Here is a 54,267-nt window from a genome sequence, read left to right as displayed (position 1 = left end):
CCACCGATATCACCGATGCCCCACTTCCCAGGGCGAGTTCACGGCACAGGCCGTCATGGGTGTCGAGGTCGCACATCACCCAGCCGCCGCCGTGGAAGAAGACGAGGAGCGGGCGCGGCCCCGGCGCGGCGGAGTCCGGGTGGTAGAGCCGCACGGGGAGCGCGGGCGCTCCCGGCGGCCCGGGGACGGTCCGGTCCGTGGTGGTGACGCCCGCCCGCTCTGCCCGTCGTACGTCACGCGCTCCGGCCACGCCGGCGGCCGACGCGCGGCGCAGCGCCTCCGCCTCCAGCGGCTCCCGGGCGGGGTCGGGGAAGTGCGCGGCCATGGCGTCGGCCATCCGGCGGGCGGCGGCGGGGAGCGGGTCGGGCTCGGGCGGCTGCCGGTCCGTGGGGCGGGTGGGTCGGTTCATCAGGTGGTCAGCCCTCCGTCGACGGCGAATTCGGCTCCGGTGATGTACGCGGCGGCGTCGGAGGCCAGGAAGCGGACGAGTGCGGCGACGTCGTCCGGCGCGCCGATGCGCCCCAGCGGTACCCGTGGCCACTCCCGCGCGGCGGGGTCCGGCCCCAGCGCGTCCGTCACCATCGGGGTGTCGGTCACCCCCGGGTGCACCGAGTTGACCCGGATCCGGTCGCCGCCGAGGTCGAGGGCCGCGGACCGGGTGAGCCCCCGCAGTCCGAACTTGCTCGCCCCGTACGCCGCGTGGTGCGCAAGGCCCTTGAGGCCTGCCGTGGACGAGATGTTGACGATCGATCCACCGCCCGCCCGGCGCAGCTCCGGGACCACCGCCTTGATACCGAGGAACGCGCCCAGCAGATTCACCCGCAACAGCAGCGCGAAGGTCTCCTCGGTCTCCTCGTCGACGGGCGCCGTACGCCACAGCGCCGCGTTGTTGACCAGGATGTCCAGCCGGCCGAAGGCCGCGACGGCGGTGTCGGTCACCTGCTGCCATCCGGCGGCGTCGGTGACGTCGTGCCGGACGAAGCGGGCCGCGGCGCCCAGTTCGGCGGCCACCGCACGGCCCTCCTCCGTACGGACATCGCCGATCACCACCCGCGCACCGGACGCCACGAACAGCCGGGCCTCGGCTGCGCCCTGCCCCCGCCCCGCGCCGGTGATCACCGCCACTTTGCCGTCCAGTCGCGGCCCGGCGGCGCTCATGAGCGGACCCCGGGCGCGCGGCCGTCGCGCCGGCGGAAGTGCGGGATGACCCGCTCACCCCACTGCCGGATGGTCTCCATACAGACCTCCTGTGGCACGGTTCCCATCTGGATCAGACACATCACCTCGTCCACCCCGATCTCGTGGAGCCGCTCGACATAGGCGATGGCGTCGTCGGCGGTGCCGTACGCGTGCTGGGCGTTGAAGGTGCCGGTGGCGGCGGGCCGCGCCGGGATGTCCGCCTCGTGCAGCTTGGCGACGAGTGCGTCGCGGCGCCGCGCCAGTACGGCGACATGGTCCGCGTCCTCGTCATGACCGGTCGGCGCGGGACCGTCGCCGTACCAGTGGGCGATCGCCTCCGCGAAGAACCGCTGACCGCGGGTCCCGATCCGGTAGGCGGCCGCGCCGTCGTCGAGCACGGTCGTGGGGCAGAGCGCGGCGAGGTGGTCGTTGGTCTCGGTGGACACCAGCCGGTTCCCGCTGCGCGCCGCGATCGCCGCGTCGTAGGTCTTGCGCATGGCCCGTACGTCGTCCGCGCCCGCGAAGCCCATGACCAGTGCGCCGACGCCGAGTTCGGCCGCGCGCACCAGGGACTCGTGCTTGCTGCAGGCCATGAAGAGCGGCGGGTGCGGGCGCTGCACGGGGCGCGGCAGGATCGCGCCGGGGCCGATGTCGATCGACCCCCGCCACGCGAACAGTTCCTCGCGCCAGGCGCCGCTGAAGATCCGCAGTGCCTCCTCCATCTGCGGCGCGGTGTCCTCGGGGCTGACCCCGTACATGGACATCTCCTGGTGGGTGGCGCCCCGGCCGGCGCCGATGTCGACGCGGCCTTCGGAGAGGACATCGAGCATGGCGGCGCGTTCGGCGACCCGGACGGGGTGCTGATAGCCGAAGGGCATGGTGACCACTCCGTGGCCGATGCGGATGCGTGAGGTCCGCGCGGCGACCCAGGCGAGAAAGATCTCGGAGGCGCTCATGTGCGCGTATTGGGTCAGCGAATGGTGCTCCACCGCCCAGATGCGGTCGAAGCCCATCTCCTCGGCGTACACGGCCTGTTCGACGCAGTCGCGGAGGACCTGGTGTTCGTGTGCGGGGGTCGGATCGGCGAGCTGAGCCTCGAAGATCATCGAGAACTTCACGTGACCACCTCCGGCGTCTTCGTGAGACGTGTTTCGATTAGGAATATGTCTAGCAGGTACACCGTGACGAAGGAAGGGAGAGGAGGAGGGACGGGAAGGGGGTGAGGGGAGGCGAAGGGGGCGCCGATGGGGCCCGCGGCCTGGGCGGGAGGGAGTCATAGACTGCGGAACGTGACGGAGAAGGCGGAGAAGAAGGCGAAGAAGGGCGCGGAGACGGCGGGGCCCGAGAAGGCGGCCGCCGGGGGCACGGAGAACCCTGCGCTGCCGGCCACCAGTTGGGCCGTGCTCGGACTGCTCTCCTTCGGCCAGGAGCTGTCCGGCTACGACCTCAAGAAGTGGTCGGACGAATCGCTGCGCTTCTTCTACTGGAGCCCGTCCTTCAGCCAGATCTACAGCGAGCTGAAACGGCTGGAGAAGGCCGGGCACGTCACCTCGCGGATGGTCGCGCAGGAGACCGGCAGTCGCGACAAGCGGGTCTATGTGATCACCGAAGGGGGCCTGGCGGCGGTCCGCCGCTGGGCGCGCGAGGCACCGGTGGAGCCCCCCGTCCTCAAGCACGGTGTCATGCTGCGGCTCTGGCTCGGCCATCTGCTGGAGGCCGACCGGATGCGCGAAGTTCTCGGCGCGCACCGGGAGTACGCCGAGACGATGCGCGAGCGCGCCGAGCTGGACGCGGCGGGCGCCGATGCCCGGGAGGCCTGGGCCTACCCCTCGCTCGTCCTGAAATGGTCGGAGCGGCACTACGCCGCGGAGCGGGATCTGGCCGACGCGATGCTCGCCGACCTGGAGGAGCTGGAGCGCCGCCGCCGGTAGCGGCCAGGGCAGCGGGCGGGAGCGGACACGCGACGAGCGGCCCGGACTGCCGGGTCAGTCGTCCAGGACCCGGGCCCTGCAGTCCGCCGGTGTGCCCCAGGCGTCGCGCAGCGGGCGCGCCTTGCGGATCCACAGCGAGAGGTCGGGTTCGTCGGTGTAGCCGAGGGCGCCGTGCAGTTGGAGCGCGGTGCGCGCCGCCGCGTATCCGGCCTCGCCCGCCGCGACCTTCGCCGCCGCGATCTCCCGGCCGGCCGACGGGGCGCCGTCCGCCAGTGCCAGAGCCGCGGCGTGCACCAGCGGTTGCGCGAACTCCAGGCCGATGAGGGTGTCGGCCAGCCGGTGCTTGACCGCCTGGAAGGAGCCGATGGCCACCCCGAACTGGGTGCGCCGGGTGACGTGGCCGACGGTCGCCGTCAGCAACGCCCGTCCCAGGCCGAGGGATTGTGCGGCGGTGGCGAGCCGCGCGACCTCGGCGGCGTGCGCGGCGGCCGCCGCCACTGACGGGCCCCGGGCGAGCGTGGTGCCGCCGAGCGGGCGGGACAGCCGCCGGGCCGGGTCGAGGGAGGGCTGAACGGGGCCGTGGCCGTCGGCGAGCAGCAGGGTGTCGCCGCGGACGACGAACACCGCGTCCGCCGCGTCCCCGTCCAGCGCGAACGGGTCACCGTCGTCCGGCCCTTCGGCCGTACCCGACGGGGCGCACAGACTCACCACCGCCTCCCCGGCCGCGATCCGCGGCAGCCACTCCCCGGCCACGACATCGGAGCCGAGGCGCTCCAGGAGCGCGGCCACCGCTACGGTTTCCGCCAGCGGGCCCGGCGCCGCGTGCCGCCCCCATTCGGTGCAGGCGACGGCGAGTTCGACCGGCAGCAGCCCCGTGCCCCCGTGTTTCTCCGGCACCGCGAGCCCGAACACGCCCGCCGTGGCGGCACGCGACCACAGTGCGCGGCCGGGGCCGTGGTCCCCGCCCGCCCACGCCCGTACGGCGGCCGGGGTCGCGCAGGCACCGAGCAGGCCGTCCAGGGCGCGGGCGAAATCCCGCTGCTCGTCGGTCAGCAGGAACCGCATCACCGGCGTCCCTTCGGCAGGCCGAGCAGCCGCTCGGCGATGATGTCGCGCTGGATCTCGTTGGTGCCCGCGTAGATCGGCCCGGCCAGGGAGAAGGTGTAGCCCTCGGCCCAACTGCCTTGCGCCACGGCCTCGTCGGCGTCGTCGGTGAGCGTGCCGTACGGGCCGAGGAGGTCGAGCGCGGCCTCGTGCAGGGCGATGTCCAGCTCGGACCAGAAGACCTTGTTGAGGCTCGACGCGGCGGCGTCGGCGGGCACGTCCGGCTCCGCACGTCCGGCGGTGCGCCCGTCGGCGAGCCGGGAGACATGGGCGTAGGCGAACAACTGGTAGGCGCGGGCGCCGATCACGGCATCGGCGACCCGGTCGCGCAGCGCCGGGCCCGCCTCCCCGGGGGCCTCGCGCCAGAGGGCGGTCAGCCGGCCGGCGGCGGCGGTGAAGCGGCCGGGGCTGCGCAGCGTCAGCCCTCGTTCGTTGCCCGCGGTGCTCATCGCCACCCGCCAGCCCTGTCCCGGGGCGCCGATGACGTCGGCGTCGGGTACGAAGACCTCGTCGAGGAAGAGTTCGGCGAAGGCCGGTTTGCCGTCGAGGCGGCCGATGGGGCGGACCGTGACGCCCGGCGCGTCCAGCGGGAACATCAGGTACGTGAGCCCCTGGTGGGGGCGGGGGGTGTCCGGTTCGCTGCGGAAGAGGCCGAACGCGCGGTCGGCGAAGGCGGCCCGGGACGACCAGGTCTTCTGGCCGTTCAGCAGCCAGCCGCCGTCGGTCCGCACGGCGGTCGAGCGCAGCGACGCCAGGTCCGAGCCCGCCTCCGGCTCGGACCAGGCCTGCGCCCAGATGACGTCGCCGCGTGCCATCGGCCCCAGGATCCGGTCGCGCTGTTCGTCCGTGCCGTGCTCGAGGAGGGTGGGGGCGAGGAGGTTGATGCCGTTCTGGCTGACCCGGCCCGGGGCGCCGGCGGCGTAGTACTCCTCCTCGAAAATCAGCCACTGCAGGAGGGAGGCCCCCCGGCCGCCGTACCGCTCGGGCCACGAGACGACCGACCAGCGGTCCGCGGACAGCCGCCGCTCCCAGGCGCGGTGGGCGGCGAATCCCGCCGCGGTCTCCAGGGACGGCAGGGGAGTGGTGGGGACGTGGTCGGCGAGCCAGGCGCGGGCCTCGGCCCGGAACGCGTCCTCGTCGCCGGTGAAGTCCAGATCCATCAGGCACCCCCACAAGCATCTTCCCTAACAAGTGTTTGGTAGATTAACGTACGCGTTGAGCGGCGTCGAGGCCCCGCATCCGAGGCCCCGCGAACCGCCGGGAGCGTGCGCACCGGAGCCGCGCACACCGCGCCGAGCACCTGCCCGGCCAGCCCGAGGAGGCGCACATGACCCCCGCACCGCCCCCTTACATCCCCGCCCACGACCTGCTCGCCGGCCGGACCGCCGTCATCACCGCCGCCGCCGGCGCCGGGATCGGTGGCGCCACCGCCCGCAGATTCCTGGAGGAGGGCGCCCGCGTCGTCCTCGGTGACGCCCACGAACGGCGGCTGAAGGAGAGCGCCGCGTCCCTCGCCGCGGAGTTCGGCGCCGACCAGGTCACCGGCCTGCCCTGCGACGTCACCGACGAGGCGCAGGTCAACGCCCTCCTGGAACACGCCGAGGAACGGCACGGCCGGCTCGACATCGTGGTCAACAACGCCGGACTGGGCGGCACCGCCGACCTCGTCGAGATGACCGACGAGCAGTGGGGCACCGTCCTCGACGTCACACTGAACGGCACCTTCCGCTGCACCCGCGCCGCCCTGCGCCGCATGAAGGACGCGGGCCACGGCGGCGTGATCGTCAACAACGCCTCCGTCGTCGGCTGGCGCGCCCAGCGCGGCCAGGCCCACTACGCCGCCGCCAAGGCAGGGGTGATGGCCCTGACCCGCTGCGCCGCCGTCGAGGCCGCCGCATACGGGGTACGCGTCAACGCGGTCTCGCCGAGCCTCGCCATGCACCCGCATCTGGCGAAGGTCACCACCCCCGAACTCCTGGCGGAACTCACCGAACGGGAGGCGTTCGGCCGCTACGCCGAGCCCTGGGAGGTCGCCAACGTCATCGTCTTCCTGGCGTGCGACTACGCGTCGTACATGACCGGCGAATCGGTGTCCGTCAGCTCCCAGCACCCATGACGCCACCACCGTCCGGCGGATCGCGGATCCGGCCGGGAGACCGCCCCCCCCGGAATCCGCCGACCGTGCTGGACGGCATCGCCCCACGGAGGTGACATGGAAGTACGGACCCCGGCCCCTCCCGGGCCGCCCGACCACTCACGGAGACCACCATGTCCGATGCGTACATCGTCGAAGCGGTCCGCACCCCGGTCGGCAAGAAGGGCGGCGGGCTGTCCGCCGTGCACCCCGCCGACCTCGGCGCGCACATCCTGACGGCGCTGATGGCCCGCAGCGGCGCCGATCCGGCGGCCGTCGAGGACGTCGTCTTCGGCTGCCTGGACACCGTGGGACCACAGGCCGGGGACATCGCCCGTACCTGCTGGCTGGCCGCCGGCCTGCCCGAGGAGGTGCCCGGGGTCACCGTCGACCGCCAGTGCGGCTCCTCGCAGCAGGCCGTGCACTTCGCGGCCCAGGGCGTGCTCTCCGGCACCCAGGACCTGGTGGTCGCGGGCGGCGTGCAGAACATGTCGCAGATACCGATCGCCTACGCGAGCCGGCAGGCCGCCGAACCGCTCGGCCTCACCGAAGGGCCGTACGCCGGCTCCGCGGGCTGGCAGGCACGCTACGGCGACCGCCCCGTCAACCAGTTCCACGGCGCGGAACTCATCGCTGAGAAGTGGGGCATCTCCCGCCAGGACATGGAGGAGTTCGCGCTCGGTTCGCACCGGCGGGCGGTGCACGCGGCCGATGAGGGGCGCTTCGACCGCGAGATCGTGCCCTACGGCGACGTCACCGCCGATGAGGGACCGCGCCGGGACACCTCGGCGGCGAAGATGGCCGGGCTGAAGCCCCTCGTCGACGGCGGCCGGCTGACCGCCGCGGTCTCCTCACAGGTCTCCGACGGCGCCTCGGCGATGCTTCTCGCCTCCGAGCGGGCGCTGGCCGAGCACGGCCTGACCCCGCGCGCCCGGATCCACCACCTCTCGGTGCGCGGTGAGGACCCGATCCGGATGCTGTCCGCGCCGATCCCCGCCACCGCGTACGCGCTGAAGAAGACGGGCATGTCGATCGGGGACATCGACCTGGTCGAGATCAACGAGGCGTTCGCGCCCGTCGTCCTGGCCTGGCTGAAGGAGACCGGGGCCGATCCCGAGCGGGTCAATGTCAATGGCGGCGCCATCGCGCTGGGCCACCCGCTCGGCGCGACCGGTGTCCGTCTGATGACGACGCTGCTGCACGAGCTGGAGCGCACCGGCGGCCGGTTCGGGCTCCAGACCATGTGCGAGGGCGGCGGCCAGGCCAACGTCACCATCATCGAGCGGTTGTAGCGGGTGTAGCAGCCATGAGGCGGCCGGGTCGGTCCATGGGGGCCGGCCCGGCAGCGCTGCCCGCTCAGCGCAGCAGCAGGTCCCGGATCCGGTCCTGGGTCCCGGCGTCCACGCCCAGTCCGCGGGCGAGGTAGCGGCGGAGGCTGCCGTAGTCCTTGCGCGCCTGGTGGAGACCCGCGGCGAGATAGTCCGCGCGGACCTCCTGGAGCGGTATCAGCAGGTCCGGATCACTCATGATCCCGGCCTTTTCGAGCCCGGCACGCACCCTCGCGTCGGACCGCCGCCGGATCGTGTTGGACAGCAGATAGTCCCGTTCGGCAGTTGCGTGCGGCACGCCGAGCAGCCGCAGCAGCAGATAACTCAGCCAGCCGGTGCGGTCCTTGCCCGAGGTGCAGTGGAAGAGGAGCGGCAGGGACCGCTCGTGCGCGAGGGCGCCGAGGATGCGCGCGAACCGCGCGCGGTTGGCGGCACGGGTGACGAATCCGGGATAGATCTCCCGCATCCGCAGCTCCGCTCTGCCGCTGCCGAGCCGTTCGCGCTGTGTGTCGGGGTCCTTCGTGGCGAGGGCGCGCTGCATCGCGTCGAACAACCCCCGGTCGTCGACCGGCATCAGGGTCGCATCGAGGCCGTGCGGCAGCCGGTCAGGGCCCTCCGCCTCGCGCTCCGCCCGCGTCCGGAGGTCGACCACGGTACGCAGGCGGAGCCCGGCGAGTTCGGCGACGTCGGACGCGGTCAGCTTGCCGAGCGCGTCGGAGCGGAAGAGTCTGCCGTGGACCACCTGGCGTCCGTCGGTGGTGCGGTAGCCGCCCAGGTCGCGGAGGTTGACCGCGCCGTGCAACGCGAGGCGGCGGACGTGGTTGCCGGCGCCGGGCGAGATTCGGGCGGCGCCCGTTGTCCGTGCGGTGGGCGCGGCGCATCCGCCGAGCGGGAGGGTGGAGCCGATCATCAGGGCGGTGGCACGTCTGCGGGAGAGGGACACGAGGCGGCTCCTGGTCAGGAGGGTGCGACGGCCGCTTCCCGGACCGGCGGCCTGGGGGAACGCCGGTCCGGGGCGCCGCGGTGGGCGTGCGGGCGCTGGTCAGCCGGGCAGGGCGGCCCGCGCCCGGGAGGCCTCCGCCATGATGCGGTCGACGAGTTCCGCGCAGGACGGCAGATCGTCGATCAGGCCCGCGACCTGGCCGGAGGCCATCACCCCGAGGTCGGTCCGCCCGTCGACCATCGACGCCTTCAGCAGCATCGGGGTATTCGCCGCGAGCAGGATCTGGCCCCAGCCGAGGTCCTTGCCGTGCTTCATGGCCAGGCCCTCACGGATCATGCGGGACCAGCTCAGACCGGACAGCTTCCGGAACGACGCGGCGTGCCGCACCGCCCGCAGCAGCGCGACCGTCCGCCCGGAGCGCTCCAGCGCCGCGACGAGCTCGCTGTGCAGCATCCGGTGCGGCAGCCCGTCCACCTTCATGGTCACGAGGACGTCCTTGACCGACGCCTCCAGATAGCGGGCCTGTACGGCGGGCGGCACGGTGCTGTCCGACGTCAGCAGGAAGCGGGTGCCCATGGCGATCCCGGCGGCGCCGTAGGCGAGCGCCGCGACAAGGCCCCGTCCGTCGAAGAAGCCGCCGGCGGCGATCACCGGGATGTCGACCGCGTCCACGACCTGGGGGAGCAGCACGGTCGTGGCGACGCTCCCGGTGTGGCCGCCGCCCTCACCGCCCTGCACGATGACCGCGTCCGCGCCCCAGGCGGCCACCTTCTCCGCGTGCCGGCGGGCGCCGATGGACGGGATGACGACTACTCCCGCGTCCTTCAGCTCGGCGATCAGCTCCCGGGACGGGGCCAGCGCGAACGACGCGACGCGGACCCCCTCGTCCACGATGATGCGCACCCGTTCCCGCGCATCAAGCGCGTCGGCCCGCAGATTGACTCCGAACGGCGCGTCGGTACGGGAGGCGACCTCCCGTACGGCCGTCCGCAGCTGCGTGGGCGTCATCGTCGCCGAGGCGAGAATGCCCAGCGCCCCGGCGTTCGCGGCTGCCGACACCAGGCGCGGTCCGGCCACCCAGCCCATCCCGGTCTGCACGAGCGGATGCCGCACACCGACCAGCTTCGTCAGCCGCGTCGGGAAGTCCGTCCCACCGTCCGGCCCGTCCCCGGCCCGCCCGTCCGCACGCGGCCGCGGCTCGCTCATGTCCGTACTTCACGCTCACGCAGTCCGCCCGGATCCAACGACTCACGGATCAGCCGCAGCTCCTGGGGCGTCGGCTCCCGGGTGCGGGGAACCTCCTCGGGGGCGGCCAGCGCGAAGCCGGTCGCCTCCCGCACCTGGTCGGCGCTCACCCCCGGGTGCACGGACCGCAGGGCCATCGCGCCTTCGGCCCCGGTGAAATCGAGGACGGCGAGGTCGGTGACGACCCGGCGGAGCTGGTGGAAGCGCGTGGCCGATGGCCCGGCCGCCGCGGCCCGGTCGTTGCCGACCCCGCAGACCATGTCGACCCGTTCGACGAACACCCGCTTCGAGTGCTGGGGCACCCAGTAACTCGTCGGGTTGTTCAGGGTGTTGAGGGGCGCGCCGCGCACCCCCAGCAACTGCCGGTCGGGTCGCTCCCAGTCGCCGACGCAGGAGATGTTCTGGTTGCCGAAGCGGTCGAGCTGACTGGCGCCCATCATCACGTGCCGCCGCCCGCCCGCGGCCATCGCCAGATGCTTGCGGTACGGCAGCCAGCCCTCCGTCATCCGGGCCGCCGCCCCCACCGCCGGGACGTCGCCGATCAGCAGCGCCTCCCCGTCCGTGAGCAGCAGGTCGGGGGAGAAGGTCAGTTTGGCGAGCCGGGCGCCGATGGCGGGGATCGTCCCCATCGGGCTCGCCAGGATCTCCCCGTCCCCCCGCCAGGCGTCCGCGCAGGCCACCACGCAGTACTCGGCCCGGCTCGCTCGCTCGGCACTCATCGGTCCGCCTCCTTGTCGTCCCGGGTGAATTCCGCGGCCGCCTTCCGGTAGGCGTCCTCGTCGCCCGACAGGAAGCGTTCGGTGAACCGCCGCCACTCCTCGGGGTCGCCGGCGGCCCGCACATAGGCACGCTGGAACGCCTCGTCGCGGTCATAGTCGGGCACGCACGAGGTGAAGTGGGCGCCCCCCGGTGCCTCGACCACGCCGTTCGTGTACGCGCGGGAGACCAGCAGCGTCTGCGGCCCGCCCCCGGCGGCCAGTTCGGCGCTGTCCACGATCCGTTCGCAGGAGACGTAGGCCCGGTCGGCGGCCTCGCAGAACAGATCGTCGAAGTACGGGTCGGGGCCCAGGTACTGCGCGTTGCCGTGCCGGTCGGCCCGGCTGAGATGGACCAGTGCCGCATCCAGCCGCAGCGCCGGGACGGCGACGAGCTCCTCACCGTCCTCGTACGGCGAAGTGACCTTCCGCAGGCCGGGGTTGACCCGCATCACGTCGGAGCCGAGGCCCGCCCGGATCGGCAGGAACGGCAGCCGGTGTCCGGCCGCGGTCAGCCCCCACATGAACATCGCCTCGTCCAGCTCCGTCATCGCGAAGGCGCCGCGCTGCCGGGCCGCCCGGAAGTGCGGTTCGAGGGGGATGGAGTCCAGGGTGACGAAGGCGGTGACCAGTTCGCGGATCCGGCCCGCGGCGGCCAGCAGCCCGACGTCCGGGCCGCCGTAGGAGACGACCCTCAGATCGGTGACGTCCGAACGCAGCAGCGCCCGCACCAGCGCCATGGGTTTGCGCCGTGACCCCCAGCCGCCGATGCCGAGCGTCATCCCGCTCTCCAGGTCGGCGACGACCTCGTCGGCCGTCATCCTCTTGTCCCTGCTCACGACTGCTCCTCCCGGGCGATGGCGGTGCCGAAGGCGCCACGGATGCGGTCGGCGACGCCACTGAGGTTCGCCTCGAAGGTGAAGCCCTGCTCGAAGCGGTAGCTGCGGCGGACGTCGACGGGGTCGATGCCGTTGATCGCGGCCTTGGCGAGACGGATCAGCGCACCGTCCTTGGCGGCGATCTCCGTCGCCAATTCCCTTGCGGCCTCCATGAGTTGGCTGCGGGGTACCACCCGCCAGACCGATCCGTGCCGGTGGAGTTCCTCGGCGGTCACGGTGCGCGAGGTGTAGTAGAGCGTCCGCATCAGATGCTGCGGGACGAGCCGGGCCAGATGGGTGGCGGCGCCGAGCGCGCCCCGGTCGAGTTCCGGCAGGCCGAATGTCGCGTCGTCGGCGGCGACGATGGCGTCGGCGTTGCCGACCAGCCCGATCCCGCCGCCGAGGCAGAAGCCGTGCACCGCGGCGATCACCGGTACCTCGCAGTCGTAGACCGCCGCGAACGCCTCGTAGCAGCCGCGGTTGGCGCCGACGAGCGGTCCGTGGCCCTCGGCGCGCTGCATCTCCTTGATGTCCACGCCCGCGTTGAACCCCCGCCCGGCCGCGGTCAGGACGACGCACCGGGTGCCGGGATCGGCGCCCGCTGCCCGTACGGAGGCGGCGAGGTCGTACCAGCCCTGTACGGGAAGGGCGTTGACCGGGGGGAAGTCGACCGTGACGACCGCGATGCCGTGGTCCGGCCCGGAGGTGGAGACACCCATCAGCAGATCAGCTACCTTTCCACCAAGCGTTTGTTAGGTAGGAAGTTAGCAGCGGATCGACCGCCGCGGGAGGTGCCAGTTGAGCCTGACTCTCGATCTGACCGGACAGGTGGCCGTCGTCACCGGCGGCACCAGGGGCGTCGGCGCGGGCATCGCCCGCGCTCTGCTCCGGGCGGGCGCCGAGGTCGTCGTCTGCGCCCGCAGACCGCCCGACGCCCCCGTCACCGGGGCCGGCCGCACCGCCCACCACCGATCCCTCGACCTGCGCGACCCGCCTGCCGTACGGGAGTTCATCGCACAGGTCGCGGCGGATCACGGCCGCCTGGACTGCCTCGTCAACAACGCGGGCGGCACGCCGTACCGCCTGCTGGGGGAGTCACCCGCCGAACGCCACGCCCGGGTCATCGGCCTCAACCTCACCGCGCCGATGACCGCTTCGCTCGCCGCGTACGAGGTGATGCGCGCGCAGTCCGCGGGCGGCTCGGTGATCATGATGGGCAGCGTCAGCGGCACCCGCCCCTCACCGGGCACCGCCGCCTACGGCGCCGCCAAGGCGGGCCTGGACAACCTCGCCCGCTCCATGGCCGTCGAATGGGCCCCGAAGGTCCGCGTCAACACCCTCGTCCTCGGCATGGTCCGCACCGAACTCAGCGCCCTCCACTACGGGGACGCGGCCGGTGTCGCCGCGGTCGGCGCCACCGTGCCGCTCGGCCGGCTCGCCGAACCCGACGAGATCGGCGACGCCTGCGTCTTCCTCGCCTCCGACCGCGCCGCGTACCTGAGCGGCGCCAGCCTGCTCGTGCACGGCGGTGGCGAGCGCCCCGCCTTCCTCGACGCCGCCACCGCCGACCACCACACCGCGCCCGAAGTCACCAAGGAGACCTGACATGAGCGGAATCTGCAGTGGGCGGGCCGCCGCCGTCACCGGCGCCGGCCGGGGCCTGGGGCGTGCGCATGCCCTCGCCCTCGCCGCCGAGGGGGCGCATGTCGTGGTCAACGACCTGGGCGTGGCCGCCGATGGGGCAGGTTCCTCAACCGGACCGGCACAACGGGTCGTTGACGAGATCCGCGCACAGGGCGGCCGGGCCGTCGCCCACACCGGCGACATCACCACCACCGACGGCGCGAGCTCGCTCGTCGCCACCGCCCTCGATGCCTTCGGCCGGTTCGACGTCCTCGTCAACAACGCCGGGTTCCTGCGCGACCGGATGCTCGTCACCCTCGACGAGGACGACTGGGACGCCGTCATGCGCGTCCACCTCAAGGGTCATTTCCTGCCGCTCAAGCACGCCGCCGCACACTGGCGGGCCGAGGCGAAGGCCGGGCGGACGCCCGACGCCCGGGTGATCAACACCAGTTCGGGCGCCGGGCTGCTGGGCAGTGTCGGCCAGGGCAACTACGCGGCCGCCAAGGCCGGGATCATCGGCCTCACGCTGGTCGCCGCCGCCGAGTTGGCCCGCTACGGCGTATGTGTCAACGCCCTCGCGCCGGCCGCCCGCACCAGGATGACCGAGCAGACCTTCGCCACGACGATGGCGGCACCGGCCGAGGGCACCTTCGACGCCATGGCCCCCGAGAACGTCTCCCCCCTGGTGGTCTGGCTCGCCTCCGCCGCGGGCGACCGGGTCACCGGGAGGGTCTTCGAGGCCGAGGCCGGCCGGATCACCGTCATGGAGGGCTGGCGCCCCGGCCCCACCGCGGACAAGGGCGCCCGCTGGACCCCGGCCGAGGCCGGCCAGGCCGCCACCGAACTGCTCGCCGCCGCCGAGCCGCCACGACCGGTGTACGGGACGCGGTGAGCGGGGGGAGTGGGGGGAGGCGACAGGCGTTGACCGGCGCCCGCCCCTACTGCCGCGGCGGGCGCCGCCATGCCGCGGCACGGCAGACGGGCACGCGCACGGCTCCGGACGGACCCCGGGGAGAGCGCCCTGCGACGGACATCCCTCAGCAGCGGGCGTGCGCCGTGATGTCCGCGTCGAACTCGTCGATCATCGAGGGCGTGACGGTCGGCCGGCACCGGGCGATGGCGGTGAGATAGTCCTCGGTGCTCGCCCCGAGCCGCCCCTGGCCGACCGGAGAGAGGCCGATCGTCTCCAGGTCCCGCTCGAAGGACGTCTGAGCGGCCACCCGCGCGGCGTGTTCGATGTCCGCCGGCGTGAACAGCTCGCTCGCCTCGACCAGCGCGGCCACGTCCACCTCGGGCCGACCGTCCGTATAGCGCGACCAGATCGCCGAACGGGCCGCCGTGTCCGGCGTACCGATCGGGATCAGGTAGTCGAACCGGCCGGGACGCAGGAACGCCGGATCGAGCGACCGGATGGAGTTGGTCGCGCAGACCAGCAACCGCTCGTCCCGCTCGCGGAAACCGGGGATGAGCTTGAGCAGTTCGTTGGTCACGCCGTGCAGCCCGCCCGGTTGTGCGGGCTCGGAGCGCACCGGCGCGATCTCCTCGACCTCGTCGATGAAGACCAGCACCCGCTCCAGCTCCGCGATCCGCGCGAACGCGCTGCGCAGCGCCGCCGCGAGATTGCCCTCGTCGGCCAGCCGGGAGGGCAGCAGCTCGACGAACGGCCAGCCCAGCTTGGAGGCGATACCACGGGCGAACGTCGTCTTCCCGGTCCCGGGCGGCCCGAAGAGCGCGATGGCCCGCGGCGGCCGGACACCGTGCCGGGCCGCCCGCTCCGGCTCCGCCAGCGGCAGCACCACCCGCCGTTCGATCAGGTCCTTCTCCGACTCCATGCCGGCCACTTTGGCCCACAGGTCGGTCGGGAGGAAGCGGCCGCCCAGTTCCTCCAGGAGTCCGGCCGAGGGTCCGTGATGCGGTTCGACCTTCTCGAAGTAGGCCACGGCCGGCTGCCGCGTGTAGCCCGCGTTCAGCAGCCCCTCGCCGAGCAGTTCCTCCTCGGGCAGCACATACGCGATACGGCTCACCCGGGCCGCTATCAGCCGCCGCTCCAGCTCCACCAGCAGCGCGCTCGCCAGCCCCCGGCCGCGCCAGGCGGCGGAGATCGCGATCCGCATCACCCAGCCCCGCTCGCCCGCCACACAGGCCAGCGCCGCCCCGATGGGGGCGCCCTGATGGACGGCGACCACGGCGGGCTGCCGGGAGGTCAGCGCGCTGATGCATTCGGCGAGCGAGAACACCGACTCCTGGCCGAGCTCCGCCGTCGTGTCGATCAGATGGACCACCTCGGCGAGATCGGTCTCGCGGTAGTCGTGAATCAGCCAGTTCACCGGTGCCGCCCCTCGTTGGTGATGTTGCGGTGAGGCTAGGAGGAGAGGGCGGGAGCAGGCCTGTTCCATCGTGCACAATCCGTGGCGCGGACCCTTACGTTCCGTACGTAGCCAAAGCCGGCGGCCACCGGCCACCCGGCGGCCACCGGGCGACCGCCTCGTGGGGCGCCCGGCCGGTGGCGGCGCGGAGGGGAGGAGCCTCAGCGGGTCAGCACAGGGCGATACGGCCGTAGGAGCCGAGCTTCCAGCTCCATTCGAGACGCTCGCCGGGCTTGGTCGTCCAGCACTTGCGGTCCGGACCGTGGTCGATGACCAGCTGGATGTGCATCGGCTTGCCGCAGTTGTTGGTCGTCCAGGCCTTTTTGTCCTGCTTGATCACATCACGCGCGATACAGGCGGGGGCGGTGGGGCCGGCCGCCTGCGCGGGCGCGGCGGTCATGAGCGCGGCCGCGGCCATCGCGGTCGCGGTGGCGAGGGAGGCGAGGGCGGTGGGGAAACGCATTGCTGGTGATCCTCCAGGAGTGTCGGGCGGGAGCGTCGGACGAGCGGGGCAAAGGTGCGCGCCGGACAAGCGCGGCAAAGGTGCCCGTCGAACGACGTGACGTTCGCACATTTCCTCCTGGAATACCGGCATTTGGCGCAGAACGTCATCCGCACGATCCGATACCCGTCCCGACCGAGACACGGCAGATCACCCCAGGTCAACGGGTCGGCCCAGGGCCCCGGGCCTGAGAGCATGGGGTACCGCCGCGGATTCGGCGCCGGCGGCGACCGTGAGGAGAGGGAGTCGAATGAGCATCGATGGTGGTCCGTCGCGGTTCGCCTTCTGGGGTGAAGTGCCGCCCGGATACATGACACAGACCCAGCTCCGGGAACTCGACCTGCCCCGCGATCCAGGAGGACCGGTGCGCGCCACCGTGGAGGGCCGCGACGCCTCAGGCCACCGGGCGACCTTCGACCTCTACCTCGTCAGCGAGTCCCGCCCCACCGCGGCCGATGCCGCCGAGCTCGCGCAGTCCGCCGCCCGCCGTACCACCGGGGCCCGGGTGTGCGAACAGTGCGGAGCCTGCCCCGAACTCCCCTGCACCCGCGTCGACGCGTGGCTGCTCTGCGCGGCCTGCGCCCATGTCGACAAGCTGCGCGCCCGGCAGAAGCAGGCCGCCGACGCCCGCGCGAACGCCGTCGAGCAGGCCGGCCGGCTGCTGGCCGACGAGCGGTTGGCCGTCGTCCACTTCGACTACGACGACGGTGACCGGGTACGGCTCACGGCCCTTGACGCGGCCGGCAACCCCCTGTTCGACATCCTCATGTCCCTCGATCCGGCCGCTGCCGGCCCCGGCGACCCGCCCCGGGGCGCCGTCGGCCCGCGCGAGGCCGCCGACCGTATCCGCCGGGCGCTCCAGGGACGCGTGATGCTCGTATGGCACGCCGACGACCTGGCCGATTTCAGCCATGCCCTGCACGGCCTGGACATCGAGTGGCCCTTCCCCGCCGGTTACGGCAACCGCCACGATCTCTTCCACCTGGCGTTGGACTGGCGCTGCGATCTCGATCCGCATTCCGGCCAGCCGCGGCCCCTCGTCCCGCCCGGTCGCGCCGACCGCATGCTGTATCTGCTCGGGCAGATCGCCGTCCCCGCCGAGCAATACCTCGGCCGTCCACCGCGCGGGCACCGGTAGTTTCAGCACTTCGGGCCTGATCCATGCCAACGGAAGGATGAGCGGATGCTGGTTCTCGGGCGTTCGCAGGTCGAGGACCTGCTGGACATGGAAACGCTGATCGACGCGCTGGCTCCGGCGATGGCCGACCTCAGCGCGGGCCGCGCCTCGTCACCGGACCGGGTGGCCGCCCTGGTGCCCGAACGCGACGGATTCCTCGCGGCGATGCCGGGCTTCGTCCCGTCGGCCGGGGTGCTCATGAGCAAGCTGGTCACGCTGTTCCCGCACAACAGCGGCACGCCGCTGCCCACACACCAGGCGTTGATCATGGTCTTCGACCCCGACACCGGCGAGCCCACGGCCATGCTGGACGGGACGGCGATCACCGCCGCCCGCACCGCCGCCGGTTCGGCGTTGTCGGCCCGCCTGCTGGCCCGCGAGGGCGCGTCCGTATTGGCCGTCCTCGGCACCGGCGTGCAGGCCCGCTCCCACGCGGAGGCCATGTGCCGGGTCCGTCCGATCACGGACATCCGGGTGGCCGGCCGCGACCTGGGGAAGGCGGCGGCCCTCGCCGACGAACTGGCGGACCTGCTCGGGGTCGGTGTCCGAGCGGTGCCCGGGTACGCGCAGGCGCTCGACGGCGCGGACATCGCCGCGGCCACCACCCACGCGCAGGAACCGGTGATCCGGCGGTCCTGGCTCACGCCGGGGGTGCACATCACCTCGGTGGGATTCAACCCGGAGGGCCGGGAGGTCGACGGCGCCACGGTCGCCGAGGCCTTGGTGTGCGTCGAAACGCGACAGGCCGCGCTCGCTCCCTTCCCGGCGGGCAGCAACGATCTGCTCACGCCGATCCGCGACGGCGTCATCACGGCCGAGCACGTCCACGCGGAGCTGGGCGAACTCCTCGCCGGCAGCAAACCGGGACGCACCTCGGCGGACCAGATCACTCTCTACAAGTCGGTGGGGGTGGCGGCGCAGGACGCGGCGGCGGCAGCCCTGGTCGTCAACGCGGCCCGCGAACGGTCGGTCGGGTCGGAGATCTCGCTGGGGTGATCCCGAGGCGCCCGCGGACGCTGCCGGCGGGTGGCCTTGCCCCCGCCGGCGACGTCACGGCCGCAGACGCCGATGGGATGCTGCGTCGGCCCGAGGCGGCGAAGGCCGCCCTGTTCGGACCATTTCGCCGACTGGGACGGGCAGTTGCGGGCGCTCGTCGCCGACATCGAGGGGGCGCCGATCCTGCGGCTGGTGCGCGCGCTCCCGGTCGGGCACCGCTGGGACCGGACGCCCGGAGCGCGAGTGACTCTGCTCGGTGACGCGGCGCACGTGATGTCCTCGTTCGCCGGCGAGGGCGCGAACCTCGGCGCGCTGGACGGCGCCGAGCCGGCGGCCGCCTGACGGGCGTGGGAGGCCTGTTACTTCGCCGTCCCGGCGACCGGCTCCTCCTCCGTGAACTCCATCTCGGGAGGCGGGGTCCGGAACCCCTTGGTGAGGTAGGCGAGGTAGCCGACGCCCAGGGCGAGCCACACGGCGCCGAGCGTGAGCGCCTTGCCGTCGAGGTGGGCCAGCAGCCAGAGGTCCACGGCGGCGCCGATGGCGGGCGCGAGCAGGTAGCTGAAGCGGTTGGGGTGTTCGCCGGCCCGGCGGCGGCGCAGACAGGTGGCGATGACGCTGACGTTGACGAAGGTGAAGGCCGTGAAGGCGCCGAAGTTGATGAACGAGGTCGACGTCGCCACGTCCAGCCGCAGGGCGATCAGACCGACCGCGCCGGTGAGCAGGATGTTCAGGGCCGGGGTGAGGAAGCGGGGGTGGACGTACCCGAAGAAGCGGCGCGGAAGGACGGAGTCCCGGCCCATCGCGTACAGCAGCCGGGAGGTGCTGGCCTGGGCGGCGATGCCGGACGCGAACTGCGCGACGACGAGCCCGGCGAGGAAGACGGACGAGAAGAGGTCGCCGCCGATGGTCTTGGCGATCTCGAACGCCGCCGAGCTGGGGTCGTCGAAGCTGCTGCCGGGGTGGACCAGCTGCGTGGCGTAGGCGACGGCGACGAAGATGGTGCCGCCGATCAGCGCCGTCAGCATGATCGCGCGCGGCATGGTCCGCTTCGGGTCGACGGTCTCCTCGGTGAGCGTGGTGACCGCGTCGAAGCCGAGGAAGGAGTACGCCGCGATGGCTGCCCCGGCGGAGATGCCGGAAAGCGTCGTGGCGTGGTTGGCGAACGGGGTGCTGTCGGCCAGTGCGCCCGCGCCGCCGGTGTGGAACACATGCCGCAGTGAGAGCAGCACGAATATGCCGATCACGAGGAGCTGAAAGATCATCAGCAGGTCGTTGACACGCTCCGCGGTCCTGATGCCGCGCACATTGAGCCCCGTGGTCACCACGATGAAGCCGACGATCCACACCCACAGCGGCACCTGCGGGAACTGCGCCTGGAGGTAGGCGCCCCCGATCAGCCAGATGACCATGGGCAGGAAGAAGTAGTCCAGCAGCGTCGCCCAGCCGACCAGGAAGCCCACCCGGGAGTCGATGGCCCGCCGTACGTAGGTGTAGGCGGAGCCGGCCACGGGGTGCGCGGCGGCCATCTTCCCGTAGCTGTGCGCGGTGAACAGCATGGCGAGCAGAGCCAGCAGATAAGCCATCGGCACCGCGCCGCCGGTGTCGGAGGCGACCACGCCGAAGGTGCCGAGCACGATCATCGGCGTCATGTAGGCCAGGCCGAACAGCACGACAGCTCTGAGCTTGAGTGCCCGAACCAGTTGGGGGGCGGGGTGGTGATCCATGCGGGGCTCCGGGGGAGGGGCGGACAGCGCCGGTGGCGGTCGGATGGCGGTCAGGGGAGAGGGGTTACGTCTGCGGGCCCGAACGCCAGCGCCGGGGGTCGATACGCCCGTCGTACAGCGGGAGTTCGAGCGGGGCGTCGGTGTCGGCGAACTGGTCCCACATGCGGCTGAGTCCGGCGGTCCCGTAGGTCCGCACCCGCGTGACATGGTCCAGGTCGAGCACATCGGTCAGCACGGTCGTGCCGTCGCCGGGTGCCTCGGTGCGGACCAGGCCCTCCGGGTCGACGACGAGGCTGCGGCCGGTACCGACCGGTCCCGCGGTGTTCACACTCACCACGAAGACCTGGTTGACGATGGCGTTGGCCCTGGCCAGGACCAGTTCCTGGGCCCGGTCGGCGGTGCTGGTCAGCACGGGGTTGACGATGACCTCGGCGCCCATCCACGCCAGGTGGCGGGCGACTTCCGGGAACCACGCGTCGTAGCAGATCGAGAGGCCGATGCGGCCGGTCCCGGGCAGGTCGACGACCACGAAACGGTCGCCCGGGGCGTACGGCTCACGCGGGCGCCACGGGAAGATCTTCCGGTACGACGCCACCAGCTTGCCCTCGGGGGAGAAGACCGGCGCCGTGTTGAACAGCTCGCCGCCCGGTCCGCGCTCGCAGACGCTCCCCGGCACCAGCCAGATGCCCAGGTCGCCGGCGAGTTCAGCGAGTTCGGTGACCCTGCGGCCGGACAGCGGCTGCGCCGCGTCCTGGAGCTGCGGTTCGGAGTCCTCGGCCGGGTCCACTCCGCACAGGTGCAGCTCGGGGAAGACGGCCAGCCGGGTCTGCGGATGCTGGCGGAGCACCGCCTCGACCTCCCCGGCGAAGCCGGCGGCGCCGGATACGGGGGCCGCGGCCGGACGCGGGGGCGCCTGGACGAGGGCGACGGGAAGGGGACGGGACACGGACAGTCACCTGCTTCATAGGGGGTGAACAGAAATTAGAGCAAGATGAGCAGTTAAACAAGAGTGCTCATCTTGAGATGTTTTCCCGGTGGGCGGTTACGCTTGCGCCATGCCAGCGCCCAGCGACCGACCGCATCCGGGCACCGCCCCTCCCCCGGACGCCGTTGCGGCGGCCGGCCTGACGCTCAACGCCCCTGCCCTGAAGGGCATTCGGCAGCTGTCGGCCCTGGAGACGGTGCGCGCCCGGATAGCCCTGGCCGTCGACCTGGGGCTGCTGGTCCCCGGCGAACGGCTGCCGCCCAATGAGCAGATCGCCGACGCGCTCGGCGTCAGCGAGATCACCGTCCGTCGCGCGCTGGTCTCCCTGGGCAAGGAAGGCGTGCTGGAGCGCCGACGCGGCCGCAACGGCGGCACCCTGGTGGCGCCCCGGCCCCCCAAGGGTGTGGTCGACGCGACCGCCGCCTACCGCTCGGACGCCACCGCGGCCGCCGTCCACCAGCTGATCGACCACCGGCTCGCCCTCGAATGCGGCATCGCGCACCTCGCCTCGGGCCACGCCGGCCCAGCGGCCCTCGAAGGACTCGACGCCCTGGTCGACGAAATGGACCACCTTGTCGGCTGGGCGGAGTTCCACGGCTGCGACGAACGCTTCCACCTCGCGCTGGCCGCCGCCACGGGCCTGTCGTCGATCATCGAGCCGTACACCGCTGTGCTCCACGACCTCTACCGCTACTACCTCCCGTACCCGGCGGAAACGCTCCGCGAGTCCAACCGCGAACACCGCGAGCTGGTCGCCGCGATCCGCCGGGGCGACGCCACCGCCGCCGCCCGCGTCGCCCAGCAGCACGTCGAGGTCCTGCACCGCACCATGTTCGTCGCCCTGCTCGACGGCTGACGGACCCACCCGCCGGGGCGGGCGCAGCGCCCGGCGTTCAGTCGCGGATGGCCGTCACCAGACGGCAGCGCGGGGTGCCGTCGGGCCGCCGGCCGAGCTCCGGCAGATCGCGCAGTTCCACCGAGAAGCCCGCGCGGATCAGCTCCTCGCGCACGGGGCCCAGCCGGAACGGGCGGTAGTACATGACGAACGGCGGGCGCCACAGCAGGTTGCGCGCCCGCATCGCCAGATCGAAGGCCAGCAGGCTCCAGTAGAGCGACGAGCCCGGCCGGGCGGGCGCCGGGAGCGGGAAGACGAACCGGCCGCCCGGCCGCAGCGCCGCATGGACCTGCGCGAACATCCCGGGCCACTCCCGCGGCAGAAAATGCCCGAAGGCCCCGAAGCTCACCACCAGGTCGAAGACCGGGCCGAAGGGCAGCGCCCGCGCGTCGCCGCGCACCCAGTCCACCCGGGGCCCGTCCGGGGTGGCCGGGCAGGTGTGCCGGGCCACCTCAAGCATCCCCGCGCTGATGTCGATGCCGGTGACCCGCCGCCGGCACGCCCGCGCTGCGACCGCCGTCCCCGCGCCGGTGCCGCAGCACAGGTCCAGGCCGCTGTCGAAGGGCCCCATCGCGCGCAACGCCCCGGACACCGCGTCGAGCACGGTGTCCGGGGTCCGGAACGGTGTGTGGTCGAACTTCGGAGCCAGCAGATCGTAGCCACGCTCGACCGACGTCAGGGCCTGGACGGTGAGTTCGCGGAACGTGGGTCCTTCGGCGGTGAACATAGCCGCCCAGCATACGGGCGCACCGCACGGAACCCGCGTCACGCGGGGCGGTTCACCCCGGGGCCTTGGTGGACACGCCGCCCTCGCCGCCGACCGGGCTCTCCCGCTCCCGCTGGGCCCGGGGCGCGGCGGGCGGCGTCCGGTCGGGGAGCCGGACGGCGGCCACGACCGGGACGAGGAACACGGCGAGCACCACGGAGAAGGTGACGTGCAGACCGCGGGAGTCGGCGCGCGCGCCGAAGGCGGGGGAGGCCGGCCCGCCGGCCGACATCGCCGGCCCCGGCGTCAGCCCGCTCGCGGTGCCCGGCCGGTTCGGCAAGTAGTCCTGCGCCGGAGCGACTTGAGGAGCGAACGGCAGGAACAGCCCGATGCCGCACACCACCGTGCCCACCCCTCAGCGCCCCAAGCGGCCCCGGACCATGGTGACCAGGGCGTTCAGCTCGGGCAGTCGCATCCGGTGCGCGAGGACCGCGAAGACGCCCAGCAGGACGCACCCGCCGGCGAGCAGCGCGGCGAGCGAGCCCATGGCGCCGCTGCCGAGGCCCTGGGTGACCGCGTACGCGAGACCGCCGCCGGCGAGCGCGGCCGGTGCGGACGCGGCGGCCAGGCGGCCATAGGTGCGCAGCACCCGCGCGCTGTCCAGATCGATGCCCAGTTTGCGGCGCAGCCGCCGCCAGGCGACCCCCACACCGACCGCGAACGCCAGGCCGTAGGACGCGGCCATGCCGGTGACCGCCCAGCGCGGCGGCAGGGCGACGAAGCACAGGGCGGACACGGCGGCGTTCACCGCGGCGACGATCACGGTGTTGTAGAAGGGCGTGCGGGTGTCCTCGTAGGCGTAGAAGCCGCGCAGCACGACGTACTGCACCGAGAACGGGATCAGGCCCAGACCGAAGGCCATCAGGACGAAGCCGATGCCCTGCGCGCCCTCGGCGCCGGACCCGGCGTACAGCAGGGTGGACATCGGGACGCCCAGCGCCAGGAAGGCGAAGGCGCACGGCACGATGGCGACGGCGGAGGTCCGCAGGCCGTACGAGATGTCGTCCCGGACCGCCGTGGGGTCGCCGTCGTTGGCCGAGCGGGAGATCCGCGGCAGCACGGCCGTCATCACCGACACCGTGATGATGGCCTGCGGCATCTGCCACAGCAGCAGGGCGTAGTTGTAGGCGGTGATGCCGGTGCCGGTGAATCCGGCGCGTTCGGCGGCGGAGCCCGCCTTGGTGGCGAGCTGGGTGACGATGATCATGCCGAGCTGGTTGGCGAGCACGAACAGCAGCGTCCACTTCGCCAGCCCCATGGCCTTGCCGAGGCCGTGGCCCCGGAAGTCGAAACGGGGCCGGAGGCGGAAGCCCGCGCGGCGCAGGTACGGCAGCATGGCCAGTGCCTGCACGGTGAGGCCCAGCAGCGTGCCGAGCCCGAGCAGCCGCACGCCCGCAGGAGTCACCGTCGAGGGGCCGACGCCGGAATCGGTGAAGCCGCCGAAGGCCCAGATGAAGCCGGCGAACGTCGCGATGATCACGATGTTGTTGAGGACCGGGGTCCACATCATCGCGCCGAAGCGGCCACGGGCATTGAGGATCTGCCCGAGCACCACATGCGCACCCATGAAGAACATCGTGGGCAGGCAGAAGCGCGCGAAGGTCACGGTCACGGCCATCCGCTGCGGGTCGGAGGCGATGTCCGGCGACATCATGTGGACCAGCAGCGGAGCCGCCAGTACACAGACCGCCGTGACCACGGCCAGCACCGCCACGACGAGCGTGAGCAGGCGGTTGGCGTACGCCTCGCCGCCGTCGTCGTCCCGCTTCATGGCCCGCACCAGCTGCGGTACGAACACCGCGTTCAGCGCCCCGCCGCCCACCAGGACGTAGATCATCGTGGGCAGGACGTTGGCGACCTGGTAGGAGTCGTTGAGCGTGCCGACGCCGATCGCCGCGGCCATCACGAGCGTGCGCAGGAATCCGGTCAGACGGGACACGATGGTGCCCGCCGCCATCACGGCGCCGGCCTTCGCCAGACCGGCGGACCGGTCCGCCTGCCGGGGCTCGGGGCCCGGCGCCGGGATCACCGGCGCGGTCCGCGGACCGAGGGGGCCGCCGGGTTCCGTGGCCCGGTCGTCGCTCTCGTCGCTCGGCGCGTTCATGCCTGCTCCACCTTGTCGGTCCCCGGGCTGCCAGTGGCCCCGTCGTCGTCAGGACAGGACACTCTCTCATCCGGTCCGCGCACTCCTGGCATTTCGCTCCGCTGACCCTCCGGTGCGACGGGCGTCCGCAGGCGGCGGCCCGGCCCGCCACAAGAGCGCCGTGACGTGTTTCTGCCCTCAGTGGAGGCAGGGCCCTGTCCGGTGGGGGGCGATCACGAGATATCTTGATGTCGAGCAATGTTGCAGACGTGGAGCGGAGCACCCGGTGACTGACTCGACCATCATCTACACACACACTGACGAGGCCCCGGCCTTGGCGACGTATTCGTTCCTGCCTGTGGTGGAGGCGTACGCCTCGACGGCCGGGGTCACTGTGGAGAGCCGCGATATCTCCCTCGCGGGGCGGATCCTCGCCGGCTTCCCCGAGCGTCTCCAGGAGAGCCAGCGCGTCGACGACGCACTCGCCGAGCTCGGCGAGCTGGCCAAGACCCCCGGCGCGAACATCATCAAGCTGCCGAACATCTCGGCGTCGATTCCGCAGCTCAAGGCCGCGATCGCCGAGCTGCAGGAGCAGGGCTACGCGCTGCCGGACTACCCGGACGACCCGAAGTCCGACGAGGACAAGGACGTCCGCGCGCGCTACGACAAGGTCAAGGGCAGCGCCGTCAACCCGGTCCTGCGCGAAGGCAACTCCGACCGCCGCGCGCCCGCGTCGGTCAAGAACTACGCCAAGGCCCACCCGCACCGCATGGGCAAGTGGACGTCCGACTCGAAGACGAACGTCGCCACCATGGGCGTCGACGACTTCCGCTCGACCGAGAAGTCCGTCGTCATCGCCGAGAAGGGCTCGCTGCGCATCGAGCTCGTGGGCGACGACGGCACCACCACCGTCCTTCGGGAGTCCGTACCCGTCCTCGCGGACGAGGTCGTCGACGCCTCCGTCCTGCGCGTGGCGGCGCTGCGTGAGTTCCTCAAGGCGCAGATCGCCCGCGCCAAGGCCGAGGGCGTGCTCTTCTCCGTGCACCTCAAGGCCACGATGATGAAGGTCTCCGACCCGATCATCTTCGGCCATGTCGTGCGCGCCTTCTTCCCGAAGACGTTCGCGCAGTACGCCGACGTGCTCGCGTCCGCCGGCCTGACGCCCAACGACGGTCTGGGCGGCATCTTCAAGGGCCTGGACTCGCTGCCCGAGGGCGACGCGATCAAGGCGTCCTTCGAAGCCGAGCTCGCCGAGGGCCCCGAGCTGGCGATGGTCGACTCCGACCGCGGCATCAGCAACCTGCACGTGCCGAGCGATGTCATCGTCGACGCCTCCATGCCGGCCATGATCCGCACCTCCGGCCACATGTGGGGCCCGGACGGCGGCGAGGCCGACACCCTCGCGGTGCTGCCCGACAGCAGCTACGCGGGCGTCTACCAGGTCGTCATCGACGACTGCCGCGCCAACGGCGCCTTCGACCCCGCGACGATGGGCTCGGTGCCCAACGTCGGCCTGATGGCGCAGAAGGCCGAGGAGTACGGCAGCCACGACAAGACCTTCGAGGTGCCCACCACCGGCACGGTGCGGGTCGTCGACGGCAACGGCACCGCCGTACTGGAGCAGACGGTCGGCGCGGGCGACATCTTCCGCATGTGCCAGACCAAGGACGCCCCGATCCGGGACTGGGTCAAGCTGGCCGTCACGCGCGCCCGCGCGACCGGTGACCCGGCCGTGTTCTGGCTCGACGAGGGCCGTGCGCACGACGCCAACCTGATCGCCAAGGTCAAGGCGTACCTGACGGAGCACGACACCGACGGGCTGCGCATCGAGATCATGACGCCCGAGGACGCGACCGCCTTCTCCCTGGAGCGCATCCGCCGCGGCGAGGACACCATCTCCGTCACCGGCAACGTGCTGCGTGACTACCTGACCGACCTGTTCCCGATCCTGGAGCTGGGCACGAGCGCGAAGATGCTCTCGGTCGTCCCGCTCATGAACGGCGGCGGACTGTTCGAGACGGGCGCCGGCGGTTCCGCCCCCAAGCACGTCCAGCAGCTCGTCAAGGAGAACTACCTCCGCTGGGACAGCCTGGGTGAATTCCTCGCGCTCGCCGTCAGCTTCGAGCACCTCGCGAAGACGACGGACAACGCGCGTGCCCAGGTGCTCGCCGACACCCTCGACCGCGCGACCGGCACCTTCCTCAACGAGGACAAGTCGCCGAGCCGCAAGCTGGGTGGCATCGACAACCGCGGCAGCCACTTCTACCTGGCGCTCTACTGGGCCCAGGAGCTGGCGAAGCAGACCGAAGACGCCCAGCTCGCCGAGGCGTTCGGCGCGCTCGCCCGGACGCTGGCCGAGCAGGAGCAGACCATCGTCGGCGAACTGATCGCCGTGCAGGGCTCGCCCGCCGACATCGGTGGCTACTACCAGCCCGACCCGGTGAAGGCCGCCGCCGTCATGCGCGCGTCGGCGACCCTCAACGAGGCTCTCGCGACGCTCGCCTGACACGAGCGCCCATGACGGAGGGGCCCTTGCGCAGCTGGACTGCGCAAGGGCCCCTCCGTCATGGGCGCCAACCGCCGTCGAACCCCTACAGTCAGCTCATGGACTTCAACATCACGGCTGCGGAGGAAGCCCTCGCCCTCCATGTCGTGACACGGCTGCGGGCCGGCGACTCTCCGACCGACGACGATCTCGCCGAGGAACTGGGCGAGGAGATCCGCCCGCAGCTCGCGTCGCTCCTGGCCAAGGGCTGGCTCGTCGTCGACGCCGAGCGCTCTCTGGCGCCCTCCCGCATCGCCCAGGCGGCGCTCTCCAACCGCCGCGACGCCGACGGACCGGACTGAGCGCCCTCGCCTACGGGGCTTCGGCCTTCTGGCCCACCCGGGTCATGCACAGGTTCAGCGACTCCATATGGCTGCTGTTGAGTTCCCGGTAGCGCGCCTGGCCCGGCCCGCACTCGGACTGCGACTCACGCTTGACGACCTTGTACTTCGCGTCGGGCTTGGCGCAGCCGATCAGCCGGAGTTCCGGCTCGTCGTCCGTGCCGCCCGTCTGCTCCAGACAGTCGCCGACCTGGGCGGCGTTGACGTCCTTCGGGTCGGCGGCGGGCTGCTTGCGGCTCTCGGCGTTGTACTCCTCCTGATGGGTGGCCACCCACGTCCCGACGCCGCCGAGCACCAGGATGATCAGCACGGCACGGACGATGCCGGGGATGCGTATCGTCCGCGGCGGCCGCCGGCCGGGCCCACCGGGCGCCGGGCCTCCGGGCACGGGACCCGCGGGGTAACCCTGCTGCATCCCCTGCTGCCCGTACGGCTGTCCCTGCTGCCCGTAAGGGAGTTGGCCCTGCTGCCCGTACGGCGCCTGACCCTGCCCGTACGGCGCCTGGCCCTGCCCGTAGGGGACTTGGCCCTGGCCGTACGGCTGTTGACCGTACGGCGGCGGGCCCTGACCGTATGGCTGAGGGCCGCCCTGCGGCTGGGGAGGCATGGACATGGAAGGTCCCCCTTGTGGTGACGTCATGGCGCGCCGAGTGTGGTGTGCGCACGGCGCGCCGAAGTTGATCACCGCAGGTTAACGGGCGGGCCACTGCCGGGGGGAAGGGCCCCCGGCCGAGCCGTCAGGCGGTCGTGTCCAGTGAACGGACCGCGGTGACCAGGGGGGCGAGGTCCGGATCGAGGGCGGCCTGTTCGAGGGCCTCGCGCAGCGCGGTGTCGTTGGTGGGGCGGGCTGCGGTGAGGAGCGCCAGACCCGCTTCGCTGACGTTGGTGTAGATGCCCCTGCGGTCGGTGGGGCAGAGGTAGCGCGCCAGCAGACCGCGGTCCTCCAGGCGGGTCACCAGACGGGTGGTGGCGCTCTGGCTGAGGACGACGGCGTCCGCGACCTGCTTCATCTGGAGGTGGCCGCCGTCGCCGTCGTGCTGCCGGCTCAGCACGTCGAGCAGGGAGTACTCACGGACGCTGAGGTCGTGCCGGCTCTGCAGGGCCCGCTCGATATGTGCCTCGATCCTGCTGTGCAGCAGGGAGAGCGCGCACCAGCCCTGGGCAAGGCCGGTGAGCGCGGTGTCCGTGGCGGTCATGGGGCCCTCCCGCAGTGAGTCGTCCGTGGGCGAGGTGTCGCCCGGACCTTCAGGATAGGGCACAAACGCAATATGCGGCGCTTGCAATTAACTGTCTCTGCAATTATTGTCGACGCTCGTAAGGCGCAGTCGCAATCTCCGAGAAAGGGTGGCTCCCATGCCCCTCGCGCTCCTGGCCCTCGCAGTCGGGGCCTTCGGGATCGGAACGACCGAGTTCGTGATCATGGGGTTGCTCCCCGAGGTCGCCTCCGACTTCGGTGTCTCCATCCCCACCGCCGGCTTCCTGGTCACCGGTTACGCACTCGGCGTCGTCATCGGCGCCCCGCTGATGACCGCCCTCGGCACGAAGATCCCCCGCAAGCGCATGCTGATGCTGCTGATGGGGCTCTTCGTCATCGGCAACGTGCTCTCCGCCCTCGCCCCGACCTTCGGCCTGATGGTCACCGGCCGGATCATCGCCTCGCTCGCCCACGGTGCCTTCTTCGGCATCGGTTCGGTGGTCGCCGCCGAACTGGTCGCCCCCGAGAAGAAGGCCGGAGCCATCGCCATGATGTTCACCGGCCTGACCGTCGCGAACGTCGTCGGCGTGCCGCTCGGCACCTTCGTCGGCCAGTCGATGGGCTGGCGGACCACCTTCTTCATCGTCGCCGCGCTGGGTGTCCTCGGGCTCGCCGGCATCGCCAAGCTCGTCCCCGACGTCCCCAAGCCGCAGGGCGTCCGGCTGCGCCATGAACTGGCCGCGTTCCGCAACACCCAGGTCCTGCTTGCCATGGCGATGACCGTCCTGGGCTTCGGCGGGGTCTTCGCCGCCATCACCTACATCACGCCGATGATGACCGATGTCGCCGGCTTCGCCGACGCCTCCGTCACCTGGCTGCTGGTCCTGTTCGGCCTGGGCATGGTCGGTGGCAACCTGCTCGGCGGCAAGTTCGCCGACCGCCGCCTGATGCCGATGCTCTACATCGCGCTCGGCGCCCTCGCGCTCGTCCTGGCGCTGTTCACCCTCACCGCGCACAACAAGATCGCCGCCGCCGTCACCATCGTGCTGATCGGCGCCCTCGGCTTCGCGACCGTCCCGCCGCTGCAGAAGCGCGTCCTGGACCACGCCGCAGGAGCGCCCACCCTGGCCTCCGCCGTCAACATCGGTGCCTTCAACCTCGGCAACGCGCTCTCCGCCTGGCTCGGCGGCATCGTCATCGCGGCGGGCCTCGGCTACACGGCCCCCAACTGGGTCGGCGCCGCCCTCGCCGCCTCCGCCCTGGTCCTCGCCCTCATCTCCGGCGCCCTCGAACTCCGCGACAAGCGGCGGAGCGGCGACGGGCTCGGCGGCCGCGACCGCGCCGCCGCGCCGGCCCCGGAGGCCGTACCCCAGGCCGTACGGGAGTCCGTCCCGGCCGCCTCCTGAACCCCGTCCGGCCCGGTCGGCGAGGGGGCGGCCGGGAGAAACAGGACGGACCGCGGAGTCGTGTACCCGTCGGGCCCGCCCCTCCGGGGCGATCACCACCCGCGACCACGACGAGACCCGCGACCCCGCCATCCCCACACCAGATCAACGAACCAAGGATTCACATGAGCTCCGTACCCGACGTCACCCTCAGCAGTGGCGCGAAGATCCCCCAGCTCGGCTTCGGCGTCTTCCAGGTCGAGGACGACAAGACCACCGCAGCGGTGAGCACCGCCCTGGAGGCCGGATACCGCAGCATCGACACCGCCGCCATCTACGGCAACGAATCCGGTGTCGGCCGGGCGCTCGCCGAGTCCGGCATCCCGCGCGCCGAGCTGTTCCTCACCACCAAGCTGTGGAACGCCGACCAGGGCTACGACTCCACCCTGGCCGCCTTCGACACCAGCCTGGCCAAGCTCGGCCTGGACTACGTGGACATGTACCTCATCCACTGGCCCACCCCGGCCCGTGACCTCTACCTCGACACCTGGCGGGCCATCGAGAAGCTCCAGGCCGACGGCCGCGTCCGGACGGTCGGCGTCTCCAACTTCCAGCCCGACCACCTGCGACGCCTGCTGGAGCACTCCGCCGTCACCCCGGCCGTCAACCAGGTCGAGCTGCACCCGTACCTGCAGCAGGCGCCGCTGCGCGCCTTCCACGCCGAGCACGGCATCGCGACCGAGGCCTGGAGCCCGCTGGCGCAGGGCGCCCTCCTGGAGGACGCGACGATCACCTCGATCGCCCGGAAGCACGGCACGTCACCGGCGCAGGTGGTGCTGCGCTGGCATCTGCAGCTGGGGAACATCGTCATCCCCAAGTCCGTCACGCCCGAACGCATCCGCGCGAACATCGACGTCTTCGACTTCGTCCTCTCCGCCGAGGACATGGACGCCGTGGCCGGCCTCGACCGGGGCACGCGGACGGGTCCCGACCCCGACACCCTCAACTAGCGGGCCCCGTACGGGCGTCAAGCCGATCGGGCCGGCCGCTCCGCGCACACTCCCGCGGACCGGCCGGCCCGTCGTGCGTCCGGACGCGGGCCGCACCCGGAACGGCGGAAGGCCGTGCCCCGGCGCTCAGGAACCGGCGGCCGGGTCGGGGCAGATACGTAGAACGGGCGGTCGTGGCAGAGCGTCGGCAGCGGACCGTGCGCCGTGCGGCCGGGGGGCATCGGGCTGCGCGTCATGGATCCGGTGGCCGCCGGTCCGGGGCGCTTCCAGCGGCTGCGCATCGTCGTCAGCGGGTGCGGAATGCACCTGGAGAGCCGCCAGGGCGCTCGCAAGGGTCTCACCGGTGACCTGCATCCGGATCCTGGCCAGCCGTTCCATCTCGCTGTTCGACACCGTGTCAGCGTAAGCGCGAAGAGCGCCGCTGTCCTTGCCCGTGTGGCATTCCGCGCAATTCCGTGCGGGAACGGTTGGCCGGTGCGCCATCCCATCGGGTGGGGCGGATGTGGCGGAGGCGATCGTTCCGGGCGCCGCTCACCCTCCCGTTCCACCTGCGCTGCCCCGGCCGGCTGCGCCATTCCTGCCACCCGCGCCGCGCCGATCGTCACACGCCAGGAGGGCTGCGGCCCCGCACAAGATGCGCCGGGCGGCGGCCGGCAGCACGCTGAGTTCATGGACTCGTGGCCCAAGATCGTTGTCCTTCCGCCCGAGCACGGAAGCAGACGCGTCATGACGCATGACGGCAAGCACCTGGGCGAGGTATCGAACCGGGTCGAGCTGTTCGAGTTACTGCAATACGCGGGGTGGGGCCGGGCGGAATTTCCCGCCGATGCGCTCGAACTCATCGAGTGGCGCGGGGGCGGCCCGGGACGTTGGCCGGCAAGTTCCGGACCTCCCGGGAATCCCGGCCCTCCAGGGGATACGGAAGACCAAGGGAAGGAGCCCCCTGAGAGGTAAGGCTTTCGTCGCGCTTTGGCCTTCCGGTCATCAGGCAAAAGCGGAATGAGCGGCCGTGCAGCGGCCGGCCCTGCCCACCAGGGTGCGGCGAGTCGGGAGATTCGCCCGTGCTGAAGGCGATCGCAGACGTATTCCGGGCCATCGGTGGGGCCATCGCCACCGTCGTCACCCTGCCGTTCCGGGCCGTCGCCCGGCTCTTCGGCGGCGCATCCGACTCCGCCCACGGACGCCACTGACCTCGCGCACCCCCTCGGCAGGGCCCCGCCCTGGCTGCTCCCCCCGCCGGCCGGCGGGGCCGCCGAGGTGACGGGGCCCGTTCCGGTGGGCAGGAAAGCGGTACTGTCCCGCGACAATCGGTGCGGGGGATGCACGGGGGAGTCGTATGGGCGGGGGACGGCTGCGCGGCGCGGGAGTTGCCGCGCTGGCTCTCACCGGGGCCGTCGTGGCGACACTGCTGGGGCTGGCGGCGAACGAGGCGTCGTCAGCGCCACGCTGGCCCGGGGCCCTGGACGTACTGCGCCAGTATCCGTGGCTGTCCAGTGGCCTGCTGACGGCGCTGGGCGTGGCGCTGGCCCTGTTGGTGCAGCGGGCGCAGCACAACCCGGTGGCCGGGGACCCGCCGTTGCCCGCGCCACCGTCCGTACCGGGGTGGGTGGTTGACCGCACCGAGGCCGCCGACGTCATCGCGGCGGTGTGTGCCCGGGACCGCCGGACGGTGGGCATCACCACGGCGTTGGAGGGTGCGGGCGGCTTCGGGAAGACCACGCTGGCCGAAGTGGTGTGCGCCAACCGCCGGGTACGACGGCACTTTCGCGGGCGCGTGTTCGTGGTGACGGTGGGTCGCGAGGTGCGCGGCCGGGCCGCGATCGCGGCGAAGGTGGCCGAGGTGACCCGCTTCCTCACCGGCGACACCACCACATTCGACGACGCGGCGCTGGCCGGCGCCCACCTCGGCCGGCTGCTCGACCGACGGCCGCGCACCCTGCTGCTCCTGGACGACGTGTGGGAGCGCGAGCAGCTGGAGCCCTTTCTGCTCGGCGGCCACGGCTGCATGCGGTTGGTGACCACGCGCATCGCCGGGATCCTGCCCGGTGACGCGGCCCGGGTGCGGGTGGACGCGATGTCGCGCGCGCAGGCCCGCACCGTGCTCAGCTGGGAACTGCCCCCACTTCCCGGGCCGTTGACCGACGGGCTGCTGGCGGTGACGGGACAGTGGCCACTGCTGCTGCGCCTCACCAACCGCCTGATCGCCGCCGACCTGTCCACCGGATCCGCTCCGGCCGAGGCCGCGGAGCGGGTACTGCGCCGGCTGCGGGTGGACGGACCGGCCGGGATAGACCCGTCGGAGCCGCTGGACCTCGATGACCCCAAGCGGCGTCGCAGGGCGGTGCGGGCGACAGTCGAGGCCGCCACCCGGCTGTTGCCCGCGGGGGGAGACGAGCGGTTCGCGGAGCTCGGCATCTTCGCCGAGGACGAAGCCGTACCGGTCCCGCTCGCGGCCCAGCTGTGGCAGGAGACGGGCGGCATGCCGGAGGCGGACGCCCGGGAGCTCTGCCGGACCCTGGCGCGGCTGTCCCTCCTGAGCCTGGCCCCCGGCAACGGAGGCCATCTCGCGCTGCACGACGTGATCCGCGACTACCTGCGCAGCCAACTCGGGCCCGCAGGGCTGACCCTGGCGAACGCCGCCCTCGTCGACCGGATCGCGGCGGACCTGCCCGTGGCGACGCCGCTCGTGCCCGACGGCTCCCGCCCGCGGGCGGCGTGGTGGGAGACGACGGACGGATACGTGCTGGACCATCTGATCGCCCATCTGCTCGCGGCGGACCGCACGGACCGGGCCGAGGCCGTCGCCGGCGACCTGCGCTGGATCGAGACCCGGCTCCACCAGCGCGGGCCGAGCGCCCCGTGGAACGACCTGCAGCAGATCCCCACCGCCACCGCGGAATCCCGGGCCCGCGATCTGGCGCGTACCTCCCACCATCTGCACCCCACGCAGCCCGGCCACGCGCTCACCGCGGTCCTGCACAGCCGGCTGGGCGCGCTCGGCGACTGGCACGATCAGGCCGCCGCCCGCCGGCCCGGTCTTCCGCTCCCCGCCCTGACGGACCGCTGGCCGCCGCCCGACCTGCCCGCTCCCGCCTTCCAACGCGCCCTCACCCACACCGACGAGGTGACCGCCCTCGCCATCGCCCCGGACGGCAGCTGGCTCGCCACGGCGGCTGAGGACGGCAGCGTGCGGCTGTGGGACGTGGCCGCCGGCGCCTGCACGGCCACCTTCCCGAGCTCCGCCGGCCGGGTGCATGCGATGGCGGTGACCCCCGACGGCAGCCGGCTCGTGACCACCGGCGACGACGGCGCGGCGCGGGTGTGGGACGTGGCGGGCGGCCGCTGCACGGCAACGCTCACCGGCCACACCGGCCGCGTCAACGCCGTCACGGTCGCACCGGACGGCACCTGGTTCGCCACCTCCGGGGACGACGGCCTCGTCCAGGTCTGGGACTTCGCCGACGGCGTCCGTACGGCGACCCTGACCGGTCACACCAGCCGTATCAACGGGCTGGTCATCGCGCCGGACGGCAGTTGGCTGGCCACCGCCGGCTCCGACGGGTCGGTACGGATGTGGGACGTGGACAGCGAGATCTGCACCGCGGCACGCGACGGCCACTACAGCTGGGTGTGCGCGATGACGGTGGCGGCGGACGGGTCCTGGATCGCCACGGTCGGCGACGACGGCTCGATGCGCTCCTGGGATGCGGAGAACGGAGCGCGCTCCGGCACTCTCGGCGGGCGGACCGACCGGGTCGACGCGGCGGACATCGCCCCGGACGGCAGCTGGCTGGCCACCGCGAGCCCCGACGGTTCGGTACGGATCTGGGACGCGGTCAGCCGCGCCTGCACGGTGACGCTCACCGGCCACACCAGCCGGGTGAACGCGGTGGCCATCGCTCCCGACGGGACGTGGCTCGCCACGGCCGGCGACGACCGTACGGTGCGGATCTGGCGCGTGGTCACCCGGCAGACGCTCGCCGCCCCGCACGCCGCAGCGGTGCACACCGTGGCGATCGCGCCGGACGGCAGCTGGTTCGCCACGGCGGGGGAGGACGGGACGGTGCGCAGGTGGGACGCCGTCGACGGCGGGTGCCTGGCCGAACTGACGGGCCACACCGGCCGGGTGAACGCCGTGGCCATCGCTCCCGACGGGACCTGGCTGGCCACCGCGGGCGGCGACGGGACGGTACGGGTGTGGGACGCGGCGGACGGCACGTGCACCGCCGCCCTCACCGGCCAGGGCAGCCCGGTGAACGACGTCGCCATCGCTCCCGACGGGACCTGGCTGGCCACCGCGGGCGGCGACGGGACGGTACGGGTGTGGGACACGGCGGACGGCACGTGCACCGCCACCCTCACCGGTCACGGCAGCCAGGTGAACGCGGTGGCGATCGCCCCGGACGGCGGCTGGCTCGCCGGCTGCGGCGACGACGGCAGAGTCCGCATATGGGATCCCGTCAGCGGCAGCTGCACCCGCCAACTCCACGTCCGGCACGGCACCCGGGTGTACGCGGTGGCCATCTCCCCGGACGGGACCTGGCTGGTCACGGCCTGCCAGGACGGGGTGCTGCGGAAATGGGGGATGACCGACGACGTGCCCGTCGCCACGTCCATCGGCGACCGCGGCCAGACCCACGCGGTGGCGATCGCCCCCGACGGCGGCTGGCTGGCCACGGCCGGCGGCGACGGAGCGGTACGCCTGTGGGACATGACCACCGGCCGGTGCACCGCGACCCTCACCGGTCACGGCAGCCGGGTGAACGCCGTGGCCATCTCCCCGGACGGCACGTGGCTCGCCGGCGCCGGCGACGACCGTACGGCACGCGTCTGGAACACCGCCCCGGAGGACACCGCGGAGGATCGGGGCGCATCCGTCCGCGCGTTGGCCTTCACTCCCGACGGGAGCCGGCTGGCGGGCGCGGGCGGAGCGGGAACGGTGCGCGTGTGGGACACCGCGAGCGGCCGGTGCACGGGCGCGTTCACCGGCCGCGGCGGCCCGGTCAACGCCCTCGCCATCGCCCCGGACGGCGCGTCGCTCGCGGGCGCAGGCGACGGAGGGGCGGTCACGGTGCGGGATCTGGCCGACGGTACCTGCACCGCCACCCTCTTCGGCCACACCCACCACATCAACGCGCTGGCCATCGCCCCGGACGGCTCATGGCTGGTGACGGCCGGCGCCGACAGGACGGTCCGGGTATGGGACCTGGCCGACGGCACCTGCACCACCACACACCCCAGCCACACCGGCTACGTCAACGCCGTGGCGATCGCGCCCGACGGCAGCTGGTTCGCCACGGCCGGCAGCAACCGGGAGGTGCGGATCTGGGACACGGCGGCCGGCGCCTGCACCGCCACCCTCACCGGCCACGGCAGCCGGGTGAACGCGGTGGCGATCGCGCCCGACGGGACCTGGCTCGCCACCGCCGGCGACGACCGGACCGTACGGGTCTGGGACGTCCACCACCGCACCTGCCTCGCGGTCCTCACCGGTCACAGCAGCCGGATCAACTGCGTGGCGAGTTCTCCGGACGGCGCGTTCCTCGCCACCGCCGGCGACGACCACACGGTACGGATCTGGGACCGGCAATCGGGCCGGCCCCTCGCCATGATGCGAACCGAGGCGTCGATGTCCGCCTGCGCCTGGGCCCCGAACGGGCTCGAACTGGCCGCAGGGGGCAGCCGGGGCCTCTACTTCTACCGGTTCCACCCCGGCGAGGGGCGTCAGGAGTGCGGGGCGCCGTAGTGGCCGGCCAGCTTCTGGTGGTAGTCGTCGTCACCGATGTGCTTGTCCATGTCGAACTCCGGGGCGTTCTTGATGTCGTCCTTGGTCCGGGACAGGTAGATCGTGGTCTTGCCGAGGTCGATGGAGGAGATGGTTCCGGCGGGCAGCAGGACATGCCTGCCGAAGATCCATACGCCGGTGTCGACGACCAGGTATGCGGCGCCCGCCTCGTCCGAGTGCTTGTCGACCTTGCCGATCCGCCCGTCGATGGCCTCGACGTCGAAGCCGACCAGATCCGTCCCTGGCTGGTGGCCCGCGGCCTCGCTGTAATGCCACATGCGATCCGTCACGGAAAACTCCAAACCTACGGACTTCCCGGCTTCCCCTTGCCTTTCCGAGAAGCGGAAGGACGCGGGTGGCGGGGAAGAGGGGTGATGGGGACGTGGGAGCCCCGCCGGTTTTCGTCCGGCGGGGCTCCCTTTCGGGATGTCAGGCCTTCGGGTTTCAGGATGTCATCCGGTCTGCCGGTCTTCAGGAATTTCGTCGCTCGGACATGCCTACCAGCGATACCAGCGGCCTCGGTGGCCTCCGGCGCCGGTCGAGCGCATGAGGAAGCCGAGCAGCCAGATCGCCAGGACGACGACGGCGACGATCCACAGGGCCTTCAGTGCGAATCCGGCACCGAAGAGAACCAGCGCGAGGAGCAGGACCAGGAGCAGGGGAACCATTGCTTCAACCTCCGGATCGGCACTTCCCTCCATGAGGTAATAATGCGCCTCGCCGACGGAAAGCGCCGAGTCGATTCGGGGTGGGGCCTTCGGTGCTGCGAGCCGGGAATCCGGCTTCAGATACGGCCATGGGTGAGCCGTGTCAGCGGCCCGCTGCGTGCCTTGGCGGTGGCGAGGCCGGCGGCGAACGCCGCCCCGGCGACACCCATCAGCCCGGCTCCGGCACCGGCGGCGAGGGCCTTGCGATTCCTGACCGCCGTCCGGGCGACTGCTGCTCCGGCGCCGGAATTCTTCCGCTCTCCGTTCGTGTGTTCTTTGCTCATACCATTCGCCTTGCCGCTCAAATCCGTTCGAAACATGGGGAGTTGCTCTGAGGCGCCCCAAGGGAAGCTTCCGTGTACCCGCGGGGCTTATCCCGAGGGGAATTCCGCGAAACGATGTGCCCTGGCAGGATTCGGCCGCACCGGAGGAATTCCGGTGCGGCCGGTGGGCGGGCTCAGGACGTGCCGGAGTACCGGTGGCGGGCCCATGCGGGAAGCGCGAACCAACTGAGCAGAAACCACACGACGAGCCCCCCGGCAATCCACGGAACGGTGCCGTTGTCGTCCATCGCGACGCGCAGGACCAGCAGCAGCGCCGAGGTGACCGTGGCCAGGAGAAGGACGATCCCGGCGACGGTCAGCCGGGATGCCCAGATCCCCGTCTCCGCCTTGATGTGGTGGCCGGTCACCAGCCGGTGAAAGGTCACCGGGCCGATCAGCGCGCCGGTGGTCGCGGCACCCAGCAGCACGGTCACCACGTAGATGGCCTTGTCGGCCCCGGAGAGGGTGGTGAAGCGAGGGGTGAAGACGACGGCCAGCAGGAAGCCGAACAGGATCTGGACACCGGTCTGGGTGACCCGCACCTCCTGCAGCAGCTCGTTCCAGCGCCGGTCGGCCCGCTGCTGCACCCCTACCCGCCGCATGCGGCGGAAGCGACCCTGCCCACTTCTAGTAGCGGTGCTCCTCGACGTCGACCACGTGCGCGCCGGGGGACGGCGGCTGGGTGCGACGCCGCTTGAGGATGTTCACGTAGGCCGCGAGGCCGATGATGCCGACAACCATCATGATGATGCCAACGAGATCGAGGTTGACCCCGGCCATGTGCCAGTCCACCGCGAACGTGAGGATGGCCCCCACTGCGAGCAGACCGATGCAACCGCCGATACCCATGGTGTCCTCCTCATAACTTCCCTGAGAAAAAAGCTTGTTGGTGCACCGCGTACCCGCCGCGGAGCCCTTCATGTCCGTGACCCGTGTCCTGAGCAGCAGGGGCCGGCTGCCCGGTGGCCGACCGGCGCCCACGGAGCCTGCTGCCCGTCCACCGCACACCACCCGAAAGGCGGAGCAATGACCGACCTGCGCCATGTCCTGGAAAACCACCTCCCGCACGCCCCTCACGCCGACCGGGGAAAGACGCCGGGAGCGGTGGCCCTGGTGGCCCATGGCGACCGGGTGGAGGTGCAGGCCGTCGGCTCCGCCGACGTGGCGGGCAGCTCGCCGATCGCCAGGGACTCGATCTTCCGGATCGCTTCGCTCACCAAACCCGTCGTCGCCGCCGCGGTCATGATGCTGGTCGAGGACGGCCGGATCGCGCTGGACGACCCCGTCGGCACCTGGCTGCCCGAGCTGGCGTCACCTTCCGTCGTCCGCAGGCCGGACGGTCCGGTCGACGACGTGGTTCCGGCCGTCCGGTCGATCACCGTGGCCGATCTGCTCACCTTCCGTGCCGGGTACGGCTTCCCGTCCGACTTCTCGTTGCCGGCGGTCGGGCTGCTGTTCTCGGAGCTGCAGCAGGGGCCTCCGCAGCCGCAGCGCGTCGCCCCGCCGGACGAGTGGATGGCGAAGCTGTCCCGTATCCCCCTGCTGCACCAGCCGGGGGAGGCCTGGCTGTACAACACCTGCTCCGACATCCTGGGCGTGCTGATCGCCCGGGTCTCGGGCCGCCCCCTCCCCGCATTCCTCGCCGAGCGACTGTTCGGCCCGCTGGGCATGGCCGACACCGGGTTCGCGGTCCCGGCAGGCTCACTCGACCGGTTCACCAGTTTCTACCGGACGGATCCGGCGGGCGGCCTGGAGCTGGTCGACGCCCCCGACGGGCAGTGGAGCAGCCTGCCGGCATTCCCGTCCGGCGCCGGCGGGCTCGTCTCGACCGTCGACGACGTGCACTCCTTCGCCCGCATGCTGCTCGCCGACGGCGCGGCAGGGGCCGGCGGCGGACCGCAGCTGCTGTCGCCCGTGTCGGTGCGCCAGATGACCACCGATCACCTGACCCGCACCCAGCGGGAGGAGGGCAGGCTGTTCCTGGAGGGCCAGGGCTGGGGGTTCGGCGGCTCGGTCGACGTCGAGGCCATCGACCCCTGGAATGTGCCCGGCCGCTACGGCTGGGTCGGCGGCACCGGAACGGCGGCGCACCTCACCGCGTCCACCGGGACGGTCACCATCCTGCTCAGCCAACTGGAGTTGGCCGGACCGACCCCGCCCGAACTGATGCGGGCCCTCTGGCGGTACGCGGCCGACGCCTGAGGCGGGGTGTCGCCCGCTCGGTGGCGAGGGCCGCCGGGGTGGACGATCCGCGCGACCGGGGCGAGGGGGACCGGCCCGCCGACCACCGGCGCGCGCGAGCCGACCACCGCTCACACGCCGGAGCTACGCCGCGCAGAACTCGTTGCCCTCCGGGTCCTGCATGATCCACCAGTGCCCGGCCGGCCCCTGGTCCACCTCGCGGACGCGGGTCGCCCCCAGGCCTTCCAGCCGGTCCACCAGCGCGTCGAGCCCGCCGGGCCCGCTGTGGATGTCCAGGTGCAGGCGGTTCTTGCCGGACTTGCCCTCGGGTACGTCCTGGAAGAGCAGGCGGCGGCCGTGCCCGGTGCCGCTGGTCTCGTCGTACGGGTCTTCGGGGTGGCGGATCGCGGCGTAGCCGCGGAAGGTCTGGTGACCGTGGTGCTCGACGACCGCTTCCTCGCCGATGTGCCCGGCGGCCAGCAGACTCCCGACGAGGGAACTGGGGTCTTCCACCTCGTAGTCCAGTGCCGCGGCCCAGAAGTCGGCAAGGGCGGGCGCGTTCGTGCTGTCGATGACGAGCTTCCAGTGCAGTGCCATGCGGCCAGTCAACCAAAGGACGGACGCTGCGCTCCCACACCGGCGGCCCGTGTCGATGCGCCCCCGGCGTCCTGCGCTTGCCGCCGCGCCGTGTCAGCCGACGAGGCCGGTGAGCACCCAGCGCACCATCCGCTCGAACGACGCCTGGGGGTTCGCCGGACCGTCGACGGCGGTGGTTCCGGCGGTGGTTCCGTTGGTGGGTGCCTCTGCCATGGCCGCGGCGAGGAGTGGGTGGTTCCCGTCGGAGGCGGCGCCGGCCAGGTAGGCGGCCTGCGCCGCCTGCCGGTCCGTGGGCGATCGGCGGCCGTGGAGCTCCAGCCTGGCGAACTGCGTCACCAGGCTGTTCAGCAGGGCCAGCGCCGCCAGCTTGGCCGGACCCGGCAGCGATGCCGGCGCCATCGCGCGCAGCCCGTATTCGAGGTGGTCGAGTCCGCGGGGGCCCGCCCGCAGGTGTTCCGGCGGGACGTCGAGCAGCCAGGGGTGCCGGAGGTGCACCGCCTTCGTCCGGTCGGCGAGGGCCACCAGGTCATCGACGGGATCGCCGCTGAGGGGCACGCCGAGATCGATCTCGCCCGCCATGGCGTCCACCGTCAGATCGACGAGGTCGTCACGGCTGCCGACATAGCGGTACAGGGACGCCGGTCCCGTGTCCAGCATCGTGGCGACCTGCCGCATCGACACCGCGGCCAGCCCGCCTTCGTCGGCCAACTCGACTGCGGCGGCGGTGACTTGTACGCGGCTGCGCTCCGGCGCCGGGCCGCGCGCCCCGCGGTCGGGCCGCGTCCACACCGTCGCCGGCTGGTCTACCGCCAGTGCCCTCACCTCACTCCTCAGCCCGTACGTTCCGCTGTGTACGTGATTCCGGCCCCGTACCTGACTCCTTGTACGTGACTCTTGATGCCCATGCCCATGCCCATGCCCATGCCCCTGCCCCTGCCCATGCCCATGCCCATGCCCATGCCCCTGCTCTCATACTGCGAACGCCGATCGCAGTATGAGGGAGGAGTGGAGGTGGCACATGAACGCGCGGATCGGACCGGACGCACGGAATGAGCCGAGCGCATCGGACGCGCCGGACGTGGCGAACGAGGCGGACGCGCCGTCGGCCTGCCGGTGGACCCCGGTCGGCTGGGCCGAGAACGGCGAAGTCAGGCTGGACTGCGACCAGTTGGCAGGTGGTGAGGGTGGTGACCCCTTCTGCTGATCACCGGCCTCGGGGCCTCCCGGCTGTGGCTGCCGGACGGGCTGTGCCAGGCGCTCGCCGCACAGGGCTTCGCCGTCGCCCGCTACGACCCACGCGACGCCGGGCAGTCCACGCATCTGCCGCCCACGGCCACCCGCAACCCCCTCGCCGCGCTGTTCGGCAGACGCGGCGAGGCGTATACGGCCGAGGACATGGCTGACGACGCGATCGCGGTCATGGACGCCCTGGGCCGGCGTTCCGCGCACCTCTTCGGCCAGTCGCTCGGTGGCGCGGTCGCCCAGCGCGTCGCGGTGCGGCACCCGGACCGGGTCCGGACGCTGACGTCGATGTCCGCGATCCCCGGGGACGCCGCGGGACTGCAGGCTCTCCGGTACGTACGGCTGCGCACTCTGGCGAGATTCGCCCGCCTGACATTCCCTGACACCGCGGAGGGTGACGTGGCGGCCGGCGTCGCCGTCGCCCGCCTCCTCGCGTCGCCGGCCAGGCCGTTCGACGAGCGGGCCGCGCGCGAGTCGGCCGTACGGATCGCCGACAACGGCATCCGTGATCCGCAGGCCCAGAGCCGCCAGATCGGTGCACAGTGGCACGGCCCGGACATCGAGGCGATCAGGGTGCCCACCCTGGTGCTGCACGGAGCGGACGACCCGTTGATCCGGCCCAGCGGGGGACGGCGGACTGCCGACCGTATCCCCGGCGCACGAGGGGTCACCCTGCCGGGCGTGGGCCACGATCTGCCCGAGGGACAGTGGGAGGTCATCGCCACCGAGGTCCGCCGGCTCGCGGACGGTCCGGGCGCGAGCGATGCGGGCACGGGAGCCGACAACGGAACGGGCGGCTGCGAGAGGAGGCGTGGTGGGGAGAGACGAGGCCGATGGCGCTGGTGGGCCTGGTGACGCAGGTGAGGAAGGCCCAGAAGGCCCAAAAGGCCAAGGAAGCGGGGAAGGCTTGCCGGAGAGCGTGTTCTGGTCGATCGAGGTGCGCGATCAGATCCGGGTGCATGAGCCGGACCACGGGAGTCGGTCGGAGCGGTCGGAGGGGGCGTCGGGCGCGGACGTGGCGCCGGGGGAGGGGAGTTCATCCGTCCCCTCCTATGCCCCGTTCGTCCGCGTGGCGGTCCTGCGGTGTCCGGAGTGCGGTGCGGACCGTGGCTGGACGGCGATGGGCGCGTGGACGGACCCCGTACGGCTCATCTGCCCCGTCGGACACGCGTGGACGCCGTGGGAGGACGACCCGGACAAGGGCCGCTCCCTGATGCAGGAACTCATCATCGCCGGCGGCATCGAGGAGGCCGGCGGCGACGGAAGTCAGGAGCCCGGCCCATGAGGTGGCGGTAGGCGGCACTTCGGGTGGCCCGTGGCGGAACGCGGGAACGCGGGAACGCGGGAACGTGGGAACGCGAACGGGGCAGGAGGGCGGGCGCGCCGGGCCGCCTTGTGTGCCTCCTTGTGCCGTACGGGGGCGGCCTCACCCGGTGCGGGACGGTGCGCCTTCGACGCGGGCCGCGGGCTGGGCGGGAATGAGAGCCGAAGCGGCGCGGGCGCCGACGGGACGCGTGCGGGCGGTCCTTGGGCGTGCGAGGTGCAGGATTGCCGAGGACACCCGGGCGGCCGCGTCCGGGACCTGGCGGAAGCTGGGGAAGTCGTTGATGTCGACGGCGATCGGTCCGTCCGGGCCGAGCAGGATGTCGACTCCGAAGAGGTCGAGTCCGAAGGCCGCGCCGATGTCGGTGGTGATCCGGGCGACTTCCCGGGGCAGCGGAACCCGCCGCTCGCGGACCGTGCGGCCCGGGTGCAACGGTGAGCTCCGTTCGGTCGCGAAGAGCTCCCCGTCGATGCAGTACACCTTCAGATCCGTACCGGAGTTGGGGACGTAGGGCTGGGCGATGAGCATGCCGTCACCCGTCGTTTCGCCGTTCGGAGTGCCCGCGGCGGACAGCCGGTCCGGTGTGGCGACCAGGCGGACGGCGCGCCCGGAACTGCCCTCGGCCGGTTTGACCACGAGTGGGAAGTCCGCTTCGGGGATGTCCGCCAACTCCTCCCAGCGGGCCGCCGCATAGGTCACCGGGACCGGGATCCCGCGGCTGCGTGCGATCGCGGCGGCCAGCGCCTTGTCGCGCACTCCCCGGATCGCGCCCGCCTCGTTGACCGTGGTCAGGCCGACCGCGGACGCGGCTTCCAGCAGGCTCAGCCCCGGTCCTCCGGAGACGGTCTTGAGGATCCAGGCGTCGTGCCCGGCCGCCTGGATCTCCTCGGTCATACGGACCAGTGACCGGCCGGGCCGCAGAATGTCCACCTGATGGCCCCAGGCGGTGAGTTGGCCGATGACGTCCTGCGGCATGCCGTCGTAGCGGTACTGCTCCTCCACCAGGAAGCAGAGTTTCATCGGTGTACCCCCGTAATGCCGAACGTCCGCCGTCCGTCCGGCAGATCCATGACGCCTCGGGGATCCTACGCGCTAACTTCTACAGTGCTGTAGATTTCAGCCTGTGGGAGGCATCGGCCGCATGCCCCCTGCACCGGCAGCGCACCCACCCGGCATCGGCGACAGGAGACACACACCTCATGGGAATCATCAGCTGGATCGTCCTGGGTCTGCTGGCCGGCGCGATAGCCAAGGTGCTGCTCCCGGGACGCGATCCGGGCGGACTGATCGGCACCACTCTCACCGGTATCGCCGGCGCATTCGTCGGCGGGTGGCTGTCCGCGACATTCCTCGACCGGCCCGTGGCCCACGCATTCTTCGACGCCGCCACCTGGGGAGCGGCCATCGCGGGCTCGCTCGTGCTGCTCGTCCTCTACCGCCTCCTGTTCGGCAACTCGCGCCGCTGACCACCCCGTCAGGGCATGCGGGCAGGTGGACCGGGCAGGCCGAGCGCAGGAGAGGCGTCACCCTCACCTCCCCCTCCAGATACAGACGCAGGAGAGACATCACATGAGCATTGACCTCACCAAGGGCCAGCGGATCAGTCTGGACAAGACCGGCGGGGGCGCGCTCAGCACCGTGCGGATGGGGCTGGGATGGCAGGCCGCGCCCCGCAAGGGGTTCCTCGCCCGGCTGACCGCCCGCGAGATCGACCTGGACGCCTCGGCCGTGCTCTTCGCCGGACAGGAGCCCGTGGACGTGGTCTTCTTCCAGCACCTGGTCAGCGACGACGGATCCATCCGGCACACCGGCGACAATGTCGTCGGCGGCGCCGGGCAGGGCGGTGACGACGAGTCGATCGTGGTCGACCTGCCGCGTGTGCCGGCGCACGTCGACCAGATCGTCTTCACCGTCAACTCCTTCACCGGGCAGACTTTCGCCCAGGTGCAGAACGCCTTCTGCCGGCTGGTGGACGAGAGCAACGGCCAGGAACTGGCGCGCTACACCCTCACCGGCGGCGGCGACGCCACCGCCCAGATCATGGCCAAGCTGCACCGCTCCGGCGACGGCTGGCAGATGGCGGCCATCGGCGCCGCGGCGACCGGCCGCACCTTCAAGGACCTGGTCCCGCTCATCGTCACGCACCTGTAGCCGCCGCCCCGTACCGGCCGACCGGGCCTCAGGAGAGCGCCAGTTCCCCAACGCGCTGTTGCCCGCTCGTCTCGCCCGTCGGCCGGAAACCGAGCCCCGGGTAGAAGCCCTCCGGGCCGTCCTCGCCCGGGTGCCAGGTGGTCGTCAGACGGGTTCCGCCACGGCGGCGGATCTCGTCGGCCACCGACGCGTCGGCGAAACGGCCGTATCCGCGGCCTTGTTCACCGGCTGCGATATTGAGGCGCCAGAGGCCGGAGCGCAGATCGGGGGCGGTGCCGCCGCCGGCCGGGCCGCCGCCGACGTCGATGTCGAAGAAACCCATGAGGAAGCCCACGGCGCGGTCGCCGTCGAGGAGCAGCCGCGGCCAGGACACATCCGGGTGCACATATGCCTCGGCCGGCGACTTCACGACCGGAGCGACCAGATGCTCCTGGTCGCCCCGCACCTTCAGACCGATCGCCGCGTCGAAGTTGTCGGAGGTGATCCGTGCCAAGCGCAGGGCGGTCGTCGTACGGGAGGGCCGGGAGGGTGTCATTGCCGTGCCTCACTCACTCCGGGCGGTCTCGCCCAGTCGTACCGGCAGTGCGTACAGATCGTTCTGGGTGACCACCGGCTTGTTGCGCAGTTCGGAGGGGGCCACCGCCAACCGCAGGCCGGGGAACCGCCCGTACAGCGCGGGCAGGGCGACGCCCGCCTCCAGCCGGGAGAGCGCGGCACCCGGGCAGACGTGCGGGCCGTGCCCGAAGGCCAGGTGGCGGTTGGGGGAGCGGGTGAGGTCGAAGGCGCCGGCGGTCGGGCCGTGCGCCTCCTCGTCGCGGCCGATCGCCGCGTGCGAGACGATCAGTGCGTCGCCCTGGGCGAGCACCTTGTCGCCGACGGGTATGTCCTCGGTCGCGAACCGGATCAGGACGTGCGAGGTGGGGGTGGACCAGCGCAGCGTCTCCTCGACGACCGCGTCCCAGCCGGCCTTCCCCTCCTGGACCAGGGCGAGTTGACCGGGGTGTGCGGAGAGATTGACGACCGCGTTGACGATCAGGGAGATCGTCGTTTCGTGCCCGGCGGCGATCATCAGCTGGAGGGTGTTGACGATCTCCTCGTCGGTGAGCCGGTCACCGTCCTCGGAGGCCAGGATCAGCGCGCTGGTGAGATCGTCGCCGGGGGCGGCACGCCGGGCCTCGACCACCTGGCGCATCATCCCGCCCAGCTCCATGAGGGTCGCGCCGACCTCTTCCGGTGGCGTCTGGGTGGAGAAGAACTTCTCGAAGAGGACCTTCAGCCGGGGATGGTCGGCCGCGTCGATCCCCATCAGCTCGCTGACCACGTACATCGGCAGCGGGTAGGCGAACTCCGCCTTGAGGTCGACGACTTCGTCCGGCGTGTGCGCGGCGAGGGCGTCCAGCAGGCCGACTGTCAGCTCCCCGACGCGCTCCCGCAGCATTTCCACCCGGCGCGGGGTCAGCGCCTGCGCGACCAGGGCGCGCAGCCGGCGGTGGTCCTCGCCGTCCACCGTGAGCATCGAGCGGCCGGGGTTGGCGAGCCCGATCAGCGGCCAGTCCTCGGGAATCTCGCCGCGCTGCCACGCGCTCCATACGGTGATGTCCTTCACCAGCCGCCGGTCGGTGAGCAGTTGACGGGCCTCGGCGTGCCGGGTGACGGCCAGGACCGGGACGCCGCCCGGCAGCTCCACCTCGGCGAGTGGGCCCGCGGCACGCAGCCGGGCGCTCTCGCCGTCGAGATCGCCGACGAAGGGGTCGAGCACGATGCGTCCGGAGCGGGTGGTGGTCATCGCGGGGTGTCTCCCAGGGCCGGGGTCGGGGTGAAGCGCACGGGCAGTTCCGCCAGCCCGCGCAGCCAGGGGGAGGGGCGGCTGGTGACGGCCGTTGCGGGCACCGCCAGGTCGATGTCGGGGACCCGGTCGAGCACCACCTCGATGCCTGTCCGGGCGATGACCTCGGCAATCTCCTGCGCCGGGAACGGACAGCGGTGTTCGCCGTGACCGAACGAGAAGAAGGCGTTGTTGCCGCCGGTGAAGGAGGCGCTGTCGGTCCGCACCTGCGGATCGGAGTTGGCGGCGGCGAGACCGAGCAGCAGCAGGTCGCCGGCCTTGATCTGCCGGTCGCCGAGCCGGGTGTCGCGCGCCGCCCAGCGGCCGGCCACGTTCTGCGTGGGGGTGTCCTCCCACAGCACCTCGTTCATCGCCTCGGCGACGCTGTGCCGGCCGCCGAACAGCGAGGCGGCGAACCGGCTGTCGGTGAGCATCAGCCGCAGCGAGTTGCCGATCCAGTCGGCCGTCGGCTGATGGCCCGCGGCCATCATCACCATCAGGTCCTGGACGATCTCCTCATCGGTGAACCCCGAGGGGTCGGCGAGCATCCGGGACGCCACGTCGGGGCCGGGCGCTGTGTGCTTGGTCACCAGGAGGCGCTGCATCGACCGCAGGAGGTGCTGCTGTCCGGCCAGTGCCCGCTCCCGGCCGTCGATCATGTCGTTGAGGGCCGTGACGAGCCCGGGGCCGTCCTCGTCGGCGAAACCGTACAGCCGGGCCAGCACGCGCACCGGAAGCAGCGTCGCGTAGTCGGCGATGAGGTCCGAGGTGCCCTTGTCGCAGAAGGTGTCGATCAGTTCGTCGGCGAACCGCTCGGCGTGTGCGCGGAGTTCGGCCGGGTCGACGGCGCCCAGAGCGCCGCTGATCATCGCGGCGCGCTGCCGGTGGCGTTCGCCGACGGTGTAGAGGATGGACGGCTGCTTGCGGCCGATCATCGGCAGCAGGGGCCAGTCGGCGGGTATCCGCTCCCACTGGTTCCACAGCTCGGAGTCCCGGCTGAACAGCTCAGGGTCGCCGGTGACCTGGTGCAGTTCGCGGTAGCCGAGCACCAGCCAGGCCGGTACGTCACCGTCGAGCAGCACCGGCGCGACCGAGCCGTGCTCGCGCCGTATCTCCCGGTACAGCTCGGCCGGTTCGGTCTGGAAGCGGGGGCCCGACAGGGGAACGGGGGCGGGGGCGGCTGTGCTGGTCACCGGTCGGTCTCCTGGAGGGCGTACAGGGCTTTCAGATGCTGCACGAGCGCGATCAGCACGCTCTTGCTGGACTCCCGGGAGCGCGCGTCGCAGACCACCAGCGGCACCGCCGGTTCGAGGTCGAGGGCCTCCCGCAGCTGCTGTTCGGTGTGCGCGGGGCCGCCGAAGTCGTTGCAGGCGACGATGAAGGGGGTGCCGTGCGCTTCGAGGCGGTCGATGGCGTACCAGGAGTCGGCGATCCGCCGGGCGTCGACGAGAACGACCGCGCCCAGGGTGCCGGAGAACAGCCGGTCCCACAGGAACCAGAAGCGCTCCTGGCCGGGCGCGCCGAACAGATAGAGCACATTGTGTGCGTCCAGCGAGATCCGCCCGAAGTCGAAGGCGACGGTGGTGGAGGTCTTGCCGTCGACCTCCGCGAGGTCGTCGACGCCTTCCCCGGCGCGGGTCATCGTCTCCTCGGTGCTGAGCGGCCGGATCTCGCTCACCGAACGCACCAGGGTCGTCTTGCCGACGCCGAAGCCGCCCACGATGACGATCTTGAGGCCGTTGTCGGACGTGGCCCGCAGCTCCGTGCGGGCCGCCGGCTGGTCAGAGGTTACGGAGGCCAACGAGCACCTGCTCCAGGAGGTCGAGGTCGGGAAGGCGGTGGGCCGCGTCGGCGGCGCGCGGGTGGCGGGCGCTGATCCGGCCCGCATCCAGCAGGTCACTGAGCAGGATGCGCACGATGCTCACCGGAAGCCCCAGCTCGGCGGCGATCTCCACCACTGCCATGGGCCGTTCGCACATCCGCAGGATCGCGGCGTGCTCGGACTGCATACCGGGCACCGGGGCGGACTCGGTGACCACGAGCGTCACCAGGTCGAACGCGTCGGATCCGGGCCGGCTGCGCCCTCCGGTGAGGGTGTACAGCCGGTCCGGTACGTCATCCCTGCCGGGCCGGCTCATGAACCGCCGGTCGGACGCGGCTCGGCACGCAGATACGCGCCGAGCTGCTCCACGAGTTCGCTGACGTTGTGCCCGACGAGCCCGGTGTCCGCGTCCTCGTCCGCGACCACGGCCAGATGCGCGCCCTCGCCGGCCTCCACGATGAACAGGATGCCGCCGTAGAACTCCGTCATGGCGGAGCGGACGCCGCCGGTGCCGTCCCCGAACTCGATGGACGCGCCGTGCGACAGCGACTGGATGCCGGCCGCTATCGCGGCGAGCTGGTCGGCCTGGTCGACCGACATCTCCGGTGTGCGGCACAGCTTCAGCCCGTCGCGGGAGAGCACGAGCGCATGCCGGGCGCCGGGCGTGCGCACGAGCAGCTTCTGCAGCAGCCAGTCCAGGTCCTGGTCCGCCGAGGCGGCGGCGGTGGGTCCGTTCGGGGTCATCGGGGGGTGTCGCCTTCCGGGTGCGGGGGAGCGGCCGGGGCCCGGCCGGTGGTCGTCGGGGTCGGGGCATCTGAGGCGTCGGGTGCGTCAGGTGCGTCGGTGGGGTCCGGGCGGCCGGACTCCTCGCGGGTGGGGAGGTCTTCCCCGGTCGCCGGTCCGGCCTCGGTGGGCGGGGTGCGTACGGCCTGCCGGAACGTGCCGAAGCGGGCGACCCGCGCCTTGACGTCGTCCGGGGCGGACGCGGGAGTGGGGGGACGGGGGGCGTCGCGGCGGGTGCCCTCCGCGGCGGCCAGGGTCTGCCCCCGCTTGCGGCGTGGCAGACCTCCGGGCCCTGCACCGTCGGGGGCCGCCGACCCGGCGCCGGGTGCGGGCTCCGGTGCGGGCGCAGGCCGCGGAGTGGCGACGGGTTCCGGGGCGGGCGCCGGCTCGCGGCGCGGCGCGGTGGCCTTCGCGGAGGGGCCCGGGGCGACCGCGGAGCCCCGGCCGGCCGGGGCTGCGGACGGTGTCGCCGCGGACCGGCTGAGCAGGTCCTGCGGGATGAGCACCAGCACCCCCGTCCCGCCGCGTGCCGAGGGCCGGTACGAAACCGTCAGCCCGTGCTTGCGCGCCAGCCGTCCCACCACGGCAAGCCCCAGCCGGGATCCGGAGAGCCCGACGAGGCCCTTCGCCTCGCCGCTCACGGCGCGCTCGGCGCGGCGCAGCTGCTCCTCGCCCATGACCAGCCCGCCGTCCTCGACGGAGACGATGACGCCGGCCGGCACCTCCTCCACGTAGGTGTGCACTTCGGCCGTCGGCGGTGAGAAGTTCGCGGCGTTGTCGAGGAGTTCGGCGAGTGCGTGCATCACGCCCTCGGCGGCGTGCCCCGCGATGGCGGCATCGCTCGTGGAGTGCACGCGGATGCGCTGATACCCGCCGATACGGCCCATCGCGCCCCGCAGGATGGATTCCATCGCGATCGGCCGGGCCCAACGGCGGCCCGAACGCGCGCCGGTGAGGACGGCGATGGAGTCGGCGAGCCGGCCCGCCTGGGCGGTCCGGTGATCCAGGTGGAGCAGGTCGCCGAGGACGCTCTCGTCGGCGTGCCGCTCCTCCATCTCCCGCAGGTCGGCGAGGATCCCGGTGGACACGGCCTGCATCCTGCCCGCCGCGTTTGCGCAGGCGGCGAGAGCGGCCGCGCGGTCGGCCGTGGCGGTCCTGGCCTCCTCGACGAGCCGCGCGTGCTCGTCGTCGAGCTTGGCGCGCTCGGCGGTGAGTTCCTCGGCGTGACGCGCTTGCTCGGCGCTGAGCTCCACGGCGGAGCGGTGGCGTTCCGCGGTGAGTTCCCCGGCCAGCCGGTCGCGGTCGTGGAGCAGCTGCCCGGCTTCCCGCCCGGCGGTCTCCAGCTGCCGGGCCTGCTGCCGGGCGGTCCGCGCGGTATGTGCCGCGGCGGCAACGGCGGCACACAGCAGGAGTACGGCGGCCCCGGCACACCAGCCGATCGCGGCACGTGCCGACGGTGGCGCGAGGGCCGCGGACACCGTCACGGCCACCCCGCCGAGCAGCCCCGTCGCCAGCGTCGCCAGGAGCGTGGGACGCAGTGGCGGGCGTTCCGTGCCGGGGTGTGCGAGGGGAGGTGGCGCTGGTGGCGCGGTCATCAATGGAATCCTCGTAGTGCTCGTGACCTGGGCTTTTCGGCGGCGCCGTGGAACGAAATGACACGCGCTGATCAACTCATGGCTACTATAGGTGAGTTAGTGATCGATTTGTGAACGATGCCTTCAGGGCCTTGAGATCAGGGTCCGACGACGCGCCGTCAGCCGCTCCCGTCACCGTCTCGGTCATGTTCCGGCCCGGTCACCGGCTTCACCGAACGTCCGGCGGTAGGCGCCCGGGGTCGTGCCGAGGGCGGCCCGGAAGTGGCGCCGGAGATTCACCGCGGAGGCCAGCCCGACCCGTGTGGCGATCGCTTCCACCGGCAGGGCGGTCTGTTCGAGCAGCACCCGCGCCGCGTCCAGACGTCGGCCGAGGAGCCACTGCCCGGGGCTGGTGCCGAGCTGTTCGGCGAACCGCCGGGCCAGGGTGCGGCTCGACACCCCGGCACGGCCGGCCAACTGAGCGAGGTCCAGAGGGGTTTCGAGGCGGGCGGCGGCCCACTCCAGCAGCGGCGCCAGCGATTCGTCCGTCCGCGCGGGCGCGGGCCGCATGGCGTACTGCAGCTGACTGCCCTCCCGGTGGGGCGGCAGCACCATGCTCCGGGCGACCTGGGCGGCATACGCCGCGCCATGGTCGGTACGCACCAGATGCAGACACAGATCGATGCCCGCCCCGGAACCGGCACTGGTCGCCACATCACCGTGGTCCACGTACAGCACGTCCTGATCCACCTGGACGTCGGGGAAGGTGCTGGCGAGCAGGCCGGTACGGCGCCAGTGGGTGGTGGCGCGGCGGCCGTCGAGGAGTCCGGCCCGCGCGAGGACGAAGGCCCCCGTGCAGATGGCGACGATCCGCGCCGACCGCCGGTGCGCGGCCCGCAGCGCCTCCACCACTCCAGGCGACACCGGAGTCCCCGGCGGCTGCCACCCCGGGACGATCACCGTGTCCGCCGCTTCCAGCGCGTCGAGCCCCGCGTCGACGAGCGTCGGCGGGCCGACGGTCGCGGGCAGCGGGCCGGGACGTTCCGCGCACACCCCGAAGTCGTAGTGGACCGGCAGTCCGGGCCGGACGGTCCCGAAGACCTCCGCGGCACAGGCGAGTTCGAAAGGGGACTGCGGTGGATTGAGCAGGGCCACCACCCGATGCCGCGTCATGGCAGGAATATACCTACAGATGTCTTTCCGGACTCTGGGACCGGACCCCTCTCTGATCGACAGTGATCACATGACGTCCACCGCCGCACCTGACGGCCCCGCCACCACCACCGATCCCGCCCACGCGGCCCTGGGCGCCACCGGATCGTCCGCCCCGCTGAAGACCGTCGTCCAGGTCGAGGACGTCGAAGCCGTCGAGGTCGCCGCCGGCATTCTGCGCCGCAGGCTGCAGCGGACCGGCCACGCGCGGGGCTGGATCGTCGACTTCGCCCCGGGGGCCCGGTGGCCGGACGTCGACGTGCACGCCACCGAGGAGCGCTACTACGTGCTGAGCGGCGAGGTGATCGAGGGCGAGGAGCGCCACGGGCCCGGCACGTACGTGGTGTTCGCGCCCGGCAGCCGGCACCGGCCCCGCAGCGAGAAGGGCGCGACGATGCTCGGGATCACCGTGCTGAACGGCTCTGCCTCCGCCCCGGACACGGAGAACGGCACAACCGCGGCACCGCCCGCTACAGACCGTTGAGGCCCGCCTGACGTGTGATCGGGATCGGCGCCTTCCAGGGCGGTCGCGTCGTGGATCGGGCGCGGCCGCCGCGGTCCGGGCGATGCCGGCGCACCTTGTCCATCAACTGGCGGCTGCGCAGCGCCATTTCGATCTCGAACCGGGCCCGGGGGTCACGCAGCCGGGCACCGAAGAGCTTCTCGATCTGACGCATCCGGTACCGCACCGTCTGCGGGTGGATGCTGAGCGCCTTGGCGACCTCCGGGGCACCGCCGCCGCCCAGCCACGCCAGCAGGGTGGCCTCCAGGCGTGCACAGCGCTCCGGCGTGAGACCGGCGAGCGGGCGAAGCCGGCGGGCGACCAGCACACGTGCCAGCGACTCGTCCTGGAGCAGGACGAGAAGCGACAGATGGTCGTCCACGAACACCGGCCCCGGCACGGGCCCCTCGGACGACGCCGCCATGTCCAGCAGCCGGAAGGCCCAGCGGACCGAGGCGGGCGTGTCCTGCGGCGGGACGGCGTGCCCGACCGTGGCGGAGCGGCAGCGCAGGACCCCGGTGAGCTTGGCCCGGTCGTCGGCAACCGGGCCGGGCACCAGCAGGCACGCCTGCTGCCCCGGTGGGCTGACCAGACAGTCACCGAGTGCGGACGCCACCAGCCGGATATCGGCGGCGGACCTCAGGGCGACGGCCCGCACGGTGTCGGGCAGTGGCCAGTTGGCGCGCCGGCTCAGCTCGCGCAGCGCCGCGGCGGGCACCTCGGAGCGGCTGGTGAGAGCGTCGAACAACGCCCGGCGGGCCTGCTCCGGATCCGCTCGGCGAACAGATTCCGCTTTGGGCCCCGATGCCTGTGTTGCCGGGGTTGGCAGTTGCGAATCGCTGTCGCAGGACGTCAGCAGTGGCCTGCGCTGGGCCGGAGCCGGCGCCCCGCAGGCCAGGGCGCCGCGCAGCACCTCCTCCAGCAGCCGGGTGACCTGCTCGCGGCCGGCGTGCTCGACGAAGGCCTCGAAGCCGGGGTTGCGGTGGGACATCGTCTCGGTGACGAGTTCGGCCAGCGTCGGACGCAGTCGGCATTCGGCCTGCTCATCGTCGCTCTGCGGTAACCGGATGCTGTTGACGGGGTCGCTCACAGTTGCCTCATTCGTAGGGGGTGCCTGGTCCCTGGATCGACCGGAAACGCGGTGTG

56 protein-coding genes and 2 pseudogenes (1 of these 58 running past the window's edge) are annotated in these 54,267 nt (G+C 72.3%); 21 read left to right on the top strand and 37 right to left on the bottom strand.

Annotated elements, in window-relative coordinates; translation table 11 throughout:
* The 3 genes in view from ACIRQ7_RS08315 to ACIRQ7_RS08305 are tightly spaced (each overlapping or abutting the next) and all read right to left on the bottom strand, a layout consistent with a single transcriptional unit that may run on beyond the window.
* On the bottom strand, window positions 1-409 hold the start of the coding sequence (locus ACIRQ7_RS08315) for an alpha/beta hydrolase (RefSeq protein ID WP_404260911.1). The gene continues 656 nt to the left of window position 1, outside the view; 409 of the gene's 1,065 nt are visible here — the first part of the coding sequence; its start codon is at window positions 407-409; its stop codon lies off the left edge, out of view.
* Entirely contained in the window at window positions 409-1,158 is a 750-nt protein-coding gene (locus tag ACIRQ7_RS08310; protein ID WP_404260910.1) for a glucose 1-dehydrogenase, read from the bottom strand. The genes ACIRQ7_RS08315 and ACIRQ7_RS08310 overlap by 1 nt, the downstream gene beginning before the upstream one ends.
* Complete coding sequence (locus ACIRQ7_RS08305) at window positions 1,155-2,297, bottom strand: LLM class flavin-dependent oxidoreductase (RefSeq protein WP_404260909.1); 1,143 nt, start codon at window positions 2,295-2,297, stop codon at window positions 1,155-1,157. The genes ACIRQ7_RS08310 and ACIRQ7_RS08305 overlap by 4 nt, the downstream gene beginning before the upstream one ends.
* 171 nt (window positions 2,298-2,468) lie before the next feature.
* Between ACIRQ7_RS08305 and ACIRQ7_RS08300 the strand changes: the two genes are divergently transcribed.
* Complete coding sequence (locus tag ACIRQ7_RS08300; protein WP_404260907.1) at window positions 2,469-3,110, top strand: PadR family transcriptional regulator; 642 nt, start codon at window positions 2,469-2,471, stop codon at window positions 3,108-3,110.
* A gap of 54 nt (window positions 3,111-3,164) precedes the next feature.
* On the opposite strand, the gene ACIRQ7_RS08295 is transcribed toward ACIRQ7_RS08300, so the two are convergent.
* Complete coding sequence (locus tag ACIRQ7_RS08295) at window positions 3,165-4,175, bottom strand: acyl-CoA dehydrogenase family protein (RefSeq protein WP_404260906.1); 1,011 nt, start codon at window positions 4,173-4,175, stop codon at window positions 3,165-3,167.
* Window positions 4,175-5,374: an acyl-CoA dehydrogenase family protein gene (locus ACIRQ7_RS08290; protein ID WP_404260904.1), complete on the bottom strand. Its 1,200-nt coding sequence runs from the start codon at window positions 5,372-5,374 to the stop codon at window positions 4,175-4,177. Before ACIRQ7_RS08290 ends, ACIRQ7_RS08295 begins: the two co-directional genes overlap by 1 nt.
* A gap of 167 nt (window positions 5,375-5,541) precedes the next feature.
* Here ACIRQ7_RS08290 and ACIRQ7_RS08285 point away from each other — a divergent pair, with 167 nt between their 5' ends.
* Both ACIRQ7_RS08285 and ACIRQ7_RS08280 read left to right on the top strand, forming a co-directional pair.
* Window positions 5,542-6,330 carry an SDR family oxidoreductase gene (locus tag ACIRQ7_RS08285; protein ID WP_404260902.1) on the top strand — a complete coding sequence of 263 codons (789 nt, stop codon included), beginning with the start codon at window positions 5,542-5,544 and terminating at the stop codon, window positions 6,328-6,330.
* A 152-nt stretch (window positions 6,331-6,482) separates the two neighbouring features.
* On the top strand, window positions 6,483-7,640 hold the full coding sequence (locus ACIRQ7_RS08280) for an acetyl-CoA C-acetyltransferase (protein WP_404260901.1): 1,158 nt from the start codon (window positions 6,483-6,485) through the stop codon (window positions 7,638-7,640).
* 64 nt (window positions 7,641-7,704) lie between these two features.
* Here ACIRQ7_RS08280 and ACIRQ7_RS08275 read toward each other — a convergent pair whose 3' ends face one another.
* The 5 genes from ACIRQ7_RS08275 to ACIRQ7_RS08255 all read right to left on the bottom strand — a co-directional run bounded on the left by ACIRQ7_RS08275 (window position 7,705) and on the right by ACIRQ7_RS08255 (window position 12,216).
* Window positions 7,705-8,619 carry a tyrosine-protein phosphatase gene (locus ACIRQ7_RS08275; protein ID WP_404260899.1) on the bottom strand — a complete coding sequence of 305 codons (915 nt, stop codon included), beginning with the start codon at window positions 8,617-8,619 and terminating at the stop codon, window positions 7,705-7,707.
* 99 nt (window positions 8,620-8,718) lie between these two features.
* A complete protein-coding gene (locus ACIRQ7_RS08270) occupies window positions 8,719-9,825 on the bottom strand; it encodes an NAD(P)H-dependent flavin oxidoreductase (RefSeq protein ID WP_404260898.1) in 1,107 nt (368 codons plus the stop codon).
* Window positions 9,822-10,583, bottom strand: a complete 762-nt coding sequence (locus tag ACIRQ7_RS08265; protein WP_404260897.1) for a CoA-transferase subunit beta — start codon at window positions 10,581-10,583, stop codon at window positions 9,822-9,824. The genes ACIRQ7_RS08270 and ACIRQ7_RS08265 overlap by 4 nt, the downstream gene beginning before the upstream one ends.
* Window positions 10,580-11,440 (bottom strand): CoA transferase subunit A, encoded by an 861-nt coding sequence (locus ACIRQ7_RS08260; protein WP_404261344.1) that lies wholly within the window; start codon window positions 11,438-11,440, stop codon window positions 10,580-10,582. Before ACIRQ7_RS08260 ends, ACIRQ7_RS08265 begins: the two co-directional genes overlap by 4 nt.
* Window positions 11,441-11,454: 14 nt before the next feature.
* A complete protein-coding gene (locus ACIRQ7_RS08255) occupies window positions 11,455-12,216 on the bottom strand; it encodes an enoyl-CoA hydratase family protein (protein ID WP_404260895.1) in 762 nt (253 codons plus the stop codon).
* A gap of 79 nt (window positions 12,217-12,295) precedes the next feature.
* Here ACIRQ7_RS08255 and ACIRQ7_RS08250 point away from each other — a divergent pair, with 79 nt between their 5' ends.
* The gene (locus tag ACIRQ7_RS08250; RefSeq protein WP_404260893.1) at window positions 12,296-13,102 is read left to right on the top strand and encodes an SDR family oxidoreductase; all 807 of its coding nucleotides are present in this window, start codon (window positions 12,296-12,298) and stop codon (window positions 13,100-13,102) included.
* Between the two features lies 1 nt (window position 13,103).
* Window positions 13,104-14,015 (top strand): SDR family oxidoreductase, encoded by a 912-nt coding sequence (locus ACIRQ7_RS08245; RefSeq protein WP_404260891.1) that lies wholly within the window; start codon window positions 13,104-13,106, stop codon window positions 14,013-14,015.
* Between the two features lie 145 nt (window positions 14,016-14,160).
* Here the strand turns inward: ACIRQ7_RS08245 and ACIRQ7_RS08240 are convergent, their stop codons facing one another.
* On the bottom strand, window positions 14,161-15,450 hold the full coding sequence (locus ACIRQ7_RS08240) for an ATP-binding protein (RefSeq protein ID WP_404260890.1): 1,290 nt from the start codon (window positions 15,448-15,450) through the stop codon (window positions 14,161-14,163).
* A gap of 208 nt (window positions 15,451-15,658) precedes the next feature.
* On the bottom strand, window positions 15,659-15,952 hold the full coding sequence (locus ACIRQ7_RS08235; protein WP_404260888.1) for a hypothetical protein: 294 nt from the start codon (window positions 15,950-15,952) through the stop codon (window positions 15,659-15,661).
* Window positions 15,953-16,241: 289 nt separating this feature from the next.
* On the opposite strand from ACIRQ7_RS08235, the gene ACIRQ7_RS08230 reads away from it, so the two are divergent.
* The 3 genes and pseudogenes from ACIRQ7_RS08230 to ACIRQ7_RS08220 form a co-directional block, all read left to right on the top strand.
* On the top strand, window positions 16,242-17,129 hold the full coding sequence (locus ACIRQ7_RS08230) for a hypothetical protein (RefSeq protein ID WP_404260887.1): 888 nt from the start codon (window positions 16,242-16,244) through the stop codon (window positions 17,127-17,129).
* 45 nt (window positions 17,130-17,174) lie between these two features.
* On the top strand, window positions 17,175-18,164 hold the full coding sequence (locus ACIRQ7_RS08225) for an ornithine cyclodeaminase family protein (RefSeq protein ID WP_404260885.1): 990 nt from the start codon (window positions 17,175-17,177) through the stop codon (window positions 18,162-18,164).
* A gap of 120 nt (window positions 18,165-18,284) precedes the next feature.
* Window positions 18,285-18,491, top strand: a pseudogene (locus tag ACIRQ7_RS08220) (FAD-dependent monooxygenase); the annotation flags it as partial.
* Window positions 18,492-18,523: 32 nt separating this feature from the next.
* Here the strand turns inward: ACIRQ7_RS08220 and ACIRQ7_RS08215 are convergent.
* Window positions 18,524-19,888 (bottom strand): APC family permease, encoded by a 1,365-nt coding sequence (locus ACIRQ7_RS08215; RefSeq protein WP_404260883.1) that lies wholly within the window; start codon window positions 19,886-19,888, stop codon window positions 18,524-18,526.
* Window positions 19,889-19,952: 64 nt separating this feature from the next.
* The gene (locus ACIRQ7_RS08210) at window positions 19,953-20,834 is read right to left on the bottom strand and encodes a carbon-nitrogen hydrolase family protein (RefSeq protein ID WP_401468528.1); all 882 of its coding nucleotides are present in this window, start codon (window positions 20,832-20,834) and stop codon (window positions 19,953-19,955) included.
* 109 nt (window positions 20,835-20,943) lie between these two features.
* Between ACIRQ7_RS08210 and ACIRQ7_RS08205 the strand changes: the two genes are divergently transcribed.
* Window positions 20,944-21,729, top strand: a complete 786-nt coding sequence (locus ACIRQ7_RS08205; protein WP_404260882.1) for a FadR/GntR family transcriptional regulator — start codon at window positions 20,944-20,946, stop codon at window positions 21,727-21,729.
* Between the two features lie 37 nt (window positions 21,730-21,766).
* Here ACIRQ7_RS08205 and ACIRQ7_RS08200 read toward each other — a convergent pair whose 3' ends face one another.
* Genes ACIRQ7_RS08200 through murJ form a run of 3 tightly spaced genes read right to left on the bottom strand, consistent with a single transcriptional unit; the run spans window position 21,767 to window position 24,638 of the window.
* Window positions 21,767-22,495 (bottom strand): class I SAM-dependent methyltransferase, encoded by a 729-nt coding sequence (locus ACIRQ7_RS08200; RefSeq protein WP_404260881.1) that lies wholly within the window; start codon window positions 22,493-22,495, stop codon window positions 21,767-21,769.
* 52 nt (window positions 22,496-22,547) lie between these two features.
* The gene (locus tag ACIRQ7_RS08195) at window positions 22,548-22,886 is read right to left on the bottom strand and encodes a hypothetical protein (RefSeq protein ID WP_404260879.1); all 339 of its coding nucleotides are present in this window, start codon (window positions 22,884-22,886) and stop codon (window positions 22,548-22,550) included.
* 3 nt (window positions 22,887-22,889) lie between these two features.
* Window positions 22,890-24,638 (bottom strand): murein biosynthesis integral membrane protein MurJ, encoded by a 1,749-nt coding sequence (gene murJ / locus ACIRQ7_RS08190; protein ID WP_404260877.1) that lies wholly within the window; start codon window positions 24,636-24,638, stop codon window positions 22,890-22,892.
* Between the two features lie 265 nt (window positions 24,639-24,903).
* On the opposite strand from murJ, the gene ACIRQ7_RS08185 reads away from it, so the two are divergent.
* Window positions 24,904-27,123, top strand: a complete 2,220-nt coding sequence (locus ACIRQ7_RS08185) for an NADP-dependent isocitrate dehydrogenase (RefSeq protein ID WP_403671135.1) — start codon at window positions 24,904-24,906, stop codon at window positions 27,121-27,123.
* Window positions 27,124-27,221: 98 nt separating this feature from the next.
* A complete protein-coding gene (locus ACIRQ7_RS08180) occupies window positions 27,222-27,464 on the top strand; it encodes a hypothetical protein (protein ID WP_401468542.1) in 243 nt (80 codons plus the stop codon).
* A gap of 10 nt (window positions 27,465-27,474) precedes the next feature.
* Here ACIRQ7_RS08180 and ACIRQ7_RS08175 read toward each other — a convergent pair whose 3' ends face one another.
* On the bottom strand, window positions 27,475-28,116 hold the full coding sequence (locus ACIRQ7_RS08175) for a hypothetical protein (RefSeq protein WP_404260875.1): 642 nt from the start codon (window positions 28,114-28,116) through the stop codon (window positions 27,475-27,477).
* A 124-nt stretch (window positions 28,117-28,240) separates the two neighbouring features.
* On the bottom strand, window positions 28,241-28,699 hold the full coding sequence (locus ACIRQ7_RS08170; RefSeq protein WP_404260874.1) for a MarR family winged helix-turn-helix transcriptional regulator: 459 nt from the start codon (window positions 28,697-28,699) through the stop codon (window positions 28,241-28,243).
* 157 nt (window positions 28,700-28,856) lie between these two features.
* Between ACIRQ7_RS08170 and ACIRQ7_RS08165 the strand changes: the two genes are divergently transcribed.
* Both ACIRQ7_RS08165 and ACIRQ7_RS08160 read left to right on the top strand, forming a co-directional pair.
* Window positions 28,857-30,104 (top strand): MFS transporter, encoded by a 1,248-nt coding sequence (locus tag ACIRQ7_RS08165; protein ID WP_404260873.1) that lies wholly within the window; start codon window positions 28,857-28,859, stop codon window positions 30,102-30,104.
* Window positions 30,105-30,268: 164 nt separating this feature from the next.
* Complete coding sequence (locus tag ACIRQ7_RS08160) at window positions 30,269-31,093, top strand: aldo/keto reductase (RefSeq protein ID WP_404260872.1); 825 nt, start codon at window positions 30,269-30,271, stop codon at window positions 31,091-31,093.
* Window positions 31,094-31,219: 126 nt separating this feature from the next.
* Here ACIRQ7_RS08160 and ACIRQ7_RS08155 read toward each other — a convergent pair whose 3' ends face one another.
* Window positions 31,220-31,486 carry a hypothetical protein gene (locus ACIRQ7_RS08155; RefSeq protein ID WP_404260870.1) on the bottom strand — a complete coding sequence of 89 codons (267 nt, stop codon included), beginning with the start codon at window positions 31,484-31,486 and terminating at the stop codon, window positions 31,220-31,222.
* A gap of 668 nt (window positions 31,487-32,154) precedes the next feature.
* Here ACIRQ7_RS08155 and ACIRQ7_RS08150 point away from each other — a divergent pair.
* Together ACIRQ7_RS08150 and ACIRQ7_RS08145 are read left to right on the top strand one after the other, a co-directional pair.
* Window positions 32,155-32,283, top strand: a complete 129-nt coding sequence (locus ACIRQ7_RS08150; protein ID WP_401468560.1) for an LPFR motif small protein — start codon at window positions 32,155-32,157, stop codon at window positions 32,281-32,283.
* 146 nt (window positions 32,284-32,429) lie between these two features.
* Complete coding sequence (locus ACIRQ7_RS08145) at window positions 32,430-36,839, top strand: NB-ARC domain-containing protein (RefSeq protein ID WP_404260868.1); 4,410 nt, start codon at window positions 32,430-32,432, stop codon at window positions 36,837-36,839.
* On the opposite strand, the gene ACIRQ7_RS08140 is transcribed toward ACIRQ7_RS08145, so the two are convergent.
* The 5 genes from ACIRQ7_RS08140 to ACIRQ7_RS08120 all read right to left on the bottom strand — a co-directional run bounded on the left by ACIRQ7_RS08140 (window position 36,818) and on the right by ACIRQ7_RS08120 (window position 38,757).
* Window positions 36,818-37,168 carry a PRC-barrel domain-containing protein gene (locus tag ACIRQ7_RS08140; RefSeq protein ID WP_404260866.1) on the bottom strand — a complete coding sequence of 117 codons (351 nt, stop codon included), beginning with the start codon at window positions 37,166-37,168 and terminating at the stop codon, window positions 36,818-36,820. The two genes, ACIRQ7_RS08145 and ACIRQ7_RS08140, sit on opposite strands and share 22 nt — an antisense overlap.
* A 207-nt stretch (window positions 37,169-37,375) precedes the next feature.
* The gene (locus ACIRQ7_RS08135) at window positions 37,376-37,546 is read right to left on the bottom strand and encodes a hydrophobic protein (RefSeq protein ID WP_401468569.1); all 171 of its coding nucleotides are present in this window, start codon (window positions 37,544-37,546) and stop codon (window positions 37,376-37,378) included.
* 116 nt (window positions 37,547-37,662) lie between these two features.
* The gene (locus tag ACIRQ7_RS08130) at window positions 37,663-37,869 is read right to left on the bottom strand and encodes a hypothetical protein (RefSeq protein WP_401468572.1); all 207 of its coding nucleotides are present in this window, start codon (window positions 37,867-37,869) and stop codon (window positions 37,663-37,665) included.
* Window positions 37,870-38,042: 173 nt separating this feature from the next.
* Entirely contained in the window at window positions 38,043-38,510 is a 468-nt protein-coding gene (locus tag ACIRQ7_RS08125; protein ID WP_404260864.1) for a DUF6328 family protein, read from the bottom strand.
* Window positions 38,511-38,535: 25 nt separating this feature from the next.
* Window positions 38,536-38,757, bottom strand: a complete 222-nt coding sequence (locus ACIRQ7_RS08120; protein WP_401468578.1) for a DUF6458 family protein — start codon at window positions 38,755-38,757, stop codon at window positions 38,536-38,538.
* Between the two features lie 177 nt (window positions 38,758-38,934).
* Between ACIRQ7_RS08120 and ACIRQ7_RS08115 the strand changes: the two genes are divergently transcribed.
* Window positions 38,935-40,110: a serine hydrolase domain-containing protein gene (locus tag ACIRQ7_RS08115; protein WP_404260862.1), complete on the top strand. Its 1,176-nt coding sequence runs from the start codon at window positions 38,935-38,937 to the stop codon at window positions 40,108-40,110.
* Window positions 40,111-40,233: 123 nt separating this feature from the next.
* On the opposite strand, the gene ACIRQ7_RS08110 is transcribed toward ACIRQ7_RS08115, so the two are convergent.
* Both ACIRQ7_RS08110 and ACIRQ7_RS08105 read right to left on the bottom strand, forming a co-directional pair.
* Complete coding sequence (locus ACIRQ7_RS08110) at window positions 40,234-40,686, bottom strand: VOC family protein (protein ID WP_401468584.1); 453 nt, start codon at window positions 40,684-40,686, stop codon at window positions 40,234-40,236.
* 93 nt (window positions 40,687-40,779) lie between these two features.
* Window positions 40,780-41,508, bottom strand: a complete 729-nt coding sequence (locus tag ACIRQ7_RS08105; protein WP_404260861.1) for a TetR/AcrR family transcriptional regulator — start codon at window positions 41,506-41,508, stop codon at window positions 40,780-40,782.
* A 172-nt stretch (window positions 41,509-41,680) separates the two neighbouring features.
* On the opposite strand from ACIRQ7_RS08105, the pseudogene ACIRQ7_RS08100 reads away from it, so the two are divergent.
* Window positions 41,681-42,783 (top strand): annotated as a pseudogene (locus ACIRQ7_RS08100) (alpha/beta fold hydrolase).
* A gap of 52 nt (window positions 42,784-42,835) precedes the next feature.
* Entirely contained in the window at window positions 42,836-43,213 is a 378-nt protein-coding gene (locus tag ACIRQ7_RS08095) for a hypothetical protein (protein WP_404260860.1), read from the top strand.
* Between the two features lie 141 nt (window positions 43,214-43,354).
* Here the strand turns inward: ACIRQ7_RS08095 and ACIRQ7_RS08090 are convergent, their stop codons facing one another.
* Window positions 43,355-44,272 carry a RimK family alpha-L-glutamate ligase gene (locus tag ACIRQ7_RS08090; protein WP_404260858.1) on the bottom strand — a complete coding sequence of 306 codons (918 nt, stop codon included), beginning with the start codon at window positions 44,270-44,272 and terminating at the stop codon, window positions 43,355-43,357.
* A gap of 179 nt (window positions 44,273-44,451) precedes the next feature.
* Between ACIRQ7_RS08090 and ACIRQ7_RS08085 the strand changes: the two genes are divergently transcribed.
* Together ACIRQ7_RS08085 and ACIRQ7_RS08080 are read left to right on the top strand one after the other, a co-directional pair.
* Entirely contained in the window at window positions 44,452-44,718 is a 267-nt protein-coding gene (locus ACIRQ7_RS08085) for a GlsB/YeaQ/YmgE family stress response membrane protein (RefSeq protein ID WP_401468599.1), read from the top strand.
* 103 nt (window positions 44,719-44,821) lie between these two features.
* Window positions 44,822-45,403 (top strand): TerD family protein, encoded by a 582-nt coding sequence (locus ACIRQ7_RS08080; protein ID WP_404260856.1) that lies wholly within the window; start codon window positions 44,822-44,824, stop codon window positions 45,401-45,403.
* 28 nt (window positions 45,404-45,431) lie between these two features.
* Here the strand turns inward: ACIRQ7_RS08080 and ACIRQ7_RS08075 are convergent, their stop codons facing one another.
* The 8 genes from ACIRQ7_RS08075 to ACIRQ7_RS08040 all read right to left on the bottom strand — a co-directional run bounded on the left by ACIRQ7_RS08075 (window position 45,432) and on the right by ACIRQ7_RS08040 (window position 52,580).
* Entirely contained in the window at window positions 45,432-45,938 is a 507-nt protein-coding gene (locus tag ACIRQ7_RS08075; RefSeq protein ID WP_404260854.1) for a GNAT family N-acetyltransferase, read from the bottom strand.
* Between the two features lie 9 nt (window positions 45,939-45,947).
* A complete protein-coding gene (locus tag ACIRQ7_RS08070; protein WP_404260852.1) occupies window positions 45,948-47,189 on the bottom strand; it encodes a cytochrome P450 in 1,242 nt (413 codons plus the stop codon).
* Window positions 47,186-48,421: a cytochrome P450 gene (locus ACIRQ7_RS08065; RefSeq protein WP_404260850.1), complete on the bottom strand. Its 1,236-nt coding sequence runs from the start codon at window positions 48,419-48,421 to the stop codon at window positions 47,186-47,188. The genes ACIRQ7_RS08070 and ACIRQ7_RS08065 overlap by 4 nt, the downstream gene beginning before the upstream one ends.
* On the bottom strand, window positions 48,418-49,029 hold the full coding sequence (locus ACIRQ7_RS08060; protein WP_404260848.1) for a GTP-binding protein: 612 nt from the start codon (window positions 49,027-49,029) through the stop codon (window positions 48,418-48,420). The genes ACIRQ7_RS08065 and ACIRQ7_RS08060 overlap by 4 nt, the downstream gene beginning before the upstream one ends.
* Complete coding sequence (locus tag ACIRQ7_RS08055; protein ID WP_404260846.1) at window positions 49,010-49,366, bottom strand: DUF742 domain-containing protein; 357 nt, start codon at window positions 49,364-49,366, stop codon at window positions 49,010-49,012. Before ACIRQ7_RS08055 ends, ACIRQ7_RS08060 begins: the two co-directional genes overlap by 20 nt.
* Entirely contained in the window at window positions 49,363-49,794 is a 432-nt protein-coding gene (locus ACIRQ7_RS08050) for a roadblock/LC7 domain-containing protein (RefSeq protein WP_401468619.1), read from the bottom strand. Before ACIRQ7_RS08050 ends, ACIRQ7_RS08055 begins: the two co-directional genes overlap by 4 nt.
* Complete coding sequence (locus tag ACIRQ7_RS08045; RefSeq protein WP_404260844.1) at window positions 49,791-51,428, bottom strand: ATP-binding protein; 1,638 nt, start codon at window positions 51,426-51,428, stop codon at window positions 49,791-49,793. The genes ACIRQ7_RS08050 and ACIRQ7_RS08045 overlap by 4 nt, the downstream gene beginning before the upstream one ends.
* Window positions 51,429-51,611: 183 nt before the next feature.
* Complete coding sequence (locus ACIRQ7_RS08040; protein ID WP_404260842.1) at window positions 51,612-52,580, bottom strand: helix-turn-helix domain-containing protein; 969 nt, start codon at window positions 52,578-52,580, stop codon at window positions 51,612-51,614.
* Between the two features lie 70 nt (window positions 52,581-52,650).
* Between ACIRQ7_RS08040 and ACIRQ7_RS08035 the strand changes: the two genes are divergently transcribed.
* Window positions 52,651-53,103, top strand: coding sequence for a cupin domain-containing protein (locus tag ACIRQ7_RS08035; protein ID WP_404260840.1), 453 nt, complete (start codon window positions 52,651-52,653; stop codon window positions 53,101-53,103).
* Here ACIRQ7_RS08035 and ACIRQ7_RS08030 read toward each other — a convergent pair.
* Window positions 53,090-54,211 (bottom strand): PucR family transcriptional regulator, encoded by a 1,122-nt coding sequence (locus ACIRQ7_RS08030; protein ID WP_404260838.1) that lies wholly within the window; start codon window positions 54,209-54,211, stop codon window positions 53,090-53,092. The two genes, ACIRQ7_RS08035 and ACIRQ7_RS08030, sit on opposite strands and share 14 nt — an antisense overlap.
* Window positions 54,212-54,267: the final 56 nt, after the last annotated feature.

Source organism: Streptomyces sp. NPDC101393, from assembly GCF_044767385.1.
Classification (GTDB): Bacteria; Actinomycetota; Actinomycetes; order Streptomycetales; family Streptomycetaceae; genus Streptomyces.
The sequence above is the reverse complement of the archived record's forward strand: the minus strand, read 5'-3'. Positions and strand labels throughout refer to the sequence as shown.

What these genes read in the sequence shown, in the direction of transcription:
- ACIRQ7_RS08310 (WP_404260910.1), bottom strand. Translation starts at nt 1,158, where the DNA reads ATGAGCGCCGCCGGGCCGCGACTGGACGGCAAAGTGGCGGTGATCACC.
- ACIRQ7_RS08295 (WP_404260906.1), bottom strand. Translation starts at nt 4,175, where the DNA reads ATGCGGTTCCTGCTGACCGACGAGCAGCGGGATTTCGCCCGCGCCCTG.
- ACIRQ7_RS08290 (WP_404260904.1), bottom strand. Translation starts at nt 5,374, where the DNA reads ATGGATCTGGACTTCACCGGCGACGAGGACGCGTTCCGGGCCGAGGCC.
- ACIRQ7_RS08285 (WP_404260902.1), top strand. Translation starts at nt 5,542, where the DNA reads ATGACCCCCGCACCGCCCCCTTACATCCCCGCCCACGACCTGCTCGCC.
- ACIRQ7_RS08280 (WP_404260901.1), top strand. Translation starts at nt 6,483, where the DNA reads ATGTCCGATGCGTACATCGTCGAAGCGGTCCGCACCCCGGTCGGCAAG.
- ACIRQ7_RS08270 (WP_404260898.1), bottom strand. Translation starts at nt 9,825, where the DNA reads ATGAGCGAGCCGCGGCCGCGTGCGGACGGGCGGGCCGGGGACGGGCCG.
- ACIRQ7_RS08265 (WP_404260897.1), bottom strand. Translation starts at nt 10,583, where the DNA reads ATGAGTGCCGAGCGAGCGAGCCGGGCCGAGTACTGCGTGGTGGCCTGC.
- ACIRQ7_RS08260 (WP_404261344.1), bottom strand. Translation starts at nt 11,440, where the DNA reads ATGACGGCCGACGAGGTCGTCGCCGACCTGGAGAGCGGGATGACGCTC.
- ACIRQ7_RS08255 (WP_404260895.1), bottom strand. Translation starts at nt 12,216, where the DNA reads ATGGGTGTCTCCACCTCCGGGCCGGACCACGGCATCGCGGTCGTCACG.
- ACIRQ7_RS08245 (WP_404260891.1), top strand. Translation starts at nt 13,104, where the DNA reads ATGAGCGGAATCTGCAGTGGGCGGGCCGCCGCCGTCACCGGCGCCGGC.
- ACIRQ7_RS08235 (WP_404260888.1), bottom strand. Translation starts at nt 15,952, where the DNA reads ATGCGTTTCCCCACCGCCCTCGCCTCCCTCGCCACCGCGACCGCGATG.
- ACIRQ7_RS08230 (WP_404260887.1), top strand. Translation starts at nt 16,242, where the DNA reads ATGAGCATCGATGGTGGTCCGTCGCGGTTCGCCTTCTGGGGTGAAGTG.
- ACIRQ7_RS08225 (WP_404260885.1), top strand. Translation starts at nt 17,175, where the DNA reads ATGCTGGTTCTCGGGCGTTCGCAGGTCGAGGACCTGCTGGACATGGAA.
- ACIRQ7_RS08215 (WP_404260883.1), bottom strand. Translation starts at nt 19,888, where the DNA reads ATGGATCACCACCCCGCCCCCCAACTGGTTCGGGCACTCAAGCTCAGA.
- ACIRQ7_RS08205 (WP_404260882.1), top strand. Translation starts at nt 20,944, where the DNA reads ATGCCAGCGCCCAGCGACCGACCGCATCCGGGCACCGCCCCTCCCCCG.
- ACIRQ7_RS08200 (WP_404260881.1), bottom strand. Translation starts at nt 22,495, where the DNA reads ATGTTCACCGCCGAAGGACCCACGTTCCGCGAACTCACCGTCCAGGCC.
- murJ (WP_404260877.1), bottom strand. Translation starts at nt 24,638, where the DNA reads ATGAACGCGCCGAGCGACGAGAGCGACGACCGGGCCACGGAACCCGGC.
- ACIRQ7_RS08180 (WP_401468542.1), top strand. Translation starts at nt 27,222, where the DNA reads ATGGACTTCAACATCACGGCTGCGGAGGAAGCCCTCGCCCTCCATGTC.
- ACIRQ7_RS08175 (WP_404260875.1), bottom strand. Translation starts at nt 28,116, where the DNA reads ATGTCCATGCCTCCCCAGCCGCAGGGCGGCCCTCAGCCATACGGTCAG.
- ACIRQ7_RS08170 (WP_404260874.1), bottom strand. Translation starts at nt 28,699, where the DNA reads ATGACCGCCACGGACACCGCGCTCACCGGCCTTGCCCAGGGCTGGTGC.
- ACIRQ7_RS08165 (WP_404260873.1), top strand. Translation starts at nt 28,857, where the DNA reads ATGCCCCTCGCGCTCCTGGCCCTCGCAGTCGGGGCCTTCGGGATCGGA.
- ACIRQ7_RS08160 (WP_404260872.1), top strand. Translation starts at nt 30,269, where the DNA reads ATGAGCTCCGTACCCGACGTCACCCTCAGCAGTGGCGCGAAGATCCCC.
- ACIRQ7_RS08145 (WP_404260868.1), top strand. Translation starts at nt 32,430, where the DNA reads ATGGGCGGGGGACGGCTGCGCGGCGCGGGAGTTGCCGCGCTGGCTCTC.
- ACIRQ7_RS08135 (WP_401468569.1), bottom strand. Translation starts at nt 37,546, where the DNA reads ATGGTTCCCCTGCTCCTGGTCCTGCTCCTCGCGCTGGTTCTCTTCGGT.
- ACIRQ7_RS08130 (WP_401468572.1), bottom strand. Translation starts at nt 37,869, where the DNA reads ATGAGCAAAGAACACACGAACGGAGAGCGGAAGAATTCCGGCGCCGGA.
- ACIRQ7_RS08125 (WP_404260864.1), bottom strand. Translation starts at nt 38,510, where the DNA reads ATGCGGCGGGTAGGGGTGCAGCAGCGGGCCGACCGGCGCTGGAACGAG.
- ACIRQ7_RS08120 (WP_401468578.1), bottom strand. Translation starts at nt 38,757, where the DNA reads ATGGGTATCGGCGGTTGCATCGGTCTGCTCGCAGTGGGGGCCATCCTC.
- ACIRQ7_RS08115 (WP_404260862.1), top strand. Translation starts at nt 38,935, where the DNA reads ATGACCGACCTGCGCCATGTCCTGGAAAACCACCTCCCGCACGCCCCT.
- ACIRQ7_RS08110 (WP_401468584.1), bottom strand. Translation starts at nt 40,686, where the DNA reads ATGGCACTGCACTGGAAGCTCGTCATCGACAGCACGAACGCGCCCGCC.
- ACIRQ7_RS08090 (WP_404260858.1), bottom strand. Translation starts at nt 44,272, where the DNA reads ATGAAACTCTGCTTCCTGGTGGAGGAGCAGTACCGCTACGACGGCATG.
- ACIRQ7_RS08085 (WP_401468599.1), top strand. Translation starts at nt 44,452, where the DNA reads ATGGGAATCATCAGCTGGATCGTCCTGGGTCTGCTGGCCGGCGCGATA.
- ACIRQ7_RS08080 (WP_404260856.1), top strand. Translation starts at nt 44,822, where the DNA reads ATGAGCATTGACCTCACCAAGGGCCAGCGGATCAGTCTGGACAAGACC.
- ACIRQ7_RS08075 (WP_404260854.1), bottom strand. Translation starts at nt 45,938, where the DNA reads ATGACACCCTCCCGGCCCTCCCGTACGACGACCGCCCTGCGCTTGGCA.
- ACIRQ7_RS08070 (WP_404260852.1), bottom strand. Translation starts at nt 47,189, where the DNA reads ATGACCACCACCCGCTCCGGACGCATCGTGCTCGACCCCTTCGTCGGC.
- ACIRQ7_RS08055 (WP_404260846.1), bottom strand. Translation starts at nt 49,366, where the DNA reads ATGAGCCGGCCCGGCAGGGATGACGTACCGGACCGGCTGTACACCCTC.
- ACIRQ7_RS08050 (WP_401468619.1), bottom strand. Translation starts at nt 49,794, where the DNA reads ATGACCCCGAACGGACCCACCGCCGCCGCCTCGGCGGACCAGGACCTG.
- ACIRQ7_RS08045 (WP_404260844.1), bottom strand. Translation starts at nt 51,428, where the DNA reads ATGACCGCGCCACCAGCGCCACCTCCCCTCGCACACCCCGGCACGGAA.
- ACIRQ7_RS08040 (WP_404260842.1), bottom strand. Translation starts at nt 52,580, where the DNA reads ATGACGCGGCATCGGGTGGTGGCCCTGCTCAATCCACCGCAGTCCCCT.
- ACIRQ7_RS08035 (WP_404260840.1), top strand. Translation starts at nt 52,651, where the DNA reads ATGACGTCCACCGCCGCACCTGACGGCCCCGCCACCACCACCGATCCC.